Here is a 56,278-nt window from a genome sequence, read left to right on the forward strand (position 1 = left end):
TTGAGGTGGCACTGTTCCACCCGGCAGAAGGTGCGGTGAACCTGTACCGCACCCAGCGGTTCGCTAACAGCAAGCAACGGGATTTGGCGCGGGCGACACTCACGACGTGTCCGGTGCCGGGGTGCCGGCATGCTGCTGATCATTGCGAAATCCACCACATCACCGCCTGGGTGCATGGCGGTGAGACGAATATGGCCAATTTGGCGCCGGTGTGCAGGTATCACAACCGCACCAATGATGATGACCCATGGCGCACACACCGGGGTCGAATACGCAGACGACGCGGCAGCCCAATCTGGGTATCACCACGCGGAAAACCGGTACCGAATACCACCCACCGGTACGGAGCCATGCACCTGCTGTTCGGCAGCTAGCACAACACTGCCCAAAAACTCCCCCGCCCACACAAGACGGCCAACACACAAACACACCCAAAAACAAAAACCGGACGCTAGAACAGCGTCCGGTGATTGGGGGTACGTCGATAAGCAGGCTTAGCTCTTGCTATCCAAGTAGCGCAAGGCGACGCGCGTGGACTGCTCGGCTGCGCCACGAAGGACGGGGTCGACGTCGTCATACATGGCGTCAACGAGTTCATTGATGCTCATGTCCGTGCCGTGCTCCTCGCGCACCTGACGAATCTGATCCAGGCGGTAGTTGCGGCGGTCGATGTACTTACGCGCGAAAACAGCCAGGTCTTCACCCTCCGGACCGTGGCCTGGCAGCAGCTTGATGCCTGCGCCTTCTTCCTCGAGCTTGGCCAGCGACTCCAGGTATGCACCGAGATCGCCGTCAGTCTCCGAAATCATGGTGGTGTGGCGACCAGCGATCGTGTCACCCGTGACGATGCCCTCAAGCTCCGACGTCTCGGGATCCCCGCCGTAAATATAGAAGCACACCGAATCGCTCGTGTGACCTGGGGTGTGAACGACCTTGATCTGCGGGGTGACGCCCTCGACGGAAATGATGTCGCCGTCCTCGAGTGGCTCGCCCCCGATGCAGTAACGCTCGTCGAAAGCGCGCACCGGAACACCGGTGAGCTGACGGAATCGCTGTGCGCCATCGGCATGGTCGTGGTGACGGTGCGTCAACAGCACCAGGGCCACCTTGTTCGCAGAAGACTGCAGAACATTGAGATGTCCCTCGTCTTCCGGCCCCGGATCGATGACAATACTGAATTCATCATCGGGGTCACGGATAACCCAAGAGTTCGTGCCCTCAAGCGCCGCGTAGCTCGGATTCGGTGCGAGTACGACCGCGGCGGACGGGGTTACAGGACGCAGTTGACTGTAGGCAGGATGCTGCATGCCTCTAAGCCTACCGTCAACGAGCACCGAACAGCCATTTCTTGCTTTTGGGGGTGTCCTAGGAGGCGTCGGCAACCTCGACGATGAGTTCAACTTCGACGGGCGCATCGAGAGGAAGAACTGCGACGCCGACTGCGCTGCGCACGTGGGCGCCTGCGTCGCCGAAAATGTCACCAATCAGCTCGGATGCGCCATTGACGACGCCCGGCTGCCCTGTGAAATCCGGCGCCGACGCCACGTACCCGACAATTTTGACCACGCGGGTGACGTTGTCCAGTCCCACGACGGAGTCCACAGCAGCGAGGGCATTCAGGACCGCGGCACGGGCGTAGTTATAAGCGTCATTTGCGGAGACTTCCGCGCCGACTTTGCCGGTTGCAGGTAGGTTTCCGTCAATGAACGGAAGTTGGCCGGAGGTCCACACTTGGTTGCCTACCTTTGCGGCCGGAACATAGGCGGCGACAGGTGCAGCGACCTGCGGGAGCTCGACTCCCAGTTCGGCGAGGCGTTCGCTTGGGGTTGTTGCCATTAGAGCTCTCGCTTCATGTAGGCCACGACATTTTCCGGGTTCGGGCCGGGCGTGACGGCGACGAGCTCCCAGCCATCTTCACCCCAGGTGTCCAGGATTTGCTTCGTGGCGTGCGTGAGCAGCGGAACGGTTGCGTATTCCCATTTCTTCATGGCACCACCCTACAGACGCTTGTCGACGCAACACACCCGCCCCAAGCACATCACTGAAGGCGGGTGTTGATGCGGGATGAATTAGAGCCCGATGATCTCGCGTCCTTCAGCGAGATGCTCGGCCCAGTCCGTCACGTGGGGGTTCTTACGCAGCACGGCGCGACGCTGGCGCTCGGTGAGGCCACCCCACACTCCGAATTCGACCTTGTTGTCTAGTGCGTCGGCGCGGCATTCCATCTGCACTGGGCAGCGACGACAAATGGCCGCGGCTTTTCGCTGTTCAGCTCCACGAACGAACAAAGCATCCGGGTCGCCTTGGCGGCAGACGGCCATGGTGACCCACTCGCCACGCTCGAAGGAGCGCTCGGAGTCTACGGTGCCACGCTGGCTTAGCGGATGTACCTGACGCCCAGTTCGTAGGGCTGGGTTGGCGTTTTCCAATGCGCGGTTGCTGATCGTAGCGGTCACCACAGTCTCCTTCCGGGCGTTATACCTATGGACTATCAGCTAGGCCTCAATCACCAAGCTGTTCCTATGTAAGTGTATTCACGAGCTCCACTTTTTGTCGAATAGATCACACAGGCGGGGGTACGTGCTGATTCCCCTGCCGGAATTTAGGCCGTAGTGTATGAGGGGTGTCTTCGTTAAGTTCCCTGGGAAAACTGCTCATCGGCCTGGTTGCCGCGAGCCTTGGCATCGCTCTGTGCCTGGCTCCAGCCGCCGGCATCGGAGGGGCAGCGGTGACTCGTGTCGACAACACGATGCAGTCCAACCTCGCTGACCTAACGGACGGTGCTGCGCCTGGTGTCACCACGATCACGGACACCAACGGCGACCCATTGGCGTGGATTTACGCTCAACGTCGCTACGAGGTGGAGCCAGATGAGATCGCCCAGTCCGCAAAAGACGCGCTGGTGGCTATCGAGGACAGGCGCTTCTACGAGCACGATGGCGTCGATATGCAGGGCTTCGCACGCGCAATGGTGCGGAACGTCCTTGCTGGCGGCGTGGAAGAGGGCGCGTCGACGATTGATCAGCAGTACGTGAAGAATTACCTGCTCCTGGTCAATGCGGACACGACAGAGGAGCAGTCAGCTGCGGTCGAGCAGTCGATCCCACGCAAGCTGCGCGAGATGCGCATGGCGTCTGATTTGGACAAGAAGCTACCCAAAGAGGAGATCTTGGCGCGCTATTTGAATCTGGTGTCATTCGGCAACCACGCCTACGGCATCGAAGCTGCAGCGCGCACGTATTTTGACACCTCGGCGGCGAAGTTGACGGTCCCGCAGGCAGCGTTGCTGGTGGGCATGCTGCAGTCGTCGGAAATGTTGAACCCGTACACGAATCCGGAGGGCGCGAAGGAGCGCCGCAACACGGTGCTTCAGGCAATGGTGGCATCGAATTACCTCAGCCAGGCGGACGCGGATAAGTACGCGAGCCAGCCACTGGGCGTTTTGGATAAGCCGGCGCTGCTCCCCCGCGGTTGCATCACCGCGGGCGATGCGGGCTTCCTGTGTGATTACGCGCTGAAGTACCTAGCTGACAAGGGCCTGAGCACCGAAGAAGTTGAGCGTGGAGGTTACACCATCACCACCACTCTCGACCCGGAGGTGCAAGCGGCCGCACACGAGGCAGCGACCAGCGCGGTGAACACCGGCCAGCCAGGTGTCGCCGAGGTAATCAACGTCGTCGAGCCCGGTAAGGACAGCCGCCATATCTTGGCCATGACTTCTTCCCGCAGCTACGGCCTCGACCAGGACGAAAGCCAAACCGTTTTGCCACAGACATCCACGATGGTGGGCAATGGCGCAGGCTCGGTGTTCAAGATTTTCACCGCAGCAGCAGCTCTAGAAAACGGCTATAACCTGGAGTCCAAGTTGGACGTGCCGGAGCGCGCCGTGGTCTACGGCATGGGCGAAGGCGGCGCGAGGAATTGCCCGGCGGGCGCATACTGCGTGGAAAACACCGGCAAGTACCCGGGCGAGATGACGCTGCGTGACGCGTTGGCGAAATCGCCGAACACGTCGTTTGTGAAGCTGATCGAGAATGTCGGCGTGGAACCCACCGTTGATATGGCGGTGCGCCTTGGCCTGCGTTCGTATGAGAATCCGGGCACGTTCGACGAGGAGACTTCGGTGGCGGATTATTTCCGTCAGCACAATCTCGGTTCATTCACGCTGGGTCCGACGGCGGTGAATCCGCTGGAGTTGTCAAATGTCGGCGCCACGATTGCGTCGGAGGGCATGTGGTGTGAGCCGAACCCGATCAAGCGCATCGAGGACCGGTATGGCGACGAGGTAGCTCTCGATCGCCCTGAGTGCGAGCAGGCAGTGGAGCCTGAGCTCGCAGCTGGTCTGGCGGGCGGCATGGCCGAGGATGCGGTTTCGGGTACTGCGAAGGACGCAGCGAAGTCCGCCGGTTGGAATGGCGCGGTGGCAGCGAAGACGGGTACGACGGAATCGCATCAGTCTTCGGCATTCCTTGGCTTCAATAAGAAGTTCGCGGCCGCGACCTATATCTATAACGACGGCACGCAGACCACGCCACTGTGTACGGGGCCTGTGCGTCAGTGTTCGAATGGTTCGTTGTTCGGTGGCCAGGAGGCTGCCGAGTCGTGGTTCCGTCTTGCTTCGCGGCTTCCTGGGGTGCCGGACGCGGGGCTTCCTGCCCCGAGCGCTCTGTTCGACCCGAAGGCACGTGATGAGCTGCTCAAGCGCGTGAAGGGCATGAATAAGGACGAGGCTCGCACGTTGCTCGAGGGGGCCGGGTTCCGCGTCCGCGAGACGCTTTCTTCGGGCAAGGGCGCGCCGAAGGACGAGGTCGTCAATACTCGCGCGGCTGAGAATGCCGGCCCGGATTCGACCATTACTCTGGTCGTTTCCGACGGTTCGGACGCACGCTTATCGACGCGCCGTTCAACCCCCTCCACCAGCCCCTCACCCAGACCTGACTCTCGCACCACAACTGAGCCGGAACCCGCTGCAGCTGACCTGGGGCAGATCGCGGAGGATCTAGCGAACCTCTTCCTCTAAGGGAGGCGACTAGCTAAGGCGCTCTTTCACTGCGGTGGACAAGCGCTTGCCATCAGCGCGACCAGCGGCCTTCTCAGTGGCGAGCTTCATGACCTGGCCCATTTCCTTCATGGAAGTGGCGCCGGTTTCGGAAATGGCGGCGTCGATAAGCTCGGCTAGTTCTGCGTCGTCAAGCTGCTTGGGCTGGTATCCCTCCAAAACGGCGACCTCGCCAAGCTCTGCGTCGGCGAGCTCCTGGCGGCCGTTTTCCGCATAAACCTCAGCGGACTCGCGGCGCTTCTTGATCTCGCGGGCGACGACCTTCAGCACCTCCTCGTCCGTCAGCTCATGCTTCGTACCTTCCGTCTCCTCCGTCTGAATCGCAGCGAGCAGCATACGGATCGTGCCCGTTCGCTCCTTCTCCTTCGCCTTCATCGATTCCTTGAGGTCCGCGCGGATCTGATTCTTCAACTCACTCATGTCCACGAGCGTAGCGCGGCAGCCGGTACCCTCGTGAGAATGACAAAGAAACAGAACTCCTCCCGCCGCCGATTTCTTCGCGGTCTCGGCGCGCTCGTCGGGGCCGGCGCGGCGTTCGGTGCTGGAGCGTTCGCCTATGGAGTCAGCGAGCTCAACAAATTCCAGCTCAAACGCTATACCCTGCCCATCCTGCCCGCAGGCTCTGAGCCATTTCGCCTCCTGCACGTCTCCGACCTGCACATGATCCCGGGACAGGACACGAAAATCGCGTGGGTTTCAGCTCTCGACGCACTCAACCCCGACCTTGTGGTGAACACCGGTGACAACCTGTCTGATGCGCGCGCAGTCCCCGATGTGCTCGCTGCACTCGGGCCACTGCTGGACCGTCCGGGTGTGTTCGTCTTTGGCACCAACGACTACTGGGCGCCACGCATGGTCAATCCCTTCAAATACCTGCTCGACCAGAAGCGCGAACCCAGCTACGTCGACCTGCCATGGAAGGGCATGCGCGCTGCTTTCATCGAACGTGGCTGGCAAGACGCCACCCACCAGCGACTGGAATTCAAAGCCAGTGGCCTGCGCCTGGCCATCGCGGGTACCGACGATCCCCACCACGAGCTGGACAACTACGACCTCATTGCCGGCGCACCCAACCCAGATGCAGACCTAGCGCTCGGTGTCACGCATGCTCCTTATCGCCGCGTGCTCGACCGCTTCGCCACAGACGGCTACGCACTGACTTTGGCTGGGCACACCCACGGTGGGCAGATCTGCCTGCCTGGGGAGCGCGCCATTGTCACCAACGCCGACATCGACCGTGAACGCGCCTCCGGGTTGCACCGCTACGGCGATATGTGGCTCGAGGTCACCAACGGTCTCGGCACCTCCAAATTCGCGCCGGTGCGTATTTTCTGCCGTCCGTCTGCTGCGCTGATCACACTCACCGCGCAAGATTCTTAGCCTGTACAACCGTGCCGAACAGGCGTTTTGGCACTAACGAGACAGTGGACTAAAGTATCCCGGGTACTGATCATCCAGTGCACCGGGATATGGCGCAGCTTGGTAGCGCGCTTCGTTCGGGACGAAGAGGTCGCAGGTTCAAATCCTGTTATCCCGACCAATAGCAGTGGGACCGCCCTCGTGGTAGCGAGGGCGGTCCCTTCTTTCATGTGCGCCCCCTCCCTAGCGGGCACACGTTGCGGTGTTCTCTGCGTCCAGGCAATCGTGCTCGAGCGATTCGCAGTGCAACCATCCGTACTTGCCGTGAAGGATGATCTCATCGAAGCACTTCGAGCAGCGACGCACAGAATTCGGCGAATGGCGGTACCCGTTGACAGGGCCGAGCACGTCGGGGGCGAGCGGGCGGCCTTCCCGCTCGAGAATCTGGCGGGCTTGCAGTGCGGTCATGCGCGTGGCTCCTTTGTTCAGTTATGTGGGTGTTCTTCCCGAAATTGGAACAACAGCGCAGGAGCTTACAACAGCCACGCGACTATCCGCGCCACGCTTTAGTGCACGTGTTCGAATTCTTCCTCTTCGTCTAGAACAGCGGTGCCGTCAAAAGCCTCGTAGTCCTCGACATAGGAGCGCGTGCGCCACACACCCAGCATCCCGATCACAGCGAGCAGTGCCGACAAACCGATGCCCACCCACAGTGCAGTGGCTGATCCATTGTTGCCGGCTGCAGAAATCGCGGTGGTGCTCCAGTGCATCGGCATGGCGGAGGAGACTGCTCGCCAGATAGTGTCCACATCACCGGTAGCGGTGCGCGACCACACCCAGCCGACCACGCCTGTCTGCAGCAAAGCGAAGAGCCCCGCAACGGTGGTGCCGGCGAGCTCACCGAAGACATCACGCAAGATCCAAGTGATCCCGGCAGATGCGAGCGTTCCAAGCACGAGCGCGAGGCCAGTAATGCCGATCGCTGCTGGGGTGAGACCTGTGCCCAAAATGGTCACGAGGATCGTGCCCGCACCAGCAGCCAGCACGGTGCCAAGACCCAGGACGGTCCATCGGGATCGGGTTGCACCGTAGGCGGCGAGTGCAGCTGCGACACCGCCGAGCACGGCAAGAGCGCTGACCAGCATTGCGGCAAGCGGAGGCAACGCGGAAGTCGGAGCGTCAGCGGCACCAGCACCTGCATCGCCACCGCCCGCTACCGGTGCAGCAGCAGGCATGGCACGCTGCACACCGGTGATGCGGTCCTTGGTGGTGGTGGCCATTTCGTCGACTTTGGCGGCGCCGTCGGCAAGCTGATTAACGCCATCTTGCGCCTCGCCGACGCGGCCGTTCATTTCACCGAGCCCCTTGGCCAGCTCAGCGGCGCCATTCGTCGCGGAATAAACACCATCGTGGTAGGCGTAGCCGGGCGTGGCCAGCTGGTTGGCTAGCTCGCGAGAGCCGGTCTTGAGCTCGTTGAGCTGAGCGGTCATGTCATCGGGAAGCTGCGCGGTCTTGACCTGGTCTCGGAGCCCCTCGAGCTGGCCACGAAGCTCTTTGACCTGCGGGTCATTGCTGCCGCGGGTGGACTTCAGCGTGTCGTCGATGGCTGCCAGGACTTGGCCTCGGACGGCATCGAAGCCGACGACTTGGTCAACTGCGCCGCCAACGTTGTCGGCGAGGCGGGTGGCGCCGTCGGCAAGCTGGCCGGTACCGGCTTGGAGCTCGACCATGCCCTGGGAGAGCTGGTCGGCGCCCTCCTTAGCGGCGGTGATGCCTTCGGCGAGTTCGCCGGAGCCGTCGCGAAGCTGCTCGGTGCCCTCTTTGAGCTTGGTGGTGCCCTGGGTGAGGAAGCCGACTTGCGCGCTGGCGTCTGCGGCTGCGCGGCGCGCGTCGACAAGGTTGTCGGCGCCGGAGTAGGCGACGGGTGCGCCGGATGTGTTCTCGGAGCCGCGCGGCACCCACGTGGTGGCGGGATTCATGGGCGCAAATGCTGCGACGACGAGGACAACGAAGGCGAGAATGGCGTTCCACTTCATAACGAGCAATGTAATGATTGTTACTAAAGGTATGTATGTGACACACCGCGGATCGAACCATACGCCTCTTTCCTGTTACCCTTGATGTGTTTGCCAACCGATACACAGGCTGGAGCACACATGGCTCTTCTCATAGTCCTTGGGCTAGTCGCCGCGACTGTGGTGCTATCCCCCGTGTTGGTGCGCGCAATTGACCGCCGAGCAGGCTGGGTAATCGGGCCGGTGTTCTTCGCCGCGGCTGCGATCCTCGCTAACGCGGCTAAGGACGGCGCGACACCGACGTTCTCTACTACTTGGGCGAATGATTTGCTCGGGCCGGGCACCGTGGTGGAGCTCGGTTTACGGGCGGACGGGTTAAGCCTGTTCTTCGGGCTCCTCGCGCTGGTCATTGGCGGCATGGTGATGCTGTATTCCGCCGCCTATCTGCCTAAGAACGACGGCAATACGAGCTTTTACACGATCATGACGGCTTTCTCGCTGTCCGTGCTGCTGCTCGTGACGGCGAGCGATGTCGTGGTGTTGTTCATCGGCTGGGAGCTCGTATCTATCGCGTCGTTCTTGCTGATTGCCCGTTCAGGCTCGTCTGGCGAGGCTGGCTCGTTCCGCACGCTGGCGTTGACTTTCTTCGGCGGCCTGACGCTTCTGGCGGCTCTCGCAATTGCTGCGGTGAGCGCCGGCACCACACAACTCGACGGCATTCTGTCTTCCGATGTGTGGGCGTCCAACCCGCAGCTGACCACGACTGTGGCTGTCCTGATCGCGTTCTCCGGCTTCACTAAGGCCGCCCAGTTCCCGTTCCACTTCTGGCTGCCGGAGGCCATGGCGGCGGCGACCCCGGTCTCCGCATTCCTGCACGCGGCCGCGGTGGTTAAGGCTGGCGTTTACCTGCTGCTTCGTTTCTCTACGATCTTTGGGTCGAACCCGACGTGGAACGTCATCCTGGTCACCTTCGGTTTGGGTACGGCGCTGATGTCGGCACTGTTCGCCATCACGAAGACGGACCTGAAGCACCTCACCGCTTATTCGACGGTGTCTCACTTGGGCTGGATCGTGGCCGCGGTGGGTATCGGCACACCGGCGGCTTTCGCGGCGGCGCTCGTGCACACGTTGGCGCACGCACTGTTCAAGTCTTCGTTGTTCATGCTCATCGGTGTCGTGGACCACGAGACGGGCACGCGCGATATCCGTCGCCTGGGCAAGATTTACGACAAGATGCCATTCACGTTCGCATCCGTCGTGGTCTCCGCGGCCTCCATGGCTGCGGTTCCGCCACTGTTCGGTTTCGTGTCCAAAGAGTCGATCCTGGAGGCCTTCCACTCGACGCAATACGGCGCGGTTTTGCTCGTCATCGCTGGCATCGCGGCATTTTTGACCTTCGTCTACTCGGCGAAGATCGTCTTCGGCGCATTCATCGACGGCACGCGCGACATGAGCGACGTCCACGAAGCGCCGGTCTCGCTTTGGCTGCCGGCAGCGTTGCCCGGTCTCATGTCCGTCCCGGTGGTCTTCGGGCTTTCGCTTATCGACGCCCCCGTCACCCGCGCTGTCCACTCCATCACCCAGGAGGATTCCTTCGAGTCGCACCTGGCTCTGTGGCATGGCGTGACGTGGCCGTTCATCGTGTCTGCGCTGGTCTTGGTCGCGGGTATTGCCTTCATCTTCGTGCGGAAGCAGGTGTACGCGGCACTGGAGAATAAGATGCTGCTGCCCTACACCGGCAATGAGATCCTGCGCATGATCGTCAACGGCTCGACGGATATCGGGCGCGCTGCCGGCGCCATGGCCGATTCCTACAACCCGTCGCGCCACCTGAAGTGGCCGGTCGGCGTCATTGTGGCGCTGGGCTTGGCCACGATGCTTTTCACCACCGGTGTGGACGGTGTCGTCCCGGCGCCGCGCACCGAGGGCCTCACCAATTACTGGGATCTCCTGCCGCTTCTCATCATCGTCGTGTCGGTGGTGGGCATGGTGGCAACCACCAAGCGCATGACGGCGGCGTTGCTGCTGGGCACCACCGGTGTCGGTGTGAGCCTGCAGATGCTGCTGCTCGGCGCTCCGGACGTGGCTCTGACGCAGTTCACGGTGGAAGCGCTCACCGTCGTGGTGATCATGATGGTGCTGCGCTACCAGCCGCGTCTGTTCCCGGATGTGTCGAAGCGCCGCAAGACCTTGTCGGCTATCTTCGCGGTGGTGGCGGGCGTCGTGGCCTTCGCTGGCGTCTATGCCCTGACCGGCCGGCAGGACCGTTCCGAGCTAGCCATGTGGTACTTGAACGAGACGGGCCCGCTCACCGGCGGCGACAATATCGTCGCGGTGATTCTTGTGGAGTTCCGTAGCTTCGATACCTTGGGCGAGCTTTCCGTTTTGGGCATGGCCGCCGTGGTCATCGCCGCGGTCACATCCTCCGTGCCGCGCCACGACTTCCAGGAGGGCACCCGCCCCGCACCGTTCGGCCAGTCCCGCCTGAACACCCTACCGCTGCGAAAGGTGACGAAGCTGATCGTCCCGATCCTCGTGGTGCTGTCCGTGCTGATCTTCTTCCGCGGCCACACCGTCCCGGGCGGCGGCTTCATCGCGGCGCTGGTCATGGCCACAGCATTCGTTCTCAGCTACCTGTCGCAGGGCTCCGACACTAATACCGTGGGTGAGAAGACCCCGGTCTACCTCGCGGGCGTCGGCGTGATCGTCGCGCTGACGGCCGGCTTCATCGGCTTCATCGAGGGCGGGTTCCTCTACGCCATCCACGGCGAGATCGCCGGGGAGCACATGACCACCTCGCTCATTTTCGACGCGGGCATCTACCTCGCTGTGCTCGGCATGCTCACCATGGCCATCAACGGCATGGGCGGCTACCTGCGCCCCGGCGCGGACCGCGAGCAGCTCGACTATCACCGCGGCGACGAGAACCCGCTTCCCGAGGTCCCCACCACGGCCGCTTCCGAGCAGACCGTCGACCCCCGCCCACAGCCCATCAACCCGGCATCCGAGCCGGTGGACCTCGCCCGCGCCATCATCTCCGGTGCGCGCGGCAATCCCTCCAACGACAAGGAAAACGGAGGCGCACGATGATCTACGCAGCTACCGTCGGAATCCTCATCGCGGGGGCGGTGTACCTGATCATGCAGCGTGGCATGGTGCGCATCGTCTTCGGCATGTCGCTGCTCGGCCACGCAGGCAACTTGATGCTGCTGGCCGCCGGCAACGGGGCATGGCGCGGGGAAGCATTCCCTTCCACGACCCCGATGGGCCAGATGGCGGACCCGCTCCCCCAGGCATTCGTCCTCACAGCCATTGTGATCGCGATGGCCACTACGACGATCCTGCTTCTCATGGCAGCACTCGGGCGTGACGACGACACCATCGACAACATTCTCGATGCCGAACAGGAAGCTAAGCTCGGCCCCGACGCCCTCACCACCGCCGGCCGCAAGGCCCACAAGGGGGTGCGTGGCTAATGGCGCCTGAGGCATTCCTCCCCGTTTTCATCGCCCTGCCGCTCATTGTCGCGGCGATCACGGCGATCTCCCCCTGGCGCGCCCTCAACAGCGCGCTGGGGCTGATCATCCCGGCCGTCAACCTGGCCGGCGGCATCTGGCTCTACGCCCACACCGCCGAGCACGGGACGATCGGCCACGTCATCGGCCTCTACCCCGGTGGCGCCGGCATTGCGCTCGGCGGCGACCAGTTCTCCGCGATCATGCTCATCACCACGATGCTGGTGGCCCTGATCTCCAACTGGTTCGCCATCGTTTCCGGCGAAACCCACGCGCGGTACTACACCCCTCTGTCCCTGGTGCTGCTCACCGGCGTCTCAGGCGCGCTGCTCACGGCGGATTTGTTCAACTTCTTCGTCATGATCGAGGTCATGCTGCTGCCGTCCTACGGCCTGATCGCCATGACCGGCACACGCCACCGTCTCCAGTCGGCGCGCCTATTCGTCCTGGTGAACCTCTCTGCATCGACCTTCCTGCTCATCGGTGTCGGCTTCGTCTACGCGGTCACCGGCGCAGTCAATATCGGTGCACTGAAGGGAGCAGCGGCCGGCAACGGCCCCGTCACCGTCGCGATGGGCATCGTGGTCGCAGCCATCTGCGCCAAGGCCGCCGTATTCCCGCTGCATACGTGGTTGCCGCGGACGTACACGTCGACAAGCGCTGCTGTCATGGGACTGTTCTCGGGCCTGCACACGAAGGTCGCGGTGTACATGCTGTTCCGCATCTGGGTCGTCATCTTCGACATGGACCCGCGCTGGAACTGGCTGATCATCGCCGTGATGGTGGTCTCCATGCTCGTCGGCGCGTACGCCGGGCTCGCGGAATCCACGATCCGCCAGGTGCTCGGCTACCAGATGGTCAACGGCATGCCGTTCATCCTCATCATGCTCGCATTCACGCAGGAAGACCCGCGGTACGCGCTCGCCGCTGGCCTGATGTATACGCTGCACCACATGATCACGATCGGTGCGCTGACCCTCAACTCCGGCGCGATCGAGGAGACCTACGGCACCGGCACGATTTCCAAGTTGTCCGGTCTGGCGCGCCGTGATCCGCTCACCGCGACCGTGTTCGCAGCGGGCGCGTTCTCCGTCATCGGCTTCCCGCCGTTCTCCGGTCTGTGGGGCAAGGTCACCCTCGTCTTCGCGGCTGCAAACCCCGGCGACGCACGCTCCTGGGTGGTCATCGCCGCGATCATCATCGCGTCCTTCGGTGCGATGCTGGCCATGTTCCGCGCTTGGCGGGAGGTCTTCTGGGGCAAGCCAATGCAGCGATTCCCGGGGAATCTCAACGTGCGTGGGGCGTTGCTGGCGCCGTCGGCAAGCTTGATGCTCATCTCTCTCGCGATGTTCCTCGCCGCCGGCCCGCTGTGGGGCGCAACGACGGCATCGGTCGACGCGCTTTTGGACGTCGACGCCTACTCCACCGCCGTCCTCGGCGCCGACCCCGTCGGAGTGCCCGACACCGCTAACCTGCAAGGGGGCCAATAATGAGAACAATCCTGCACGGCATCGGCTACTTCTTCTGGATCGTCAAGGAGATCATCATCGCTGGGTTCAGCACCGCATTCGCCGCGCTGCGCCCGAACTCCGGCATCGACCCCATCATCATCTACTACCCGCTGCGTATCGACGGCGACTGGGAACTCTTCTGGTTCTCCACCTCCGTCACCGCGACCCCGTCCACCTTGTCCTTCGGCTTCCGCGAGAACGTCGGCGATAAACCCCGCATCATGCTCGTCCAGGCAGCCTTCGGCTCCAACCCCGAAGACATCGTCGCCGGTCTCGCCGACATGGAGGAGCACGTCGCCCCGCGCGTCAAGAACACCCCGATCGACCCCGCGCAGGTGCTGTGGGAACCGTACGAGGACTTCCGCAACCGCCTCAACCCCGATGCCGCCGACCCCGTCGACGCCGCCGACCACGCCCGCCGTCAACGCCGCGCACGGGCCCGCGCCCGCAAGCGCCGTGCAGAGCGCGCCACGAAAGAGAGCAACTAACCATGTTTGAAACGATCCTCACCGTCTGCATCGGCATCATGGCCGTATGCATGGTCGTCGGGCTGCTAGCGATCCTGCGGTCGAAAGACGAGCTCAACAGAGCTGTCATGGCGGATTACATCTTCTACACGATGGTCTGCCTCTACCTCATCTGGACGCTGTTCAACGACACGTTCATCGGCTACGAGATCGCGATCCTCGCCGCGCTCGTTTGCGGCGCGATCCCGACGCTGTCGATGTCCCGCATCATCTCGAGGGGGCGCCGCTAATGGCTATCTGGCAGATCATCGTTCTGGTTTTTGTGTTCCTCGCCGTTTTCATGTCGGTGGCGACGCTCATCCTGCAGTTGCGCGCCCCCAACGCGCTTACCCGCGTCAATTTGCTCGGCCCGCTGGTGTGCATCGCTTTCCCGGCGCTCATCCTGGCCAAGCTGACGGCTGATTGGGCCACCGAGGGCTTCAACGCGGGCGATTTCATCCGCGCCGTCATCGCCATCTTGGGCGTGTGGATCGTCGGTTCGGTCGGGTCATTCATCATGGGCCGCGCAATCCACGGTGTCACCGTCGTCGATCCGCGCGCCGCGCTGTTGCGCGAAGAGCGCGCGAAAAAGCACTAACGCTTATCGACGCACACTAAAGCCCCGCCGGCCCTGCATTTCCTTGCAGTGTCGGCGGGGCTTAGCTGTGCTTGGTGTTAAGCGTTCTTGCGCTTCTCTGCCAGCACCTCACGGAGCTTGGTCTCGAGGTCAGCGTCGACCTTGCCCCAGTAGGCGAAGGTGCGCTCCTCGACGTCCTTGTCCTTGATCGGCAGCATCTTGTTGGTCACGTTGTGGACGAAACGCTCACGCTCACCGTCGTCGAAGACATCACGGTAGAGCTCGCCTGCCTGAGCGAAGTCATCGTCCTCAGCGTGCTTGACGTATGCAGCGCGGACCAGGTCGGTGCCGTGCGGATCCGGGTTGACGTAGAGGTCCTCTGCCTGGCCGTAGGTGGTGTGGTTGGAGGAGGAATCCTCACCGTTGTCCAGGTAGCCAGCGCCCTTCTCGGTGCGGTTCGGGGAGTAGTTCGGCTCGCCCTCGTTGTTGAAGAAGAACGCCATCGGGCCACGCTCTGCGTAGGTGTTCACCGGCACGATCGGCTGGTTAACCGGCAGGTCCTTGTAGTTCGGTCCGATGCGGTAGCGGTGCTGGTCGGCGTATGCGAAGACACGGCCCTGCAGCATGCGGTCCGGGGACAGGCCGACGCCCGGAACGATGTTGGCCGGGTCGAGAGCCATCTGCTCGATCTGTGCGTGGTAGTTCTTCGGGTTGCGGTTGAGCACGAAGTAGCCCACGTCCACCAGCGGGTAATCCTTCTGGGACCAGGTCTTGGTCAGGTCGAACGGGTTGAAGCGGTAGTTCTCCGCATCCTCAAACGGCATGATCTGGACCTTGACATCCCAGACCGGGTAGTCGCCGCGCTCGATAGCCTCGAAGAGGTCCTGACGGTGGTAGTCAGCGTTCTCGCCGGCAACCTTGGCTGCCTCTTCGTCGGTGAAGCACTCCCAGCCCTGACGGGTCTTGAAGTGGTACTTGATCCAGACTGCGTCGCCCTCTTCGTTGACCCACTGGAAGGTGTGGGAACCGAAGCCGTCCTGGTGACGGGAGGTCTTCGGGGTGCCACGGTCACCGAGCAGGTAGGTCACCTGGTGAGCGGACTCAGGGGTGCGGGTCCAGAAGTCCCACTGCATCTCGTCGTCACGCAGGCCGGAGTCCGGCTGGCGCTTCTGGGAGTGGATGAAGTCCGGGAACTTAACCGGGTCGCGGAGGAAGAACGTCGGGGTGTTGTTGCCCACGATGTCGTAGTTGCCGTCCTCGGTCCAGAAACGCAGTGCGAAGCCGTGGACGTCGCGCCAGGTATCCGGGGAGCCTGCTTCACCAGCAACGGTGGAGAAGCGAACAGCCATCGGGGTAACGGTGCCCGGCTGGAACAGCTTCGCCTTGGTGTACTTGGACACGTCCTCGGTGATGTGCAGCTCACCGAAAGCGCCGTGGCCCTTTGCGTGCGGGATGCGCTCAGGGACGTTCTCACGGTTGAAGTGAGCCAGCTTCTCGACGAGGTGAATGTCGTCGAGCAGATTCGGCCCCTGCGGGCCAGCGGTGATAGAAATATTTTCCGATGCGACCGGCTGGCCGCCCAGACGAGTGGTCTTGCCATTGCCGGCAGCGCGCTCGCCCTTCTTCACAATGTCTTCTGCGGGATTCTTATCAGCCATTAAGTGGCCCTCCTCGTTGCTATCAGGTTTCTTCTCTGATGCGTCCGACACTACGCACGCTAAATGTGAGCTTCAACCAAGTTCGCCCTAACTCATTCCTTTGTTTGAACCAGTAGCCAGGATGCTTTCAGCTTGCCGGTGGTTAGAGGGCATCGTTCGCAGGTCAAAGCAATTCATGCTGGTAACGTCAGCACTCGTGAATAAAAGGGACGACGCTTATGTCACGGACTTGGCTTTGCGCGCCGGCCGTGGCGATAAGGCAGCGTTGTCTGAATTCATTCGCGCGACCCACGACGATGTGTGGCGGCTGTTGGCCCACCTTGCTGGCCGGGAGCAGGCGGACGATTTGACGCAGGAGACGTACCTGCGGGTGTTGGGGGCGCTCCCCCGGTTCGCGGCACGGTCGAGTGCGCGGACGTGGTTGCTGTCGTTGGCGCGGCGCGCGTGGGTGGACTCGGTGCGGCATGACATGGCGCGTCCGCGCAAGGCTGCAGCGGAATATGATGATGTCGCTGCACAGCAGCCCAGCAGGGACAATCCGAATACATGGTCCGAGGTGATGGACGCACGCCAGCTTCTTGACGAGCTCGCGCCCGAACGTCGCGAAGCTCTCATCCTCACGCAGGTGCTGGGCTACACGTATGAGGAGGCGGCGAAGATCGCGAATGTGCGCGTGGGCACGATCAGGTCACGAGTTGCTCGTGCCCGACGCGACCTGGTGGCAGCGTCGGGCACGGATACGGGAGAAAACTGGAACTAAACCAGCAGCTCTGCGATCTGGATGGTGTTCAGTGCAGCACCCTTGCGCAGGTTGTCGCCGGAGACGACGAAGATGAGGCCGCGGTTGTCATCGACGGTCTGGTCCTGGCGGATGCGGCCGACAAAGGAGTCGTCCTTACCAGCGGCCAGAAGCGGGGTGGGGACGTCGACGACGGTGACACCCGGTGCGTCGTTAAGCACGCTTTGTGCTTCTTCGGGCGTGATGGGGCGCTCGAATTCAGCGTGGACGACCATGGTGTGGCCGGTGAAAACGGGGACGCGGACGCAGGTGCCGGAGACCTTCAGGTCCGGCAGGCCGAGGATCTTGCGGGACTCGTTACGCAGCTTTTGCTCTTCGTCGGTTTCGTTCGTGCCATCGTCGACGAAATTGCCAGCCATCGGCAGCGCATTGAACGCGATCGGTGCGACGTACGGGCCACAGTCCTCCGGCGCGAGAACAGATCCGTCATGGGTGAGGTCCACATTGTGGTCCCCGACCTCAGCGACCTGCTTCGCCAGCGTTTCCACACCAGCCAGGCCGGAGCCCGACACCGCCTGGTAGGAGGCGACGCGCATGGTGGTCAACCCCGCCGCGTTGTTAAGCGCCTTGGCAACCGGCATGACCGCCATCGTCGTGCAATTCGGGTTCGCGATGATGCCCTTCGGCGGATTCTTCGCCTCTCCTGGGTTGACCTCGGAGACAATCAGCGGGACATCGGGGTCTTTGCGCCATGCGGAGGAATTGTCCACGACCGTCGCACCTGCTTCCGCGAAGACCGGTGCCCACTCCTTCGACGTGGAACCGCCAGCGGAGAACAGCGCAATGTCGACGTCCTTGACGGACTCCGGCGTGATCTGGGTGAGGTCCTCAACCACGATCTTCTCGTCGCGGAACTCGATTTCCTTGCCAGCAGAGCGCGGCGATGCGAAAAAGCGCACGGTATCTGCCGGGAAATCACGCTCCTGCAGGATATCGCGCATCACGCGCCCAACTTGGCCGGTGGCTCCGACGACTGCGACGGTGGTCATGAAACTCGCTCCTATCTAAATTTCAGTGCGTAACTAGCGGCCGGTGCCGGCGTAAACCACAGCGGGTTCATCGCCGCCGAGATCGAATTTCTCGTGGATCACGCGGGCTGCTTCTTCCATATCAGAACCGTTGACAACAGCGGTGATGCGGATCTCCGAGGTGTTCATCATGCCGATGTTGATGCCCTTGTCACGCAGTGCCTCGGTGAAATCAGCGGTGACGCCCGGGTGGGACTTCATGCCCGCACCGACAAGGGAGACCTTGGCGATCTTGTCGTTGTAGGTGACGTCTTCCCAGCCCTCGTTCTTGACCAGGTCGGTGAGCAGATCCATGCCGCGCGGACCGTCAGCGATCGGGAGGGTGAACGTAATGTCGGTGACGTTATCGCCCTGGGTGGAGGTGTTTTGCAGCACCATGTCGATATTGATTTCCGCGTCTGCGAGCAGACGGAAGACCTTCGCGGCCTCGCCCGGCACATCGGGGATGCCAAATACGGTGATCTTTGCTTCGGAATCGTCGGTGGCGACACCGACCAGGACTGCTTCTTCCACGGGGATATCCTCCATCGCTCCGGACACCAGCGTGCCCGTATCGTTGCTGTAAGACGAGCGTACTCGCATGGGAACATTAAATGCGCGGGCATATTCAACGCTGCGCAGGACAAGAATTTTCGAGCCAGACGCGGCGAGTTCGAGCATTTCTTCAAAGCAGAGGTGCTCAAGTTTCTTCGCGTCGGGGACGATGCGGGGGTCAGCGCTGTAGATGCCATCGACGTCCGAGTAGATCTCGCATTCATCAGCACCCAGTGCTGCGGCGAGCGCCACAGCGGTAGTGTCCGAACCGCCACGACCCAGGGTGGTCACGTCACGGGTTTCACGGTTGACGCCTTGGAAACCAGCGACGATCGCGATCCTTCCAGCGTCGATCGCATCCTGCACGCGGCCCGGGGTGACCTCAAGAATGCGTGCATTGCCGTAACGCTCGGTGGTGATCACACCGGCCTGGGAGCCGGTGAAGGACTGCACCGGTGCGCCGAGCCCCGCGATCGCCATAGCAACCAGCGAATTAGAAATACGCTCGCCAGCCGTGAGCAGCATGTCCATTTCACGTGGCGGCGGGGTCGGGTTGACCTGTGCTGCCAGGTCCAGCAGCTCATCCGTGGTATCGCCCATTGCGGAGCAGACAACAACAACGTCGTTGCCGGCCTTATGCGTGGCCACGACTCGTTCCGCGACGGCACGAATTCGCTCCGCGCTCTCGAGCGAGGATCCTCCGTATTTCTGGACGATCAGTGCCACCCTGGTCCGCCTTTCAGTCAACGTGTCAGTTAAGGGACAAATAAATTCTATGAGGTTTTCTCAGTGGCGCGTTCGACGCGACTCGTGTCTTCATGGAAGACCGATTAGCCCCCAAAGGGACTGTCAGCCGCTGGATGCATCGTCCGCACAGACCGTTTTACAGGTTAAGCCAGATAAAGCAGATCTGTATAGAACTATATTCTGCAGTGCCAGGGCCACACCGAAGACATTCCTGGAACAAATCTGCATTTACCACTGGTTTCACCACCACTGTGGGCTTTCCAACACACCCCATCCCGGTCAAGTGCACTGAGCCGAATCAAGACGAGTGACCAACTACTATGATCCGGGTGCACAACAACGCCCTCGCCGTCTTCTTCGCGTTCGCCTCTGCGCTGACGATCGCGATCGGCACTGTGTGGCGCCACCAGATCGTGCTGCGCTACAACGCACAACGAGCAAAGGAAAAAGGACAGGAAAGCTCTGGTGGAGCGATAGGCGCGGTCAAACGCCCTACATGGTGGCTGTCTTTATCTTTGGCGTGGCTCGCCTATGGCTTCCAGGCAGTGGCACTGGCGTTTGGCACCTTGTTGGTGGTGCAGCCGGTCTTGGTTCTCTCTTTGTTATTGACGTTGGTGCTTTCAGCGAAAGTGGAGCGCCGCAAGATGGAGATTGATGAGTCCTTCTGGGCCACGGTTCTCACTGTCGCGGTCGGCGTGTTGGTGGTGTTGGGTAGGCCGGAGCCGGGGGCACGGGAGGCGTCGATAAGCGAATGGCTCATTGCTGTCGGTGCGGGCGTTGTGGTGATGACCGTGACCGCGGTGGTGGCAAAGCAGCAGGGATCTGTCATGCGCGCGTTTTTGCTGGGTGCGATTTGTGGCGCGATTTTTGGTTATCTCGCGGTGTTTTCAAAGACGACTGTGGATGCTTTCGTGCGTGGCGGTATTCCTGAGCTAGTGACTACGTGGCCACTGTATGCGCTGCTCGCCGCCGCTGTAGTAGGCACGATCGTGCAGCAATATGCATTCAGCGCGGGCAATTTATCGCGGTCTCTGCCCGCAATGAAGATTTTTGAGCCACTGCTCGCTTACGCCTTGGGCATGACCCTGCTCGGTGAGACGTTCACCGTGTCAGGTGTGTGGGGTTGGGGCCTGATGGCGCTCGCTGTCACCGCGATGTTCGTGGCTACTTTTTTCTTGTCGCGGAAGCCCGCCTAAGAATTTCCTCGTCGCTAATCCCACTAGATGGAACAAGCTAACCCTAAATATGGGCACCCGCCACGCACTTAGCTACGATGTGAACCATGTCATTGACGATCACGCTGCGTGCAGCAACTCACCTTCCGGGAGCTGCCCTACTTCTGCGCCGCGGCGGGTTCTAGGCCAACGTTTCACGGCCGGCGCCCCGTCGCGGAGTTTCGCATGCCGGCCGTGCATTTCTTTTACAGACATCACCCCTAGAACCTCAGCAAAGGATTTTCAAAGCTATGACCCCGTCTGATGCACACATCGCAGCCCCTGCAGAAACTCGCAAGCCGAATGGCCCACGCAACGAAGGCCAGCCCGCATGGAATATGCAGCGCGGCTCATCAATGCCGTTTGAGCGCTACCTGCCGTTTGCTAAAGAGGTAGAAGACATCACGCTGCCGGACCGCACGTGGCCGGACAAGAAGATCACTGTCGCACCGCAGTGGTGCGCGGTGGATCTGCGTGACGGCAACCAGGCGTTGATCGACCCGATGAGCCCAGAGCGCAAGCGTCGCATGTTCAAGCTGCTCGTGGAAATGGGCTACAAGGAGATCGAGGTCGGTTTCCCCTCCGCATCCCAGACGGACTTCGACTTCGTGCGCGAGATCATCGAAGAGAACATGATCCCGGAGGACGTGACCATTCAGGTGCTGGTTCAGGCGCGTGAGCACCTGATCCGCCGCACGTTTGAGGCGTGTGCTGGCGCACCGCGCGTGATCGTGCACTTCTACAATTCCACCTCGAAACTGCAGCGTGAGGTGGTCTTCCGTAAGGACCAAGCCGCGATCAAGAAGCTGGCCACCGATGCCGCTGAGTTGATCAAGACCGTGGCCAAGGACTACCCGGACACCCACTGGCGCTGGGAGTACTCCCCGGAATCCTTCACCGGCACTGAGCTGGACTTCGCCGTCGATGTATGCGACGCAGTCGTAGACATCATGGAGGCAACCCCCGAGGACCCGATGATCATCAACCTGCCGGCCACGGTGGAAATGATCAGCCCGAATGTCTATGCCGATTCGATCGAGTGGATGCACCGCAACTTCAAAAAGCGCGATTCCATCATCTTGTCGCTGCACCCGCACAATGACCGTGGTGAAGGCATCGCGGCAGCGGAGCTCGGATACATGGCTGGTGCTGACCGTATCGAGGGCTGCTTGTTCGGCAATGGCGAGCGCACCGGCAACGTCGACCTGGTCACCCTGGGCCTGAACATGCTGACCCAGGGTGTGGACCCGCAGATTGATTTCTCCGATATCGCAGGCATCCGCGAGACCGTGGAGTACTGCAACCAGCTGCGTGTTCCGGAGCGCCACCCGTACGGCGGCGAGTTGGTGTTCACCGCGTTTTCTGGTTCGCACCAGGACGCGATCAACAAGGGCCTCGACGCACTGGCCCAGAAGGTACGCCCGGATGCCAATTCCACCGATGTTGCTTGGGAAGAGCTGCGCGAAACAGTCTGGGAAGTCCCGTACCTGCCGATCGACCCGAAGGACGTGGGCCGCGACTACGAAGCAGTCATCCGCGTCAATTCCCAGTCCGGCAAGGGCGGCGTCGCTTACATCATGAAGACCGACCACGGCATCAACCTGCCCAAGGAAATGCAGGCAGAGTTCTCCTCCACCGTCCAAGCAATCACGGATTCCGAGGGCGGCGAGGTCAACTCCAAGAACATGTGGGATGTCTTCGCTGGCGAGTATCTGGACTTGGATAACCAGCTTGAGCTGACCAATCTGCACGTCAATGCCGCAGAGAGCGATGACGAGGAATCCACGGTCACCGCCAAGGTTGTCTTTGAGGGCACCGAGCGTGAGATCACCGGCGCGGGCAACGGCCCGATCGCAGCATTCGCGGACGCATTGCGTTCACTGGGCCTGACTTATGAGGTCAAGGACTACCGCCAGCAGGCGCGTACCTCCGGCGGCGATGCTGACGCAGCCTGCTTCATTTACAGCGAAGTCAATGGCTCCACAGCCTGGGGTGTTGGCATTGCAGGGTCCACAACACGTGCCTCGATCAAGGCAATGGTGTCCGCGGTGAACCGTGCACTGGATTAATTTCCCTGTTCAGTACTAATCTTCTCTTGGGATGCACTGCGTTGTTTAAGAGGAGATCAGCATGACTAGGCACGATGCCGCTAGCGGCCACGCTGATCATTCGCCGTACGCACAAAACGTATGGCTTCCTTCAGGCACGCAGCGCACAGTGCTTATCGACGACGCCGCTACCCCCTCCCCCGACGGTACCCCCGCGGCGGTGGAGGTCGGTTTCGACCCGGCTGGTGAGGTCGTGGCGCGTATCGGTGGTGAGTTCCTCGGCGAATTCGATCCTGATACCGCCACGGAACTCGGGCCTTCTCTTCGCTTGTTGGAAAGTCGCGGGATCAGCGCGCTGGCCCACGGTACGTTCACCACGGTGGATGGCCAGCCCGCTGTGATCGTTCACGCTGATCCACTTGGTCCAGCGCGTCACCGTGCGGAAGATCCAGATACCGAGCCGTTCCCGGCTACGGAGTCTTTCGCGGCTGATGAGGAAGCTGAGGCGGCAGCTCGTGCTGCTGATGCGAGTGCCGCTTCTCGCGCGACGGCGTCGCGCAACGCACGGAAGTCGTCCGCTTCGCCTTTGCCGATTGTCGCTGTGCTGGCTTCAGCTTTGACGATCGGTGCAGTCGGTGTGATCGGCTATTCCGTGGGCACAACTGAGAAGGGCCATGACATGACCGCATTCATGCGGTCGAATAATGACACCGCTACGAGCTCTTCTGCTCAGTCCTCTTCGTCGGCAACAAAAGAGAGCACTACGAAGTCCTCCACGCCCGATACGCCCACGTCTTCTGCTGCCTCCGAGCCGTCGGCTCCAACTATCAGTACACACGTCGTGGAAGCACCGTCCGTGCCCGCAGAACCCGTTTATTCAGGACCTGCTACACCAGCCGCGCCCGCTGCACCGCCAGTGGTCCAGGCCCCCGCGCCTACACCGGCACCAGCGCCAGCACCAGCCCCTGCCCCGGCACCAGCACCAGCCCCGGCACCAGCATCTGAGGCACCCGCAGACCGTGACACAGGCAATCAGGCCCCACAACCACAACCGCTTTTCGAGCTCCAATGGTAAATCCCGATAATCGCGACGAGCGCGTAACTACACACCCCTCCCCCGGCGCTAACCCGACCCAGGAATCGGCGCCGCAGGAACCGAACCTGACTGAAAAATTCCCCTTCGCGGCGTTCACAGCTCAGACCACGAATATCCATCCCAGCAGCGGACGGCTGGTCACGCTCGATGGTGTCGCATTCGATGAATCCGGGGTCGTCGGCGAAGAATTCCACGCGGTTTTCAATGTCGGCGGCGATCCGGGCCCACTGCACACGCATGGGGTGCCGCGCAATGATTTCGAGCGCGCTGCGAAATTCTCCCGGCATTTGAAAAAGCTGGATCGCTTCATCGACGGTCGCACCCTCGTTGTTCACGATGCACCGCTGGTGTGGGGTTTTCTCGTGTCTGAGGCGCGCCGCGCGATGAATGCGGCGGCGCGGGCGAATAGGTCACGGAATCGTCGTCAAGGCCGCCGCAGGCAACGCGTGGGGCACGTGCCACGCCCCGAAAAGATCGTGGATACGCTCGCCACCGTGCGCAAACAAGGCGCCGTGCTTATCGACGAACGCCTCGAAGCCGTCGCCTCCCTTTCCGGCGTGGTTGTTCCTCCCGCACAAGCATCGGTTGAGCGAGCCGCACGCCCGGAGGAAGAGACCTCTCGTGAGCGCACCTTGGCCCTTGTCAGCCTCTACTTGGCGCTCGAGCAAGCGGGCCCGTTGGCGCACCGCACCCCCGATGAGCTCGCCCCCGACCGGTTCGGGCTGCAGCGTTCCCGCATCCGCGTCGATGCTGAAAAAGCTGCCGCACAACACGGCAACCCCGGCCAATTCACCGACAAATCGGGCTTGCGCGCCGGCATGGAAATCGTGGTGTCTGATGACATTCGGGCTGAGCATGATGAGCTGATCGAAGCGATCCTCGAACTGGAAATGACCTACGCGGAAAAGCTCACCCGCGAGACCTCCCTAGTTGTCACGAATGCCACCGGCGACCCCGATGACCTGCGCGGCAAGGCAATGCATGCGCAACGCAAGGGCATTCCGCTACTGAGTGATGAGCAATTCCTCGATGCCGTGCGCTCTGAACGCGAAGTACGTGCGGCGCGCAACGCTTAAAGCACAGGCTTCAACCGCTTGTTCTTGTGCGAACTGCACGTATTGATGAACTAGGGTTTAGCCCATGAATTCAAGCACAACCGGTCCGAATGGCCGGGCGGGCAAGGCAGGCCTGCTGAAGCGTCTGCGCAGTACAACAGCCGTAACTGCAGCGAAATTGGCCACGAAGGCCTCGCGCGCAACCGGACGCGGCGCTGGTGGCATGATCGGCGGTCTCATCGCCGGTGCGATCGACCCTGGCATTCTTGAACGCCTCGGCGGCGGGCGCCCTGCAGTGCTGGTCACTGGCACGAACGGCAAGTCCACCACGACCCGCATGCTCGCTGGCGCAATCGAAACGACGCACACTGTTGCCACCAATGAAGGTGGCGACAACATGGACGCTGGCATTATCTCCGCGCTCCTCGCCGGCGAAAAGGCCTCGCACGTAGTCCTCGAGGTCGATGAACTGCACGTCCCCTCCGTGGCCGACAAACTCAATCCGACGGCTCTCGTCTTGCTCAACCTCACGCGCGATCAGCTCGACCGCGTGGGTGAGATCAACTCCATCGAGCGCGCCCTGCGCGGCACGGTTGAAGCGCATCCGGACATGACCGTCATCGCAAATTGCGACGATGTCCTAGTCACCTCCGTTGCCTTCGACGCACCCAATGTCGTGTGGGTTTCTGCCGGTCCGGGTTGGGTCGGCGATTCCGTGTCCAACCCTCGCGGCAGCGGCCACATCGTGCGCACCGATGATGACTGGTACGCCACCAAACCGCTTGCCGACGGCCGCGAGTTCCGCCGCCCCACCCCCCAGTGGACCGTCACCGATGAGGGGCTGACCGGCCCCGATGGCACCACAGTCCCGCTGAATCTCGCGCTGCCCGGCCGCGCCAACCGCGGCAATGCGGCGCAGGCAATCGCGGCGGCGGTGGAGGCTTTCGGCGTCGATAAGCAAGCTGCTCTTGAAGCCGCTGAGCGTGTCGACGATGTCGCCGGACGCTACACCACCATCTCCTGGAATGGCCGCGAGGTGCACCTGCTTTTAGCGAAGAATCCCGCCGGCTGGCAAGAAGCATTGTCCATGGTTGACCGCGAGGCTGATGGCCTGGTCATCGCCGTGAACGGCCAGGAAGGCGACGGCGCTGACCTGTCGTGGCTGTGGGATGTCCGCTTCGAAGAATTCGAAAATATTGCGGTCAAAGCTTCCGGCGAGCGTGGCACTGACCTTGCTGTCCGTCTGCTCTACGCCGGAATTGAACACGAGCTCATTCACGATCCGCTCAAGGCTATCGCCGCGTGCCCGCCCGGACGCGTTGAGGTGCTGGCGAATTACACCGCGCTACTCAATTTGAAGAATGCGCTGGCTAAGGAGGTCTCCCATGGCTAATGCGATCACGATCGGCCTGATTCTCCCCGACGTACTGGGCACCTACGGCGACGACGGCAACGCGCTTGTCCTGCGTGGTCGTGCTCGCATGCGTGGCATTGATGCGGAGATCCTGCCCATCAAGCTCGGCGAAGCGGTCCCTGAAGACCTGTCCGCCTACACGCTTGGCGGTGGCGAGGACAGCGCGCAAGTGCTCGCCGCGGAGCACCTCATCGCCGACAAGGGCCTTGCCCGCGCCGCTGCGAACGGTCGCCCGATTTTCGCTGTATGCGCCGGCCTTCAGGTCCTCGGCGAAAGCTTCCGCGCCCACGGCAAAGAAGTCGCGGGGCTTGGACTTATCGACGCTACAACCACCCCCCTTCCTTCCCGCGCCATCGGCGAGGTCACCTCGAATCCAACGAAAGCCGGGATCACCCAAGAACTGACACAGCCGCTGTCAGGGTTTGAAAATCACCTGGGTGGCACTGTGCTGGGTGCTGACGCTTCCCCGCTGGGATCAGTCACCACTGGTCACGGTAACGGTGAAGGGAGCGCCGAGGGTGCTGTGCAAGGCAGTGTGATTGCTACCTACATGCATGGTCCGGCACTTGCCCGGAACCCCGAGCTGGCCGATCTGATTCTGGCTCAAGCCATGGGCATTTCCTTGGCTGATCTTGAGCCGTTGGAACTGCCCGTCATTGATCGCCTGCGCCTCGAGCGCATGGGGCGTTAAAGCCTTGAGAAAGAGCCGTTAGAGCTGCAGCCGTCCCGTCAATGCGCGGGACAAGGTCAGCTCATCAACGAACTCCAAATCGCCGCCAAGCGGCATACCGGACGCCAAACGTGATGTGGTCAGGTCCGGGAAATCTTTGAGCAACCGCGCCAAATATGACGCGGTGGCTTCGCCCTCAGTGTCAGGATCCGTCGCCAGAATGACCTCATGGATCTCTGGGGACTCCTCGCCCTCTCGGTCCGGCAGTACACCGCCGATGCGTTGGAGCAGCGAAGAAATCGTCAGATCTTTAGGTCCCACGTTGGCCAAGGGGTCAAGCGCCCCGCCGAGCACGTGGTAGCGCCCCGAGTATTCACCCGTGCGCTCAATGACCTGGATGTCTTTGGCGTCCTCAACGACACAGATCAAGCCGGCGTCCCGGCCACTGTCTGCACAAACACGGCAGACTTCATCCCGCGAAACGTTGTTGCAGATCCGGCAGAACGTCACGCCGTCACGCACAGCACCAAGCGCGCTGCGGAGGCGATCAATATCCTCCGGATCTGTTTTTAGCAGGTGGAACGCGATGCGCTGAGCGCTTTTCGGCCCCACCCCGGGGAGGCGGGAGAATTCGTCGATGAGGTCCTGAAGAGGGCCTTCAAACATAGAGCGGGTTTAGTTTCCGCCGAACATCTGGCTGAACTCGTTGCCCTCACCCGGGCCCTGCTGAGTCAGCGGACCGATCTTCTCCTGAGCCAGCTGACCAGCCTTGGTGTGAGCATCACGGTAAGCAGCGAGGATGAGGTCCTGGAGGGTCTCCACATCGTTCGGGTCCACAGCCTCCGGCTTAATGGACAGGTCCTTGATCTCTGCGCCACCGGTCATGGTGATGTTCACCAGACCGCCACCAGCGGAGCCCTCAACGGTCGCAGCGAGGATCTCTTCCTGCGCACGCTGGATCTGCGCCTGGACCTCGGTGGCCTGGCGGATGAGTTCCTGCATATCGGGCATGCCGTTCTGATCTGGCTGAGTCATGGTCATTGACCTTTCTTGAACGTTTGTAACAGTGTCTTTATCACGCAACCGGTCGGTGCCGACCGCGTCCTTGAACTAGTGTACCGAGTCGCTTAAAGCGGCCGCGCCCCCAGTTCGTCGGCAAGCAATTCCATCGCTACTTCGGTAGGACTGCGACGGTCGAACGTGCCTGCTTCCTGGGATTGGTCGACCATGTCGCGTTCTTCATCTTCACGCGTATACGGTGCCGGCGCTTCCTCCGCTGGTGGCTCGTCCTCCGGTTCCGGTGGCAGTGGCACCCCACTGCTGAAGCTCGTCGACTCACCAAAACCAGTCTTCGGCCCGGCCGTCGGCTGGGCATTTGCTGGAGCAGCCACGGCACGATTCTGCGCCCCGCTCACAACCCCAGCTGCACCCGCTGCCGCTGCCGCCGCGGCTGCTGCAGCTGCCGGCCCGGACGCGACAGGCGGCTCCGGCGTCACGGCAGCATTAGCGTTATCTACGGAGCCGTCACTCGTCGGCATCGGCTCCTCCGCTTCAGTCCCGTCAGCCGCGTGCGGATCCTCAGCCGATCCGGCTGGCTCACCGTCATCCGGGGAACCGTGCTCCGGTTGCGCTTCTGGCTCCGACTGTTCCTGTTCACGCGGCGGGCTCCACGCCTGCGGCGCACGAGCAGGGGCTTCAAAGCCCGCGACTTTTGGGTCCGTGCCCACCACACAACGCACCCCGACCTCGGTGCCAAGCTTCTCCGTCAGGACGGCAGCAATGTCGTCGTTGTTGTGCTTCGAGTTGATGCTGTTCGCCAGCGCACCAGTGTTATGGCCAACGACCAGCGTCGTCCCATCCATACCCAGCGGCTTGGCCTCAGTGAGCATGATCTCCGCGACCTTATTGCGCTCACCCACCGACTGCCGCAGCGTGATCCACTCCTTATGGATCCGCTCCATCAACGCATCAGCATCAACAGTGCTGTCCGGCTCGCCGGACTCCCCCGCATTCGCCTGGCTACCTTCAGTCTCCTGCATTGCCGGTGCTTCCCGTTCAGCCGGCTCAGGCTGCTCCGATTGCGCCTGCCGCGGGGGCTGCTCCGGCTGGGGGCGTTGGGCCTGCTCGCGGGCAGGCTTCGGAGCCTCACGCGGTGCGGGCGTGGACTGGGAAGTCACATTCGCAGTGGCCTGCACAGCGGCGGCAGCAGCAAGTGCGGCAGCGGCGCCACGGGGCTTGTCCCCCACGCCGGTGGCCGAAGCTGTTGCGTCCTGAATCTCAGTCAGGCCAGATGCCGCGGCGACAGGTGCCTGCGCGCCCGATGCCACACCAAGCAGGTGCGCCATCATGATCTCCAGCAACAGACGCGGGGACGTTGCACCGCGCAAAGACATGATCCGCTCATTGACCTCAGTAGCCAGGGCAGCGAGCTGATTGCCTGAGAATTTATCGGCCTCAGCAGCGAGAATCTCAGCGCGGTCAGTCGGGGCATCGACAAGCCCCTGACCGAAAGCATCCGGGACAGCGTGAATGATCATCAGGTCACGCAGACGGTCCAGCAGATCAATCGCGAAACGGCGCGGCTCATGGCCCGCCTCAATCACATCATCAACGGCCTTGAACAATGCGGCGGCGTCGCGGGCGGCGAGGGCGTCCACAGTGGCGTCGATAAGCGAAAGGTCCGTGACCCCAAGCAACGGCAACGCAAGCTCGTACGTCAGCCCGTCGGGGCCGGCGCCCGCGAGCAACTGGTCGAGGATCGACAGCGTGTCACGCGGCGAACCGCCACCAGCGCGGATGACCAGCGGGTAGACATTCTCGTCGACCGTGACACCTTCCGCGGCGACCGTGCGCTCGACGAGCTGGCGCATTGCCTGCGGGGTGAGCAGGCGGAACGGGTAATGGTGAGTGCGCGAACGGATCGTGCCAATGATTTTCTCCGGCTCCGTCGTCGCAAAAATGAACACGAGGTGCTCCGGTGGCTCCTCTACGATCTTCAGCAAAGCGTTCGCACCCGCGCCCGTGATCATGTGGGCCTCATCGATAATGAACACGCGGTAGCGCGATTCCGCCGGCGCGAAATACGCACGTTCACGCAGCTCACGCATCTCGTCGACGCCACCGTTCGACGCAGCGTCCATCTCAGTGACGTCCAGGTTGCCCGGCCCACCCGGCGCGAGCGCCACACACGATGGGCACACGCCACACGGCGTCGACGTCGGGCCCTCGACGCAGTTCAGTGAACGCGCCAAAATGCGTGCCGACGACGTCTTACCCGTCCCCCTCGGCCCCGAGAACAAATAAGCGTGATTGACGCGCCCATTGTCCAGCGCTGTGGACAGCGGGCGGGTCACCTGCTCCTGCCCAATCATCTCGGCGAACGAGGCTGGGCGATACTTCCGGTACAAAGCCACGGTTTCACCCTACTAGGCACCCGCGACACCCACCGTGGGTCTATCCGTAAGCGGGCATTGCCAGCGCAGATATTTTCGTTATACGGTATTGACATGCCTGTGAACGCCAGCCAAGAACAGCTCGACGCTTGGGTCGCCGAAGCCGAGATCGGCTACGACCCAGAGCTCCTGAAGAAGCGCGGCCGCGGGCGCCCGGGACGGGGATCAACTCCCGCACAGGTCGTCGCTGTCCGCCTCACCGACGACGAACTGAAAGCACTCGACGATCTCGCCACCGAGAAGAACATGACCCGGTCCGAGATCATCCGCCAAGCGATCGGCGCCTTCACCGCGGCATGAGATACGCGAAGTCCGCCACCAAACATGGCATCACCACAGCTGATGGCATTCAGGCGGCTTCCAACCCCTTATGGATCGAGCCACTCGACGATGAAACGACTCAGTGGAGAGAGTTGAGACTTGACTTCGGACACCATGCCCGGCTCCTTGAGACAGTCGTCGTAGTCGCAGCAGACGGTGACGAGCTGCCCATCCACTCCATGAAAGCCCGCCCCCAATATTCGCGGCTCCTCGAATAAAGCTCGGCCCCGCCCCCCTGGTCCAGGCTTAAAGCAGTTCCGTCAATAGTCAGTGGATTGAATCGTTCGCCGCATAATTGAATTAGGATCAACATGCGGTAATCAGAATGCAAAGAACGCAGAGCTGGGACAGGGATGGTGGCGATGAACACGTTCACAGTGACCGCCGAGCGCCGCACCAGCGGTGTGTGGGTTCTGGAATGCACAGAGCTCGGAGTGGTCTCGCAGACGAGCCGGTTGGACCGCGCCGAAGATGAAGTGATCGAAGCGCTCGCGTACCAGTCGGGGCTAGCGCCGTCCGAGTTCGACGTCGAGGTAGTTCCGATGCTTCCCGGCTAGATCGAGACGTTTAGGGACCACACGGAGCGGACGAACGAGAAGGCTGCAGCCTCTACCCGCACAGTCACGGCGCAGGATCATACGGTGATTGCGCTATGAATCCCCATGAATCCCTCTGCATGGACTCCCCACCATGAACTAACCCGCATCAACCGTGTAGTCGAGCAGTTTCTTTCAATTCCGCCGAAGGTTCACTCAGTCCATGCGGTTTAGTCCATGAAGATCAGTCCATGCGCAGCAGCGAAGCACTAGTCGTTGAGGCGGCCGGTCTCAGCCAGCACGCGCTCGCGGAGTTTGCCCGTGGCGGCAACGGCGGCAATGCAGCCGGCGAGAACAAGCGCGATCAGGGCGGCGAAGAGAGTGAGCTGAGGTAGTACGTCGACGGGAACGGTGACCAAGACGAAGCCCAGCAGGTTGCCCATGCCGAAGCCCAACAGTGTGACCAGCACCATTGGCACGCCGATCTCCCGGATGGCCACGGAGGTGTGGTACTTCGCGGGCGCACCAACGAAGTAGAGAGACTTGGTCAGCTGCTTCTGCTCTACCACTGCCAACGCCTGGGTGAGCAGTGTGGAGGCGACGAGGAGGATGGCACCAAAGATCGCAGTGAGGGCCACTCCTGTGGGAATATCGCCGGTGATCATATTTAGGGCCGGGTCTGCGTCGATTTCTGGGATGGCAGAGATCCAGCTACTGATACCAGCAGTGAATGCAAGGAAATACAGCGCTGCGACACGCTTCCACGTCGTTCTTGCACCACGTCCGACGCGCCGTGTGGCCACGTAGTTAGCGGGACCAGGAAGCAGGTAGCTGAATCGGGCGATCAACTGGATCACACCGACGGCGATGAGAGCGTTGACCATTAATACGCCGGCAACGACGACGAGCAGCAGGATGAAGTCCGTGGCATTGGCGCCCGGCGCGATCGTTAATGTGCTCAAGTAGCGGTACAGGGCAAAAACTGCCACAAGCGAGATGACCAGAGTGATCACGCTTTGCCCCTTTGGCGGGATCTTCTTGGTCACTCCCAGCGGGGTAACAGCCACACGGCGCAGGGCGAGCCAGACAGACGCTGCGGCCAAAACGAGCACCACGAGCCAGGCAACAGGCACGATCCACCAGGTGAACATCTCCCATGTGCCGATGCGCTTTTCTTGGAAGGTCAGCAGCGACCATGCAGGAACACTGACCAGGTACAGCACAGTGCCAATGCCAAGGCCGACGAATGCCTGGCGCAACGCATCGAGAATCATCATTCCGCGCACTTGGCCGGAGGTCGCGCCGATCAGGCGCAGAATCGCCAACTGTTCTTCACGCCCACCGAGATTCGCACGCGCAGCCTGAGTAAGCAGGCCGAGCAAGGTTGGCACCACCAGCAATGATGCGAAGAGAGCAAGGAAGACGTAGCTCAACGTAAGTAGGCCGCCGAGGTCTGCGTCGATCGCCCTCACCGCCTCATGCGGGTGCCACATGCGTTGCGCGAACATCCACGTTCCGGCAGCCAGGGTGCACAGGATCCAGGTGGACACCGAGAATGCCACGAGCGACAAGGCACGGACCCAACGTTCGCCGGTCTGGCGTTGTGCGCGCCCCTCTGCGGTGGAGGACTGCGCAGCGGTCATCAGTGTCATCGCGCTCATGCCTGCACCGCCTTCGCAGCACCCTCAGAGTGGATAAGGCCATCGCGGATCTCGATCCTGCGGTCGCACCATTGGGCGATCTTCGGGTCGTGGGTGACCAGCACGAGCGTCACTCCGAATTTTTGTGCAACAGCAGTGATCTGCTGCATCACCTCGTGGCCGGTGGCCTGGTCGAGAGCGGCGGTCGGCTCGTCGGCAAAGACCACCGACGGCGGCCCGGCCAGGGCACGCGCAATCGCTACACGCTGGCTCTGCCCGCCGGAGAGCTGCCCCGGGAAGCGATTCACAAAATCCCCCAGGCCCAGACGGGTGAGCATGTCAGCGGCTTCCGTGTGGGCCTTCGAACGGGACTCGCCACGCATGATCTGCGGCAGTGCCACGTTCTCCTTCGCGGTCAGCTCAGGAAGGAGCTGGCCGTCCTGGAAGATGAAGCCGAAGTGGTCGAGGCGGAGTTGGGAGCGGGTGGCGTCGTTAAGCGATGCAATGTCGCGTCCGTTGAAGCGGACCTCGCCGTGATCGGGGACGAGCACGCCAGACATGCAGTGGAGCAATGTCGATTTGCCGGAGCCGGACGGGCCCATGATCGCGACGGATTCGCCGGGCTCGATATTCAGGCTGATGCCTTCGAGGACCCGTTGCTGGGTGAATGATTTGGTGATGTCGTTCAGTTCAAGCATGGTTCCATTTCACCGCCTGCTGCGCGTGGCCACCATGGCGCAGGCTCCCAAATACGGGTAGTGCTAGCACTACCCCGCTACCCTCGTGTGCATGTGGCGGAAGAAGAACCACGAGGCTGAGGCCGCGCGAGCAATTCACCAGCTCACGGCGTCCCGGCGCAAGATTGCGGAAGCATACGAGATCGAACGCCTGCGCATTGAGCGCGACCTGCACGATGGCGCGCAGCAGTACTTCGTGGCGGCAGCGATGAAGCTCGGCGAGGCACAGCTTGAGACCAATTCACCGCTTCTCGACGCCGCTGCCCACGACCTCAAAAACGGCCTCGACGCCCTCCGCCGCACTGTGCACGGCATTCACCCGCGCGAGCTCACCGACCGCGGACTCGTCGAAGCCGTCGAAACTGCCGCCGCAAAATACGGGCCGCACGTCACCGTCCGTGCCCCGCACGCGCTTCCGCTTATCGACGATTCCGTCCTCGCCGCCGCATATTTCTTCACCTCCGAGGCCCTGACCAATGCCGCGAAGCACGCCCCTGGCGCCCCCGTCAGTGTGCTAATCACCTGCGATCACACCCTCAATATCGCAGTCACTGACTCCGGCGACGGTGGGGCCTGCTTCATTTCGGGCGGAGGGCTCGATGGCATGCGTGAACGCATCGCTGCATTCGGCGGGTCAATAGAAGTGCATTCACCCCACGGTGGACCTACCACCGTCACAGCGCGGATACCGTTGCTGCTGTACCGAGGAGAAAGTGGACTAGCACCATGAAGATCGTGATCGCTGATGACTCCGCCCTACTGCGTGAAGGGGTTGCGGGCCTGCTGACCCGACGCGGCCACGAGGTCGCCGGGCAGGTCGGTAACGCAGATGCCCTGCCCGGTGCCGTGGCACAGCACTCTCCAGACCTGGTGATCACCGATGTCCGCATGCCGCCCAAAATGCGCGATGATGGGCTTCAAGCAGCCTTGAAGCTGCGCGAGCAAGGCCCTGTCAATGTGCTCGTCCTATCCCAATATGTGGCACCTGCCTATGCCCGCGAATTGTTCTCCGGCGGCGACGGTGGCACCGGCTACCTGCTCAAAGACCGCGTCGCTGAGGTGAAAGACTTCGTCCAGGCCTGTGAGACTGTAGCTAGCGGTGGCGTGGTCATCGACCCGGACGTCGCCAGCGAACTCATGGCCGCCAGCTCACGTTGGCTGACCACCCTCACCCCACGCGAACGAGAGGTCCTCGAGCTCATGGCCGAAGGCCTATCCAATGCTGAGATCGCTGAGAAGCTCTATTTCTCCGGCGCCGCTGTGGCTAAACATGTGTCCAGCATCTTCGCCAAACTCGGACTCACACCGGATGAGGAGAACCGTCGCGTCCGTGCGATCTTGATGTACCTGTCAGAGCGCGGAATCAGCTAGCACCCTGGGGCGGCCTACTCGCGGACCCAGTCCCCGATGTTCGTCTGCCGGCGGTGCAGGCGTCGCTCCAACACATCGATCCCCTGCTCAGAGGCGATCTCGTATTCATCGTCGGTGAGCAACACCAGCTCCAGCAGCAGAGTCATGCGTGCCGGAGCATCATCAGTAGCTGGCTCATTGACCAGGGGCGTTCCACGATCAAAGATCTGCGGCTCACGCAGCAGACCATGATGGACAGACAGTGCTGGATCATCGACCAACCCCGGCAGCGCTGTGCCTGGCTGACCCGGAATGCCGGCGTTGACCAGTGTGTTCCACGCGCCAGCGACAGCCATCACGCGCTGCTGTGGGGTCGCGCCTTCCGCGGCGCAGATGATCTCACAGCGCACCTCGGTCACAGCACCAGCATCGGGTGTGCCAACCGCCGGGTCATCAACGACAAGACCACTGTCGATCTGGCTGAACCCCACGCTGACAGCTGCGGGGAGCACCGGTGCAACACCAATGGTCATGCCGTTGACATCGAGGAGGTCCATGGGGCCGCAGACGTCGGCAAGCCAGGCGTGTGTTTCCTGCGGTGTCACTTACTTCTCGAGCTTCTCCAACGCAGCGAGCAGTACGCAGGTGGCAACGCCGTCCATAGCGGTGCGGACTTCGTCGATAGGCGGCAGCGACGGCGCAAGTCGGATGTTGCGGTCATTCGGATCCTCGCCCTTCGGGAAGGCGGAACCAGCCTTAGTCAGGGTGATGCCAGCTTCACGAGCGAGTTCCCACACGCGGGTAGCGGTGCCGTCAACAACATCGAGCGAGATGAAGTAGCCACCCGCCGGGGTGGTCCAATGCGCGACTTCGTACTCGCCGAGACGGTTCTGCAGGATCTCCAAAACAGCGTCGAATTTCGGCTTGAGGATCTGCGCGTGCTTCTGCATCAGTGCGCGCACGCCATCGGCATCGCCGAAGAGCTTCGCATGTGCCAGCTGGTTGATCTTGTTTGGGCCGATACCGCGGATGCCAGCGACGGAGGCGTACCAGTCAAGGTTCTCAGTCGAGGCAGCGAGAAACGCCACGCCAGCGCCCGCGTGCGTGATCTTGGAGGTGGAGCTGAGCACCCAGAAGCGGTTCGGGTTGCCGGCCTCTGCGGAAATCCCAAGCACGTCAATGATCGGTGGGAACTCTTCGGTGAGGGTGTGGATGGCGTATGCGTTGTCCCACACGATGCGGAAGTCCGGCGCTGCAGTCTCCATCGCTGCGAGCTTTCGCACGACCTCCTCGGTGGCGGTCACGCCAGACGGGTTAGCGAACATCGGCACAACCCACATGCCCTTCACCGACGGGTCCTTGACCAGCTCAGCAACAGCGTCCACGTCAGGGCCGTCCTCAAGCATCGGGACGGTGATCATTTCAAAGCCGAACTTCTCCGTGATGGCGAAGTGGCGGTCATAGCCCGGCACCGGGCAGATCCACTTGATCGTCTCCTCAGCACTCCACGGACGCTCAGAGTCATTGTTTCCGAACGTATACGACCAGTTGACCAGGTCAAACATGATGTTCAGCGAGGAGGAATCCTCCGCGTACAGGTTGTCCACCGGCACGCCGATGACCTCGCCCCAGATTTCGCGGATGTCCTTGATGCCTTTGAGGTTGCCGTAGTTGCGCACATCCGTGCCGGTGGCATCCACATAGTTGCCCTTGCCAGGTAGCTCGAGCAGGTCGTTGCTCAAGTCCAGCTGCTCTGCCGCGGGCTTGCCTCGCGTCAGGTCAAGGTTCAGGTTGCGCTCTTTGAGCGTTTCGTATTCCGCGCGCACCTTCGTGGCGAGTTCTTCGCGGCCAGCGGTGTCCAGATCGAGCAGGGACATGGTGGGATCACTTCCTTTAAGGAGTGGATGTATTTACGCCGCCCAGAGTACCTGTGCTCTGTTCCCGCGGCCCCACCGCATCCGGACAAAATAAAGGGACCCCACGCACCTGCCAGAGCTCGTTGACCCTTGCTGCGTTCCCGCCCTGGGGGAGTTCACAAGATAAACACCGCGTGAGATCCTGCGCGCAAGTCTAGTAGCTTGCGGCAACCAGTTCAAAAACCACGCATTTTGCTTATCGACGCCCCACCCCACCACCAATTTTGTCCCCACCCATCCTTCCGCTAAAGTACTTTCTCGACGCGTTCTGCTGGTTCGCCTGCAGAACAACAAAATGCGTCGCTGGAGGATTCGACTAGCGGCCTATGTCACACGCCTGGAACGCGTGCGGGTTTCACGACCCTCGTGGGTTCAAATCCCACATCCTCCGCAATGTCCCCCAGTCCACACATAAGGGCTGGGGGAAATTTTTGTTTCGGCCCGGCGCCTGCCCCACCTTCTCCCGCTCGAGCAAGCCCCCACCAACAACCGCGCCCACGCGACACTGCACAGCTACGCAGAGACGCGCCTCAATCGCGCGAGTGAATCTGTTTACATTTCACGCCGGTTGCTTGACAGGCCCAACTGTTTAACCAGCCGGTTTACGTTCGTCCATATTTTTACATGCAAACAGATTCACCCGCCCCACGGTTACGGGGCACTGTTTACACCCGCAACTCATGAAGCGTCCTGGCTTTCGTTCCGCTTATTTAACGCCCAACGTTTGAGCGCCTGATCGTTGATAGTAAGCGTCCTCCATCTCCTGTGGAGTTATATATCCCAGGGATTGATGAAGTCGCTGGTTGTTCCACCAGTGCACCCAGCGAAGAGTGGCGATCTCGATTTCACCGACCGATGCCCACGGCCGGTGGGGATAAATCAGCTCTGTTTTGTAGAGCCCGTTGACCGTTTCAGCCAACGCGTTGTCATAGGAGTCGCCAACGGTGCCGACAGACGGATCGATACCCGCCTGGGCGAGCGCTTCACCGTAACGGATCGACACATACTGGGAGCCGCGGTCACTGTGGTGGACAAGCCCTTCTGAGCGAAGATCACCAGCGTGATACAGGGCGTGCTCAAAGGCCTCCAGCGGCAGTTCATCGGTACGCATCTCGCCCGAGTCGCGACACCGACGATCTTTCTGGAGTACACATCGGTGATAAACGCGGTGTAGGCAAAACCAGACAAGGTGCGCACATAGGTAATGTCAGCGACCCACAACCGGTGCGGTGCGGGGGCAGTGAAGTCACGGTTGACCAGGTCAGGGCGGCAATCCGGCACGTTGGCCCGAAGCGTTGTCATCGGTGTGCGGCCACGCCTGCGGCCGTAAATGCCAGCTTGCTTCATCAAACGCGCGGTCTGATCACGACCGATGTTCCAGCCGGCGCGCTGCATAGCCTTCCACATCTTGCGGACCCCGTAGACGCTGAAGTTGTCCTCGTAGACCCTCACCAATTCAGGAATGAGCAGCGCATCCGACAAACTCCTCGCCGACGGCGCGCGTGTTTTCGCTGCTCGGTAGCCACGAGAGGTGATGAACCCACATTCTGTCTCTTTCAATGTGCGACAGATAGCCTCGACCCCGAAGCGATCGCGATACGCATCGATGTATTCGATCATCTTCTGGTGGGACGGTCGAGTTCCGCCGCGAAAAAAGCTGACGCGGTTTTCAAGATCTCATTCGCCCTGCGTAGCTCCTTAATCTCTTTCCGCAACCGCTTCAGTTCGTCAGCCGTTGACTCGCCGGCGCCAATCTCAACATCGGACGAGACCATATTCGGCTTCAACCAATCGTTGAGCGTGTGCGCTGGAATGCCGAGCTTTTCACCGATCTCTACGGCTGCACTCCATTTCGAGCACCCTTCGAGCTCAACGAGGTCCTCAGCCAAACGCACTGCCTTGGCCTTGAACTCGTCACTGTACTTCCTTGGCATGATCCCAATCCTTCTCTAGAAATGATCGAAACTAAACCCAGGACACTTCATCATCCACCCCCAAACCTTCACAATCCCCTAAACACGACGAAACCCCGTGCCCTTGTGGACACGGGGTCGAGCGTCAGCGCTTCACGCGCCTAGCGTTTCGTCTTATTTGTCGCCTGCCGGTGCAGAGCCCTCGGCGCCAGCGTTCTCGGAGCTGGAGCCTTCAGCACTCGAGCCAGCCTGCTCACCTTCAGCACGGTCGCTGCTGGAGCCCTCAGCACCGTTGCTGCTGGAACCTTCGCCGTCCTTGTTGCTTGAGCCCTCGCCACCAAAGAGGTCCTTGACGGAGCTGCCTTCAGCGTTCTCACCCTTCTTGGAGGAAGCGAGATCCTCACCGCCGTTGCGGCAGACCGCTGCAAGGATGCCCAGGGTTGCTGCGGCACCGACGATCGCGAGGCCGACTGCTGCTGCCTGGGTCACGGCCGGGCCGAACTGCTGCTGCAGGCGTGCTGCTTCGATCTGGATCTGCTTCACAAAGTCCGGCTGCTGACGGTTCTGGCCAATATTGCCGAACGGGTTCGGGATGTCAATGTTCATCTGACGCTGAACATTCGCGACTGCCTTGCCGAATTCCTGGCTGATCGGGCCAGCAAGTGGCGCGCCAACTGCAGCGAGGATGCCGACAGGAAGCAGCCACAGCAGCGGGTTGCTTGCCGACGACAGGTTCTCAAAGCACTTGCTCAAGTTCTCGGAGGACCCCTTCAAATCCTCAGACGATGCAAGGATGCTGCGCTTCCCACCAACGGTCACATTGACAGTCGTCGTGCCGTCCTTACCGTTCGGGACGACGATCGGGTAATTACCCGGCTTCGTGCCTTCAGGGATGGTGATGACGAAATTGTCGCCTTCCTTGGTGACCTTCCAGCCCTCCGGGACCTTCACGTCGTTCGGGTTTCCGCCACCGTTGCCATTCGGGTTGACGATGATGACAGTGGTGCCACCGTTCGGGTTGCCCGGCTTGTCGCCACCGTCGCTGTTGTCGTCATCATTGCCGTCGGTATCGCCAGGCGTGTTGTCCGTCGGCGGGGTCGGGACAACGATGGTGATGTCCTTCTCCTCGGTGGAACCGTCCGGGTTAGTCACCTTGATGGTGATTTTGACTGGCTCAGTCGGAGTGTTGTCCTTCGGAATGATCAGGTAGATCTCACCGTTCGGGCCAACCGTGACCTTGCCGCCCTCCGGCAGGTTGTCCTTGCCGACGATCTCGATGGTGGTCTTGCCACCCGGGTTGTTCGGATCGTTCGGGTTCGACGGAGTCGTCGGGTTCGGATAAATGATGATGATGTTGTTGTCGCCACCGTTCGGGTTGACCGGCGGAGTGTTGCCATCATTCTTGCCGTTGACAATCACGCGTGCCGTGACAGTCTCAACCTTGTCACCGTTGTTCGGGTCGGTGACGTCAACGAGGATGTCTTTGAAGCCCGGCTCAGCATTCTTCGGGATGGTCACGGTGATCTCACCGGTCTTCTCGTCGATAACCGGCTTCCAGTCACCCAGGTCCTGGTTCGGGTTGATCTTGAACGTGGAGCCATCCGCAACCTTGCCCTCATGCTCAAGTGTCACGGTGTCATTCGGCCAACCACGCTCAACGCCGTACTTCGGATCATTCAGCACGGTCACCTTTGCAGGCACACGCTTATCGACGGAGCCGTCCGGGTACTTCACGTCCACCAGAATCGTCTTCACATCACCCGGGTTTGCGGAGCCCGGGATAGTGACGGTGATCTTGCCGTTCTTGTCGACCTGCGGCTTCCAGTCACCCAGGTTCTGGCCCGGGGTGATAGTGAAGGTGGAGCCCTTCGGCAGGTTCTTGTTCTTCTGCTCAAGGGTGATCTTGGTGCCGACCTTGCCCTTGTCCTCGCCGTAGTCCGGGGTGTGGGTCTCCGCAGCCGGCTTCTGGACCTTCACAACGGGCTTGAGCGTATCGACGGAACCGTCCGGGTACGCCACCTCAACGGTGAAGGTAGCGGTGTCACCATTCTTCGCACCCTTCGGCGCGGTAACCTTCAGGGTTCCGTCCTTCGCCGGCTCAGCGGTCCAACCCTTCTGTGGGTTAACCACGGTGTAGGTCGCGCCGACTGCCTTACCACGCACCTTGCCCGGCTGGGTCTTCAGCGTGACATCGACGGATCCACCCGGCTCGACAGTTCTCGGCGAGTTGTACTCTGGCGCGAACTTCTGCACCGGGACGGAACCGGTGAACTTCTTCGAATTCTGGTCGACGAGGCCATACTTATTCACAACCCGCAGCGCCTGCGGCGAGTTGTAGGACTCGTGATCCGAATTCTTCGTGGCTTCGCGCGGCTGGGCGAGCAGCTCAATGTCAACCTTGGCCGCCTTCTTGTTGTCATCAGCGCCGGTTGCGCCCTTAGGAAGGGTGACGAAAACCTTGCCGGAGGAGTCCACGCGCACCTTCGCGTCGTTGATCTTCCTGCCAGCGATGGAGACGTTGCCGGTCAGGCGCGCGTAATCAGACTTGGAACCGTTAGAAACCGTGATGCCGGTGTTGTACTCCTTGCCGTCAGCAATGATCGGCTGAGACTTCTTCTCAGACGGCTTGAGCGGCAAACAATTGTCCGACTCAATCGGCCACGGTGCGACATCGACTACGGCCTCTGGACTCACACGAGTCCGCTGATGCGCCTTGATGGTCGGCGATGTGATCTTCCACGCCCACGTCTGCGCATCTTTTGAAGCAGGATCCACGCCAAGCTCCCCTTGAGCAATCTGCTTTTTGCCCTGAGACAGCGTGAACTGCTTAGGGTTCACCGGAGACAAATCGGTGATCTTCAATTGCGCGTTGTTTACACCGTCATTGAGCAGACCAGCGTTGAAACTGCCCTCACTGCGCGTCTCAATGCTGTACGAGTGCGTCGCAGGGTCAACGCTTTCGTTCGCCACCGTGATATTCACTTTTGCGGATTTGAAAATTCGCTCACCCTCAGGATCCAGCGTGACCCACGGGGTGAACTGCGTATTCTCCACATTCAGGCCGGCACCGACGGTCACACCATTCTGGGACTCATCGAAGGCACGACCTGGCGAATGCGAAGTCGAGTTCACTGCCAACACGATGTTGCATTCAAGCTGCTGCGGATTTGAGCCCATCGACGGAGGGCTGATAAACGTCGCCGGCAGTGCCGAAGCTTGCGGGACCATGATGGCGGATGCACCAAGAGCCAGTGCGACGACACTGGCGGTCAACTTTTTAGAGATCAATGTGGACTCGTTTGAGAAGTTGTTTCCAACGTGACTAATATCGCCCACATTAAGCCAACACTCAAGCTCCAGTCATATAACACACAGTTAATAGTCAGCGAGTGTTAAAGGCTTGAAATCACGCCCACACCCATGGCTCGGTAGAGAGCTTCTGGGAATCAAATTTCACTAGCAACTCATCGGCGCAGGTAACCCCCTCGACACCAACCGATAAAGCGAGTTGGATGAAGATTTCGGCGACGGTTTTCTCCGTCAACATTTCCCGTAGGGTCACCGCTCCGTCGCGTTTTGCCAATCGATTCCCTTGGGCATTTACTACAAGCGGAACGTGAATGTAATTCGGCTGCGGTAACCCCAATTCGTGTGCGAGGTACGCCTGCGCGGGAGCGGATCCTAGAAGGTCATCGCCGCGGACAATTTGATCGATATTTTGGTAGCCGTCATCCACCACGACGGCGAGGTTGTACGCCCAATCCCCCGCTTGGGCCTGGTTCACGTTGCCGCCGCGTTTGAGGATGACGTCATCGACAGGGCCGGTGAATTCGCCTTTGTAGTAATCGGACACAGTCCACTCACGGGCATGCGCCCGCAGACGGATGGCGGGGAGGCGGCCTTGGTCGGCGAGCTGGGAACGTCGATAAGCGCGCTGCTCTTCTGTGAGATCGCGGCACGTGCCCGGGTACATGCCTGGCTGCGCGTGGGGCGCGGACGCCGCCTCCCGGATATCGCGACGGGAGCAATAACATTCATACGTATCCAGTGTGGCCAGCGCCGACGCGTACGCATCGCCGCGCTCGTGCTGGTAGATCACCGGCTCATCCCACTCAATGCCCAGCGCCGAGAGGTCCTCCAGCTGGCGACGGGCCGATTCCATGCTGGAACGCTCCGAATCAATGTCCTCCACGCGCATGTAGAACTTGCGGCCCGACTGACGCGCAAACAGCCACGCGAGCACCGCCGTGCGCAAATTGCCGAAGTGGAGATCCCCACTCGGGCTCGGGGCATAACGGCCGGCGGCAGGTTGTGAATGCTGCATGTGTGCAATGATATTGCGCCACAGATGCCCTTAACCTGCTCCCCCGCAAGCCAGTCCGTCGAGCAACGCCCTCACCTGATCGCTCCGGACCTTCGCCGACGCCCAATATTCCCCAGGTGCGACTAGTTTTTCCGCAAACAAATCGAGCCCGATCTCGGTCTCATCCTTAAACCTCTGTAGAAGATACGCTGATGCCGTTTCACCCAACACTTCTGCCACTTCGATCCCAAGAACAAACGCGGCCATCACCTCGCTGACTTCAGCTTCATCCGCTCTTTTGAACTCGAAAAAGCGGTTGAAAAGCCACACATCATCACCTGTTGCATACCAAGCAATGATCAAGCCGAGGTCTTGAGCATCCTTGTACTTCCCTTCCGGATACCGATCAAGCCAGGCATGCAGCTTCAAAGCCGCTAATCCCGCTACCGATGGGATCCTGAACCTGACCCCGTCCGTGGTCTCATAGATGTCAGAACAGCCAAAAACCTCGCGGAATCCAGCAACATTCATCACGATGCCGTCACCAACCGCAACTTCACCCGGTGGTGATTCCACGGAACCAAACGGAACGATATCCACAGTTATTCCGCCCACCTCAATTTCCTGCCATGCGCCGGAAGCGGACGGAAAAGCGCGCTGCAGTTCCCGGATAGTTTCCCAGCCCTCAACCACAACACCTATATCGATGTCATCTGTCGACCGGGAAGGCGCTGTATCTCGAAAAGAAGCTTGGTGAATATTTCGGCACACTGCACCGATGACCATGAGCTGATCTACCCCGGCATAGCTTCCGATTTCCCCCAGAACGAAACTCAGCGCATCCTCATCGTTCACGAATGCCCCCCAAAATTCTCTTTTTCACGTGCTCCGCCACCTCAAGAAGTCGTGAATCACGTGTAGCCCTCAGGTCGGAATAGACCAGCATGCTCAAAGCATAAGACCAACCAGAAAAAGCTTCTCCTCCGGTTCTAACCGCATCCTCTTCAACGCCAGCTACACTCCTCCAGAATGCCCGCCGGACAATCACGTTTCCCAAAGGGTCCCTCCGAATACGGGCATGCCTGACCACTTCCGTGAGGTCCGATTCGTGCCCCAAGTAGATGTCCACAGAATCGCCGCCGCGCACCAGTTCTGGGACGGCGCGCTCCCCACTGACACTTCCAAGCGGTGAAAGCCCCTCAAAACTTTCCACCTCCGCGTGTCCGCGGAATAGCTCAAGGCGCTTTCCTAGGGCGGCGGGATAGGCATCCGCCCACGCATCTATGAGCGGACCCAACTTGTCGGGCTCAAAGCGGAAACCACCATCCGCTTTGAACAGGTACCCCGCTTCGAGCAAGAGGCCGAGTGTTTGCACAGTAGTCCCCACAGAGGTGTCGCTCTCCTGCGCGATTTCGCGGGTGGGCGCACCCAACAGCTCTGGGCGGGACAGTAGGAGACCAGAAACTTGTGCCCGGCGTGGAGCGAAAAGATTCTGAGCAGCTGAGGATTGTGTGCGCACCGCAGGGTTTGCGGCCTGCCGGGAACTTCCGGCGCTACGGGTCCTCCCTCTCACATCCACGAACAGCTGCCCCTTTTCGATGAAACAATTCCCCCGTTCATCGAGGTACATGATTCCGTGCTGCCTGAAGTGATCTGCCCACGACGGAGTGATGCGGGGGCAGTAAACGAATGCCCCACTCTCGAGCTTCTGCGACCGGGACATATTCGTCCCGAGCTCGCGGTAGTGCAGAGTAGTTTCAAAGGCCGGAAAACCAGGTTGCTCACGAGAATCGACAACCCTCACATTTACTCGGTCATTAACCTCCGCATCTTTTTCAGGCTCCGCAGAACGGAACCGCAGCGGGAGATCCTCCCGTTCCAAAACCCGGTTCGCTACTTCAACTACGTTGCGCATGCCCCCTAGCCTAATGATCAACATTATTGAGCGCTCAATAATGTTGATCAACTTTTTCTGGCGTTTCTCCGAAAGTAAATTGCGCGACCGTAGCTTGGTCTGCGGCGGGATATGCAATGATATTGCGCATGTCGAACCCTGTTTCCCACCCGCACCCCATCGCGCGCTCGCCGTACCCGTATCTGCTGGCAGTGTTCTGCGCAGTCTTCCTCATCTCCAATATCACCGCACAGAAGGGAGTGGAGCTCGGACCGCTGGTCACCGACGGTGCGTTCTTCCTCTTCCCCATCTCCTATGTCATCGGTGACGTGATCGCCGAGGTCTACGGCTTCAAGGCTGCGCGCCGTGCCGTGTTCACCGGCTTCGGCATCGCGCTGCTGGCCGTGGCGTCCTTCTATATCGCCATCTGGCTGCCCGCCGCTGGTTTCTACGACATGCAGGACACCTTCTCCGCCGTCCTAGGCTTGCTGCCGCGCATCATCCTCGCTTCGCTGACCGGCTACGTTGTGGGCCAGCTGCTCAACGCGTGGGTGCTGCAGAAGATGAAGGACCGCTTCGGCACCGACCGCCTGTGGGCACGCCTGATCGGCTCCACCATCGTCGGTGAATTCGCCGACACCCTGTTGTTCTGCTCCATCGCCGCTGGTGTGATTGGCGTGGACTCGGTGGGCACGTTCGTGAACTACGTTGTGGTTGGCTTCCTGTGGAAGACCCTCATGGAGGTCGTCCTCCTGCCCATCACCTACCCGACCATCGCTGCCGTGCGACGCGCCGAGGAGCGCGCGAGCGCGGTGACGGCTTAATCCGACCAGGGGTTGATGCACGGTACCCGGAATGGGATGAAGTCACGCTCATTCCGGGTCACAACAGCGAGACCATGCAGCTGCGCTGTTGCCGCGATGAAAGAATCCGCCAGAGGGCGGGGATCATCCACGTGCAGGCGAGCCGCATGCGCAGCAACCGCAGCATCAAACGGTAGTACCCGCCCTTCGAAGGACGGTTTCACCTGATCTTCGAGCCACGCCCGTAGTTTCGCGCCTTGCACTGGATCGCGGCGTTCCTTCAGCGACACCCCCAGCTCAAGCTCGAAGATGGTGACGGCCGAGAGAAATTGCTCGACAAGCGGATGTTTTGTCGACCAGGCCAACACTCCGGGATTGACTCTCGAGGCGGGCTTTCGAAGCTCGCTGACCACGTTGGTGTCCAGCAAGAAGCTCATAGCTCCGGATCCCTCAGGCCGAAATCCATCCGGGGCGGCTCAAACTCAATGTCCTCTTCCATGTGGAGGCGGCTCGCCCAATTGGACGTGTTCGCCACGAGCTCTTTGTAACGCTCCGCCGACAGCAGCACATGCGATGCACGGCCGCGGTCAGTGATCACCACTGGCCCTTCTAGCGCAGCGCGCTTAGCGGCGCTGACATCGCGGTTGAATTCCCGGGCGCTCAGCGTTGTCATCTCACACCTCCTGTAGGTACATACCTACATCCTAGGAAGTTTTACCGCCCCGCGTAATAGCGCCCGAGGAACTCGTCGCGGTAGGCCTCGTAGTCGCCGGCGTCGATCGCGGCGCGAATATTATCCACCAGGCGCACCATGAATTCGAGGTTGTGCAGGGTGCACAGGGTGCCGGCGAGAAATTCCTTCGCGCGCAGCAGGTGGTGGATATAGGCGCGGGAGTAGTTCTCGGAGACGTAGCCGCCGAATTCCTCGTCCACGCCGGAGAAATCGCGGCGGAAGCGGGCGGCCATGAGGTTCATGCGGCCGTCCAGGGTGTACACGCCACCGCGGCGACCGAGGCGGGTCGGGGCGACGCAGTCGAAGGTGTCGGCGCCCGCTTCGATGGCGGTGAACAGGTCGTCGGGTTCAGAGATGCCCAGCAGGTGCCGGGGCTTGTCCTCCGGGAGCTCGTCAGTGACCCAGCCGACGATAGTGCCCAAGTTCTCCTTCTCCAAGGCGCCGCCGATACCGAAACCACCGAAGCCGCGACGGCCTTCAGCGCGGGCTTCCTCATCGAGGGCGAGAAGACCATGGGTAGCTTGTCGACGCAGGTCCTCGTACTGCGCACCCTGCACCACACCCCACAAGGACTGGAGCGGTTTGTCAGGGCGGGCCTGGGTGAGACGCTCGTGTTCAAGCAGGCAGCGACGGGCCCATTGGCGGGTGCGCTCCACGGAATGCTCCTGGTAGGCGCGGGTGTCTACGAGGGTGGTCAGTTCATCGAAGGCGAACATGATGTCCGCACCCAATTGGTGCTGGATCTGCATGGACACTTCCGGGGTGAAGCGGTGCGAGGAGCCGTCGATGAATGATTTGAAGTCCACGCCGTCGTCGTCGACACGCGCCATGCGGTCTTTGTTAGCGGCGCGGATGTCTTCGTCGGTGAGTCCAGCAACGTCCATGGCCAGGACTTTCTTGAAGCCAACGCCAAGGCTCATCACCTGGAAACCACCGGAATCGGTGTAGGTGGGGCCGTGCCAGTTTTCAAAGGCGGCCACTCCCCCGGCCTCATCGACGATATCGGGACCAGGCTGCAGGTAGAGGTGGTACGCATTGGACAAGATCGCCTGCGCACCAGTCTGACGGATCTGGTCCGGGGTGAGCGTTTTCACCGTGGCCTTCGTGGCCACCGGGATGAACGCGGGAGTTTGAATCGGGCCGTGCGGGGTGTGAATGACACCGGTGCGGCCGTGGCGGCCCGGGGCTTCCTCAAGGCGAGTGCCTACTTCGAAGCTGAGGTCGGTGTTGAGTGTGTCAGTCATGCTGCTGCGTGCTCCTTTTCAAACTGGCGTTCCAGCTCTTCGCCTTCGATGTCCAAGTTGGGCAAAATGCGGTCGAGCCATTTGGGCATCCACCAGGTGGAATTGCCCAAGATGAACATTGTGGCGGGGACGAGCGCCATGCGGATAAAGAATGCGTCGAAGAGTACGGCTGCGCCGAGCGCGAAGCCGAAGATCTTGATGAATGGCAGTGGTTGGTCAATGAATGCGACGAACACCGCGATCATGATGATGGCTGCGGCGGTGACAACGCGCGCGCCGCGAACGAAGCCTTCCACGGTGGATTCGGCAACGGCATCGAGGACGGCTTCCGAGTCATCATCGGGGCGGCGCAGGCGGGTGAATTGCTCGCGCATGCGCGTGACCAGGAAGACTTGGTAGTCCATGGCCAAGCCAAAGGTGACGCCGATGAGCAGGATCGGCAGGAAAGACAGGATCGGTCCCGGGGTGTTGACCAACCCGAACGCGCCCTTTTGGAAGACCTCGACGGTCGCGCCGAATGCCGCGCCGACGGAGAGCAGGAAGCCCAGGCCAGCGATGAGCGGCACCATGATCGAACGGAACACAAGAATGAGCAGCAAGACTGCGAGCCCGACGACGATCGCGAGGTACAGCGGCATCGCGCCAGCGAGCTCTTCGGTGATGTCCATCTGCACGGCGGTGAATCCAGTCAGACCGATGTGAGCACCGGTCGCGTCTTCAATCTCGGCGTCGACTTCGCGCAGGGCATGAGCGGTTTCCACCGTGTACTTGTCATCCGGGCCCGTCAACGGGGTGGCCATGATCTGCGCGGCCGTCATGTCGTCATTGACGCCAACGAGCTGTGCATGCTTGATGCCCGCCACAGTGCCCGCGCGTTCCATCGCGTACATGAAGGAGGACAGCGCTGCTTTTCGCTTATCGACGTCCCCCGTCCCCTCTTCCACCGCCTCATCCGGGATGAAACGCATGTAAGGAGCGAGAGCCTCGGATTCTGGGTTGGCGTCGTGGGCATCAACGACGAGCAGGAAGGGCGCGTTCACGCCCTCCCCGAAGCCTTCGGCCATGAGATCGGCGGACTTGCGCTGCGTGGTGTCGGTATCGCTATTGGAATCTGATGGCAGGGACATCTCCATATCCAGCACCGGCAATGAGCAGATACCAAGAAGAATGACTACGCCAGCCATCACCGTCGCTGGTGTTTTCCGCACAATATTGACCCACGTGCGGCCCAGCGAACGGGTGTTCAGGTCCTTCGCTGGACGGTTTCCTGGGCCAGGGTTTCCAGCAACGCCGGGGATCTTGGCGGCGAAGATCTTATCGCCAAGCAACCCCATCAGTGCAGGCAGAAGAGTGATTGCCACGAGCACCGCAATCGCGACCGTTGCAGCGGCGGACAGACCCATCCAGGAGAGGAATTCGATCTGTGCCAGCACCAACGCAACAAGCGCGGTGAAAACAGTCGCGCCAGCAAACACCACTGAGGAACCAGCAGTGCCAACGGCTAATCCAGCTGCCTCCGGCCCGGGCAGACGACGACGTTCCTGCTTGAAACGGGAAAGAATGAACAGCGCGTAGTCAATGCCCACTGCAAGCCCGATCATCACGGCCATGACTGGCGTGACTTCATTGAGCTCAGTGAACCGGGTGGCCATGAGGATCAGGAAGGTGCCCAAACCAACACCGATAACAGCGGTGATCACCGGCATGCCTGCCGCCACCAGAGAACCGAAGGTGACCAGCATGACGATGAAGGCCACACCGATACCGATGATCTCACTGGTGGTCTTGATCTCGATCGGCTCGCCGAAGCCCGGACCACCTGCTTCAACCTGCAGGCCCTTGGAGCGACCCAATTCAAGCGCGCCGTCGACCGCAGCACGTTCCTCATCGGTGACCTGCATGGAGGTCTCTGCACCGAATTCAAAGGTGGTGTAGCCGATCCGGCCATCGCTGGAGAGCAAACGAATATTGTCCGCGTCTGCCTGCGCACGTTCTTCCGGCAGACCCATCTCCGTCATCTGGGAAACGATCTGCTCCGTCAACTCTTTATTCACCGTGACGGGATTGCCAAAGCGCTGAGTGCCACGGATATCCGGCAGGTTGTCTTCGATATAGCCGATTGTCTCGTCGATGGCGGCCATATTTTCTGGGTCATCAAGCCGCTGCCCATCTGGCGCTTTGAACACGAGGTTCACCGACGGCGCTTGCACCGGGTCGCTCTGCCCGGGGAAATTCTCGCCCAAGGACTCGAGCGCATCGATAGACGGAGTGCCCGAGATTTTGAAATCCGACGAGAGAGGCTTCGACAGCGTCAACGCACCCGCCACCCCAGCGGCAAAGAGCAGCAGCCAGGCAATGATGACCTTCCACTTGTTCAGGAAGGACCACTTGCCTAGCCGGTAGAGGAAAGTCGCCACGGGGATCCTTTCGAAAAAGCAAGAAGTTCGTGGTTTGGGTGGAAGAAACGGCGATATTTCACCGAAGTCTACCTAAACCACGAACTTCTCAATATGGCGGTAGCGGCGGGATTTGAACCCGCGGAGGTTTTACCCTCACTCGCTTTCGAGGCGAGTACCTTCGGCCGCTCGGACACGCTACCGCAGAACAGAGTAGCGGTAGCGTGGCCAGGGCACCAAATTCCTAGGCACTCGCCCCGGGCGACGGACTAGTTCTCGTCGCGAGCGTCCTGGATCTTGCCAGCGACCTCGTTGGCCTTGTCCTTGATAGCGTCCCCAGCCTCGTTCAGCTTGTCCTTAGCTGCACCGGTGAGCTGGTCAGCCTTGCCCTCGTTTGCCAGGGAGTCATTATCAGTAACGTTGCCCAGAGCTTCCTTAGCGTCGCCCTTGACCTGGTCCAGCTTGCCGTTGAGATCAGCCATGATCATTTCTCCTTCTAAATTGATTTCGCTTACTGGGCCCATGGTAGGGAAATCAATGTGTCCTTTGGATAACGATTCAGTGTCAATCGGCTATGTACACAGCTGATCAGCGCAAACGGCCAAAGAATCCGCTCATTAACTCGGCGGTCTCTGCTTCTAGGACGCCGCCGCGCACTTCGACGGTGTGCAGATGGGAGGGGTCGCGGAGGACGTCGATAAGCGATCCCACGGCTCCCGTCTTCGGCTCGTACGCACCGAAGACCAAGCTCTTGATGCGAGCGCCGAGGATCGTTCCTGCGCACATTGTGCACGGCTCTAAGGTGACCACAAGTTCGCAGCCATCAAGCCGCCATGTGCCGAGTGCGCGCGCCGCATTTCGCGTTGCGACGACTTCCGCATGCGCCGTCGGATCCTGCTCCGTTTCGCGCAAATTCGTGCCGGTGGCGATCTCTTTTCCATCTGGGCCAAAGATCACGGCACCGACCGGGATATCCGCAGCTGGCGTGGTGCGCGCGACCTCTATCGCACGACGCATGCGCTGCTGCGCGAGCTTTTTCAACTGGCTCATGGTGGTGAAAGACTAGTGCAGGACGCGATCGAGCTCATCGATGAAGCCAAGCTCATCAGCAATGGCATCGATGACGTCGGACGGGTCGGCCTCCGCGTCGTCGATAAGCACGCTCATGACCTCTTCGCTCACACCGACGTCTTCCAGGATGCTGAAGTCGCCGTCGGCCCAGCCGTCAATATTGTCCAGCTCATCTGGGTCGATGTCCGGGATGTCAATAGATGCGGTGTCTAGAATCTCGGCCGCGAAATCATCGTCGACCGCCATCGTCGCATCGGAAATGAGCACGCGCGTGCGTGACGGCCCGGGACGAACAATGACGAGGTATTCCTCCTCAACATTGAGCAAAGCGAACGCCGCACCCTCACTGCGCAAGCCCCGAACGGCATCAATCGAGGTATCTAAATTCTCAAAATCATCATCGAATTCCGCGACCGCCCATCCGCCATCGCGCCTGGCTACGGTAACCGCGAAGCCATCTTCAAAGCCACCGTCATCCCCGGCACTATGGCCTGCGTATCCGCGTCCTTCACTCATGCCTAGTAAGACTACGCGCGTTATGGAAAGCTTGGGAGGGTGAATGAGCTCAACCGAACGACAGGCAATTCAGGGTCCGGCGCACGCGTCGGAGGGCGGCGCCACCTGCCGCCGACCTGCATTATCGGCCTTGGGCTCATCGGCGGATCCATCATGCGCGACCTGGACGCAGCCGGCATGTCTGTCTACGGCTACAACCACTCCCGCTCCGGCACACGAGATGCCACCCGCGAAGGTTTCGATGTCTCCGATGACCTGTCGCGTGTGCTCTCCCGCGCTTCATCTGACAATGCACTGATCGTCCTCGCTGTACCCATGCATGCGGTGGAAGATGTCCTTGATTCCATTGCTATGTACGCCCCGAACTGTGGCATGACCGATGTGGTCAGCGTGAAAAAGCCGGTAGATGAGCTGATCAAGGCCCACGGTATGGAAATGCGCTACGTCGGCGGCCACCCAATGTCCGGCACTGAGGATTCCGGCTGGGGCGCGTCCCGCGCTGGCCTGTTCACCCGCGCAGCTTGGGCTATCACCTACGACTTCGCCCGCGAATGCGAGGATGCGGGACGCCGTGTGCCGGCTGGCTGGGTGGATCTCTTCGGCCAGGTATGTGAGCTCGCACGTCTGTGTGGCGCGGAGGCCGTGCCGGTGTCTGTAGACAAGCACGACGAAGCAGTTGCTCGTGTGTCCCACCTGCCGCACGTGCTGGCAGAAGCGCTCGCGATCGTTGGCGACCGCGGTGGCACGCTCGCTCAGTCCCTGGCAGCTGGCTCATTCCGTGGCGCCACCCGCGTGGCTGGCACCGAACCTGAGCTTGTCCGCGCGATGTGTGAGACAAATGCGGATGCTGTGGTGAAGACTCTGGATGAGATCATTCCGCTGCTCCAGGACGCACGATCCTCCCTGGCTTCCCCTGAACCGAATCTGGAGCAACTCATTGGCGCCGGCTACCGCGCAGTGACCCGCATGGGTGCGCGCAAGGGCGCACGTGCTGAATCGGTCTCCCCCATCAAGATCTCCTCGCGCCCCGTCATGCGCATCAGGCTCGGTGCCGATGGCTGGGTCAAAGTCCTCCGCCAAACCGAATCTCTCGGCGGCCGGATTGATGTTTTTTAACGCATCTGTCGGCGCCTGAGCTGACCAGGCATTTTCGCACCTTCAAGAGGTGCCTCAACGGCGGTGACCTCAGTTTTTGAGCTCGCTACGCTGGCCTGACTATGGAAAGATAGCCTCTCTGAAGATTCCGTGTGATCCGTCTGGAGGTTTCATGACAGCAATTTCGGCCCGGGGACTTTATAAAGTCTTCGGCAAGAACCCACAAAAGGCGATTGCTGCCCTTGAAAACGGTGCAAGCCGTGAAGATTTGATGGAGCAGGGCAGTACGGCAGCCGTCATCGACGCCACTTTCGATGTGGACCCCGGCGAGATTTTCGTGGTCATGGGCCTGTCCGGCTCCGGTAAGTCCACGCTGATCCGCATGGTCAACGGCCTTCTTCCGGCGACCGCGGGAACCCTCGAGATCGATGGCGTCTCGTTGACCGACATGTCCGAGGCTGAGATCCGCCAGGTCCGCCGTGACAAGATCTCTATGGTCTTCCAGCACTTCGCGCTGCTGCCGCACCGCACCGTGCTGCAGAATGCGGCCTACGGCCTGGAAACCAAGGGGGTCGCCAAGGCTGAGCGTGAGGAAAAAGCCCGCGAGGCTCTGCGCATGGTCGACCTGGATGGCTGGGGCGACTACATGCCGGACGAGCTGTCCGGCGGTATGCAGCAGCGTGTCGGCCTGGCCCGCGCGCTTGCCGCCGATACTGATGTCCTGCTCATGGACGAAGCATTCTCCGCACTCGACCCGCTGATCCGAAAAGACATGCAGGACAAGCTCATTGAGCTGCAGGGCAAGCTGAACAAGACCATCTTGTTCATCACCCACGACCTGAACGAAGCAATGCGCATCGGCGACCGGATTGCCATGATGCGTGATGGCCGCATTGAGCAGATCGGCACCGCCGAGGAGATCCTCCAGAACCCGGCGAATAACTTCGTCGCTGACTTCGTCAAAGACGTTGACCGATCCCGCGTGCTTGTCGCCGACAACATCGTGGAACAGCCGAAAGAAACACTCAGCGCCAGCCATGGTCCGCTCGCTGCACAGAAGCTGCTGCGTGAGACCCAGAATTCATGGCTTGTGGTGCTCAACCGCGACCGCACCCCAGCCGGCATTGTCTGGGAAGAGGATGTCGCACGCGCTGTCCGCAATGGCGATTCGACGCTGCCGCTTGAGCACGGTCCCTCGACCCACACCGTTTCGCATGACACAGCTTTGAGCGATCTCTTCCACTTGGCTGCGGATTCGCCGACCCCAATCGTGGTCGTCGATGATGCCGGCCGATTCGCAGGTGTCGTACCCCGCGTGACGCTGCTGTCTGCAGCATCTACCGAAGAAATCGATGCCACCGATGCGACCGATTCCAACGACTTGGGCGGCGACGCTGCCAGCGAGGTGAATAACTAAATGGACCAGACTCTGATTCCCCGTATTGAGCTCGGCAAATGGGTCAGCGACGGCATCGATTGGCTCACCGATAACGCCACATGGCTTTTCGACGCCTTCAGCACCGTCATGGAATTCTTCGTCGAAGGCTTCTCTGATGCATTGCTTTCCACGCCAGTATTCGTTCTGCTGGCCATCCTGGTGCTCATCGCCTGGTTCCTACGCTCCTGGCGGCTGGCACTGGGCTCCCTGCTGGGCTTCTTGCTCGTGATGGGCATGCGCCAATGGGAAACCATGCTGCAGACGATGTCTTTGGTGCTGGTGTCCACCCTGACAGCTGTGATCCTTGCAATCCCGCTGGGTATCTGGGCAGCTAAATCTGACACGGTCAGCAAGATCGTCCGCCCGATCATGGACTTTATGCAGACGATGCCTGCATTCGTGTACCTGATTCCCGCCGTGACATTCTTCTCCATCGGTGTGGTGCCAGGTGTGTTCTCCACCATCATCTTCGCGCTGCCTCCGGGCGTGCGTATGACGGAGCTGGGTATCCGCCAGGTGGATAGTGAAACTGTTGAGGCGGGCCGTTCTTATGGTGCGACCCCGTGGCAGATCCTGCGTGGCATTCAGCTGCCTTTGGCTGTGCCGACGATCATGGCTGGCATCAACCAGGTAATCATGCTCTCTCTGTCCATGGCTGTCATTGCAGGCATGGTCGGCGCTGATGGCCTGGGCAAGGAGGTCACCTCCGCGATCTCCACCCTGGATGTGGCCAAGGGCGTCGAAGCTGGTCTGGCAGTGGTCATTTTGGCTGTTTACCTCGACCGTCTCACCGCCGCCTTGGGTGATTTGAAGGCGTATAAATCATCGCTTCTGTCGCTCATCCGCAACCGGAAGAGCTAGCTAACAATTCCGTTAGCTGTGAATCTTCTCAACCTGACATTGGAAATTTCTCTATAATTCATGAAATAACCCCACGTCCGGCTGCTCGATGAGTCTCGCTCGGTGTCTCCGCACAGTGAACACCACGGCGAGGAGCTATTGCGTAGACGGGCTTGGGGGGGGGGTGAGACACGGAGATTCCGTCTTACCAAAGTCGAAGAAGGGAACGTTCTTTCAATGACCATCCGTAAAACGCTAGCTACGCTGTCTGCCGCCACGCTCATCTTCGGGCTGACGGCTTGCTCCGATTCTGGAGATAGTGCATCCGACGAGGGCGACAAGGGCACGATCACCCTTGGTTACCTGCCGTCCTGGACTGACGGCCTGTCCACGGCTTACTTGCTGGAAAACAAGCTTGAGGCTGCTGGTTACAACGTTGAGCACGAGACACTGACTGACGCTGCAGTGCTCTACGCTGGCCTGGCCAAGGGCGATATTGATATCTACCCGTCCGCATGGCCGGAGAAGACCCACGCCCAGTACATGGACAAGTACTCCGATGACATCGAGGACCTGGGCGCTTATTACGACAATGCGCTGCTGACCTGGGCTGTGCCGGAATACATGGAGGACATCAACTCCATCGAAGACCTCAAGGGCAAGTCCGCTGACTTCGACGGCACCGTCGTGGGCATCGAGCCTGGCGCTGGGCTGACCGAGGCTTCCGAGAAGACCATCAAGGAATACGGTCTTGATGCGGACGGCTACTCCCTGTCCACCTCCTCTACCCCGGCAATGCTCTCCGAGCTGCAGACCGCTGTGGACGGCGAGAAGGACATCGTTGTCACCCTGTGGCGCCCGTTCTGGGCTAATTCCAAGTTCCCGGTCAAGGATCTGGAGGACCCGAAGGGCACGCTGGGTGAGCCGGAGTCGCTGCACTGGCTCGCACGTAGCGGTTTCTCTGAGGATAACCCCGAGATTGCTAAGTGGCTCGAGGAGCTCAAGCTTTCTGATGACCAGTACGGTTCCCTCGAGGACACCGTGGTCAACGAGTACGGCGAGGGCAAGGAGCCTGAGGCTATCGAGGCATGGCTGAAGGACAACCCGGACGTGGTCAAGGACCTGGAGAACTAAATCGGTCCTCTTACCCACTCCCCTAAAGAGGCGCTAGGCCACCGCACCTAGCGCCTCTTCTTTTCTCAAAGCACAGCACGAGAGACACGGGTTAAGTAGCAGAATGTGTGTCTGATTCTTGTGATTTCCGCAGATCAGACT

Annotated in this window: 54 protein-coding genes, 3 tRNA genes, 1 other RNA gene and 1 pseudogene; 27 read left to right on the forward strand and 32 right to left on the reverse strand. The window is 60.9% G+C overall.

Annotated elements, in window-relative coordinates:
• Nucleotides 1–374, forward strand: a 374-nt coding sequence (locus Q0X21_RS04535; protein WP_297850580.1) for an HNH endonuclease signature motif containing protein, incomplete at its 5' end; no start/stop codon positions are given.
• Between the two features lie 120 nt (nt 375–494).
• Here the strand turns inward: Q0X21_RS04535 and Q0X21_RS04540 are convergent.
• The 4 genes from Q0X21_RS04540 to Q0X21_RS04555 form a co-directional block, all read right to left on the reverse strand.
• Nucleotides 495–1,307, reverse strand: a complete 813-nt coding sequence (locus Q0X21_RS04540; RefSeq protein WP_297850581.1) for an MBL fold metallo-hydrolase — start codon at nt 1,305–1,307, stop codon at nt 495–497.
• 58 nt (nt 1,308–1,365) lie between these two features.
• A complete protein-coding gene (locus Q0X21_RS04545) occupies nt 1,366–1,836 on the reverse strand; it encodes a RidA family protein (protein ID WP_297850582.1) in 471 nt (156 codons plus the stop codon).
• Complete coding sequence (locus Q0X21_RS04550; RefSeq protein WP_087117007.1) at nt 1,836–1,988, reverse strand: DUF4177 domain-containing protein; 153 nt, start codon at nt 1,986–1,988, stop codon at nt 1,836–1,838. The genes Q0X21_RS04545 and Q0X21_RS04550 overlap by 1 nt, the downstream gene beginning before the upstream one ends.
• An 81-nt stretch (nt 1,989–2,069) precedes the next feature.
• Nucleotides 2,070–2,429, reverse strand: a complete 360-nt coding sequence (locus Q0X21_RS04555) for a WhiB family transcriptional regulator (protein ID WP_297850631.1) — start codon at nt 2,427–2,429, stop codon at nt 2,070–2,072.
• 194 nt (nt 2,430–2,623) lie between these two features.
• Here Q0X21_RS04555 and Q0X21_RS04560 point away from each other — a divergent pair, with 194 nt between their 5' ends.
• Nucleotides 2,624–5,020 (forward strand): transglycosylase domain-containing protein, encoded by a 2,397-nt coding sequence (locus tag Q0X21_RS04560; protein ID WP_297850583.1) that lies wholly within the window; start codon nt 2,624–2,626, stop codon nt 5,018–5,020.
• A 9-nt stretch (nt 5,021–5,029) separates the two neighbouring features.
• Here Q0X21_RS04560 and Q0X21_RS04565 read toward each other — a convergent pair whose 3' ends face one another.
• Complete coding sequence (locus tag Q0X21_RS04565) at nt 5,030–5,479, reverse strand: GatB/YqeY domain-containing protein (RefSeq protein WP_297850584.1); 450 nt, start codon at nt 5,477–5,479, stop codon at nt 5,030–5,032.
• Nucleotides 5,480–5,518: 39 nt separating this feature from the next.
• On the opposite strand from Q0X21_RS04565, the gene Q0X21_RS04570 reads away from it, so the two are divergent.
• Together Q0X21_RS04570 and Q0X21_RS04575 are read left to right on the forward strand one after the other, a co-directional pair.
• A complete protein-coding gene (locus tag Q0X21_RS04570) occupies nt 5,519–6,439 on the forward strand; it encodes a metallophosphoesterase (protein WP_297850585.1) in 921 nt (306 codons plus the stop codon).
• 83 nt (nt 6,440–6,522) lie between these two features.
• Nucleotides 6,523–6,599, forward strand: a tRNA-Pro gene (locus Q0X21_RS04575).
• A 62-nt stretch (nt 6,600–6,661) separates the two neighbouring features.
• On the opposite strand, the gene Q0X21_RS04580 is transcribed toward Q0X21_RS04575, so the two are convergent.
• Nucleotides 6,662–6,886 (reverse strand): hypothetical protein, encoded by a 225-nt coding sequence (locus Q0X21_RS04580; RefSeq protein WP_297850586.1) that lies wholly within the window; start codon nt 6,884–6,886, stop codon nt 6,662–6,664.
• Nucleotides 6,887–6,984: 98 nt separating this feature from the next.
• Complete coding sequence (locus Q0X21_RS04585; protein ID WP_297850587.1) at nt 6,985–8,454, reverse strand: hypothetical protein; 1,470 nt, start codon at nt 8,452–8,454, stop codon at nt 6,985–6,987.
• Between the two features lie 120 nt (nt 8,455–8,574).
• On the opposite strand from Q0X21_RS04585, the gene Q0X21_RS04590 reads away from it, so the two are divergent.
• Genes Q0X21_RS04590 through Q0X21_RS04615 form a run of 6 tightly spaced genes read left to right on the forward strand, consistent with a single transcriptional unit; the run spans nt 8,575 to nt 14,563 of the window.
• On the forward strand, nt 8,575–11,523 hold the full coding sequence (locus Q0X21_RS04590) for a DUF4040 family protein (protein ID WP_297850588.1): 2,949 nt from the start codon (nt 8,575–8,577) through the stop codon (nt 11,521–11,523).
• Nucleotides 11,520–11,909 carry a cation:proton antiporter subunit C gene (locus Q0X21_RS04595; protein WP_297850589.1) on the forward strand — a complete coding sequence of 130 codons (390 nt, stop codon included), beginning with the start codon at nt 11,520–11,522 and terminating at the stop codon, nt 11,907–11,909. Before Q0X21_RS04590 ends, Q0X21_RS04595 begins: the two co-directional genes overlap by 4 nt.
• Nucleotides 11,909–13,438, forward strand: a complete 1,530-nt coding sequence (locus Q0X21_RS04600; RefSeq protein WP_297850590.1) for a monovalent cation/H+ antiporter subunit D family protein — start codon at nt 11,909–11,911, stop codon at nt 13,436–13,438. The genes Q0X21_RS04595 and Q0X21_RS04600 overlap by 1 nt, the downstream gene beginning before the upstream one ends.
• Nucleotides 13,438–13,947: a monovalent cation/H+ antiporter subunit E gene (locus tag Q0X21_RS04605; RefSeq protein WP_297850591.1), complete on the forward strand. Its 510-nt coding sequence runs from the start codon at nt 13,438–13,440 to the stop codon at nt 13,945–13,947. Before Q0X21_RS04600 ends, Q0X21_RS04605 begins: the two co-directional genes overlap by 1 nt.
• A gap of 2 nt (nt 13,948–13,949) precedes the next feature.
• Nucleotides 13,950–14,216 (forward strand): cation:proton antiporter, encoded by a 267-nt coding sequence (locus Q0X21_RS04610; protein WP_297850592.1) that lies wholly within the window; start codon nt 13,950–13,952, stop codon nt 14,214–14,216.
• The gene (locus Q0X21_RS04615; protein WP_297850593.1) at nt 14,216–14,563 is read left to right on the forward strand and encodes a Na+/H+ antiporter subunit G; all 348 of its coding nucleotides are present in this window, start codon (nt 14,216–14,218) and stop codon (nt 14,561–14,563) included. Before Q0X21_RS04610 ends, Q0X21_RS04615 begins: the two co-directional genes overlap by 1 nt.
• A 77-nt stretch (nt 14,564–14,640) precedes the next feature.
• Here Q0X21_RS04615 and Q0X21_RS04620 read toward each other — a convergent pair whose 3' ends face one another.
• The gene (locus Q0X21_RS04620; RefSeq protein WP_297850594.1) at nt 14,641–16,200 is read right to left on the reverse strand and encodes a catalase; all 1,560 of its coding nucleotides are present in this window, start codon (nt 16,198–16,200) and stop codon (nt 14,641–14,643) included.
• A 175-nt stretch (nt 16,201–16,375) separates the two neighbouring features.
• On the opposite strand from Q0X21_RS04620, the gene Q0X21_RS04625 reads away from it, so the two are divergent.
• Nucleotides 16,376–16,960 carry an RNA polymerase sigma factor gene (locus Q0X21_RS04625; protein ID WP_297850595.1) on the forward strand — a complete coding sequence of 195 codons (585 nt, stop codon included), beginning with the start codon at nt 16,376–16,378 and terminating at the stop codon, nt 16,958–16,960.
• Here Q0X21_RS04625 and Q0X21_RS04630 read toward each other — a convergent pair.
• Together Q0X21_RS04630 and Q0X21_RS04635 are read right to left on the reverse strand one after the other, a co-directional pair.
• Nucleotides 16,957–17,988, reverse strand: a complete 1,032-nt coding sequence (locus Q0X21_RS04630) for an aspartate-semialdehyde dehydrogenase (RefSeq protein ID WP_297850596.1) — start codon at nt 17,986–17,988, stop codon at nt 16,957–16,959. The two genes, Q0X21_RS04625 and Q0X21_RS04630, sit on opposite strands and share 4 nt — an antisense overlap.
• A gap of 33 nt (nt 17,989–18,021) precedes the next feature.
• Complete coding sequence (locus Q0X21_RS04635; RefSeq protein ID WP_297850597.1) at nt 18,022–19,287, reverse strand: aspartate kinase; 1,266 nt, start codon at nt 19,285–19,287, stop codon at nt 18,022–18,024.
• Nucleotides 19,288–19,628: 341 nt separating this feature from the next.
• Here Q0X21_RS04635 and Q0X21_RS04640 point away from each other — a divergent pair, with 341 nt between their 5' ends.
• The 6 genes from Q0X21_RS04640 (at nt 19,629) to Q0X21_RS04665 (ending at nt 26,826) form a co-directional block, all read left to right on the forward strand.
• Complete coding sequence (locus Q0X21_RS04640; protein WP_297850598.1) at nt 19,629–20,504, forward strand: DMT family transporter; 876 nt, start codon at nt 19,629–19,631, stop codon at nt 20,502–20,504.
• A gap of 269 nt (nt 20,505–20,773) precedes the next feature.
• A complete protein-coding gene (leuA, locus tag Q0X21_RS04645) occupies nt 20,774–22,591 on the forward strand; it encodes a 2-isopropylmalate synthase (RefSeq protein ID WP_297850599.1) in 1,818 nt (605 codons plus the stop codon).
• Between the two features lie 61 nt (nt 22,592–22,652).
• Nucleotides 22,653–23,645: a hypothetical protein gene (locus tag Q0X21_RS04650; protein WP_297850600.1), complete on the forward strand. Its 993-nt coding sequence runs from the start codon at nt 22,653–22,655 to the stop codon at nt 23,643–23,645.
• The gene (locus Q0X21_RS04655) at nt 23,639–24,742 is read left to right on the forward strand and encodes a DNA polymerase III subunit epsilon (protein ID WP_297850601.1); all 1,104 of its coding nucleotides are present in this window, start codon (nt 23,639–23,641) and stop codon (nt 24,740–24,742) included. The genes Q0X21_RS04650 and Q0X21_RS04655 overlap by 7 nt, the downstream gene beginning before the upstream one ends.
• Before the next feature lie 64 nt (nt 24,743–24,806).
• Nucleotides 24,807–26,114 carry a MurT ligase domain-containing protein gene (locus Q0X21_RS04660; protein WP_297850602.1) on the forward strand — a complete coding sequence of 436 codons (1,308 nt, stop codon included), beginning with the start codon at nt 24,807–24,809 and terminating at the stop codon, nt 26,112–26,114.
• On the forward strand, nt 26,107–26,826 hold the full coding sequence (locus tag Q0X21_RS04665; RefSeq protein WP_297850603.1) for a type 1 glutamine amidotransferase: 720 nt from the start codon (nt 26,107–26,109) through the stop codon (nt 26,824–26,826). The genes Q0X21_RS04660 and Q0X21_RS04665 overlap by 8 nt, the downstream gene beginning before the upstream one ends.
• A gap of 18 nt (nt 26,827–26,844) precedes the next feature.
• On the opposite strand, the gene recR is transcribed toward Q0X21_RS04665, so the two are convergent.
• The 3 genes from recR to Q0X21_RS04680 form a co-directional block, all read right to left on the reverse strand.
• Nucleotides 26,845–27,471 (reverse strand): recombination mediator RecR, encoded by a 627-nt coding sequence (recR, locus tag Q0X21_RS04670; protein WP_297850604.1) that lies wholly within the window; start codon nt 27,469–27,471, stop codon nt 26,845–26,847.
• Between the two features lie 9 nt (nt 27,472–27,480).
• Nucleotides 27,481–27,840: a YbaB/EbfC family nucleoid-associated protein gene (locus tag Q0X21_RS04675; protein WP_297850605.1), complete on the reverse strand. Its 360-nt coding sequence runs from the start codon at nt 27,838–27,840 to the stop codon at nt 27,481–27,483.
• Between the two features lie 92 nt (nt 27,841–27,932).
• Nucleotides 27,933–30,218: a DNA polymerase III subunit gamma and tau gene (locus Q0X21_RS04680; RefSeq protein WP_297850606.1), complete on the reverse strand. Its 2,286-nt coding sequence runs from the start codon at nt 30,216–30,218 to the stop codon at nt 27,933–27,935.
• 93 nt (nt 30,219–30,311) lie between these two features.
• On the opposite strand from Q0X21_RS04680, the gene Q0X21_RS04685 reads away from it, so the two are divergent.
• The gene (locus tag Q0X21_RS04685; RefSeq protein WP_297850607.1) at nt 30,312–30,557 is read left to right on the forward strand and encodes a CopG family transcriptional regulator; all 246 of its coding nucleotides are present in this window, start codon (nt 30,312–30,314) and stop codon (nt 30,555–30,557) included.
• A gap of 68 nt (nt 30,558–30,625) precedes the next feature.
• On the opposite strand, the gene Q0X21_RS04690 is transcribed toward Q0X21_RS04685, so the two are convergent.
• Complete coding sequence (locus Q0X21_RS04690) at nt 30,626–30,775, reverse strand: hypothetical protein (RefSeq protein ID WP_297850608.1); 150 nt, start codon at nt 30,773–30,775, stop codon at nt 30,626–30,628.
• A 165-nt stretch (nt 30,776–30,940) separates the two neighbouring features.
• On the opposite strand from Q0X21_RS04690, the gene Q0X21_RS04695 reads away from it, so the two are divergent.
• Nucleotides 30,941–31,135: a hypothetical protein gene (locus tag Q0X21_RS04695; RefSeq protein WP_297850609.1), complete on the forward strand. Its 195-nt coding sequence runs from the start codon at nt 30,941–30,943 to the stop codon at nt 31,133–31,135.
• A gap of 248 nt (nt 31,136–31,383) precedes the next feature.
• Here Q0X21_RS04695 and Q0X21_RS04700 read toward each other — a convergent pair whose 3' ends face one another.
• Together Q0X21_RS04700 and Q0X21_RS04705 are read right to left on the reverse strand one after the other, a co-directional pair.
• Complete coding sequence (locus Q0X21_RS04700) at nt 31,384–32,775, reverse strand: FtsX-like permease family protein (RefSeq protein WP_297850610.1); 1,392 nt, start codon at nt 32,773–32,775, stop codon at nt 31,384–31,386.
• Complete coding sequence (locus Q0X21_RS04705; RefSeq protein WP_297850611.1) at nt 32,772–33,452, reverse strand: ABC transporter ATP-binding protein; 681 nt, start codon at nt 33,450–33,452, stop codon at nt 32,772–32,774. The genes Q0X21_RS04700 and Q0X21_RS04705 overlap by 4 nt, the downstream gene beginning before the upstream one ends.
• Before the next feature lie 91 nt (nt 33,453–33,543).
• Here Q0X21_RS04705 and Q0X21_RS04710 point away from each other — a divergent pair, with 91 nt between their 5' ends.
• Entirely contained in the window at nt 33,544–34,221 is a 678-nt protein-coding gene (locus Q0X21_RS04710) for a sensor histidine kinase (protein ID WP_297850612.1), read from the forward strand.
• Nucleotides 34,218–34,862, forward strand: coding sequence for a response regulator transcription factor (locus Q0X21_RS04715; RefSeq protein WP_297850613.1), 645 nt, complete (start codon nt 34,218–34,220; stop codon nt 34,860–34,862). The genes Q0X21_RS04710 and Q0X21_RS04715 overlap by 4 nt, the downstream gene beginning before the upstream one ends.
• Before the next feature lie 14 nt (nt 34,863–34,876).
• Here the strand turns inward: Q0X21_RS04715 and Q0X21_RS04720 are convergent, their stop codons facing one another.
• From Q0X21_RS04720 to ffs, 3 genes are all read right to left on the reverse strand, one after another.
• The gene (locus Q0X21_RS04720) at nt 34,877–35,446 is read right to left on the reverse strand and encodes a hypothetical protein (RefSeq protein WP_297850614.1); all 570 of its coding nucleotides are present in this window, start codon (nt 35,444–35,446) and stop codon (nt 34,877–34,879) included.
• Complete coding sequence (locus tag Q0X21_RS04725; protein ID WP_297850615.1) at nt 35,447–36,718, reverse strand: aminotransferase class I/II-fold pyridoxal phosphate-dependent enzyme; 1,272 nt, start codon at nt 36,716–36,718, stop codon at nt 35,447–35,449.
• A gap of 89 nt (nt 36,719–36,807) precedes the next feature.
• Nucleotides 36,808–36,904, reverse strand: an RNA gene (gene ffs, locus Q0X21_RS04730) — signal recognition particle sRNA small type.
• A gap of 158 nt (nt 36,905–37,062) precedes the next feature.
• On the opposite strand from ffs, the gene Q0X21_RS04735 reads away from it, so the two are divergent.
• Nucleotides 37,063–37,148 (forward strand) — tRNA-Ser (locus Q0X21_RS04735).
• A gap of 315 nt (nt 37,149–37,463) precedes the next feature.
• Here the strand turns inward: Q0X21_RS04735 and Q0X21_RS04740 are convergent.
• The 5 genes and pseudogenes from Q0X21_RS04740 to Q0X21_RS04760 form a co-directional block, all read right to left on the reverse strand.
• Nucleotides 37,464–38,691, reverse strand: a pseudogene (locus Q0X21_RS04740) (IS3 family transposase).
• A 153-nt stretch (nt 38,692–38,844) separates the two neighbouring features.
• Nucleotides 38,845–41,958 (reverse strand): YPDG domain-containing protein, encoded by a 3,114-nt coding sequence (locus Q0X21_RS04745; protein WP_297850616.1) that lies wholly within the window; start codon nt 41,956–41,958, stop codon nt 38,845–38,847.
• 118 nt (nt 41,959–42,076) lie between these two features.
• Nucleotides 42,077–42,994, reverse strand: coding sequence for a tRNA glutamyl-Q(34) synthetase GluQRS (gluQRS, locus tag Q0X21_RS04750; protein WP_297850617.1), 918 nt, complete (start codon nt 42,992–42,994; stop codon nt 42,077–42,079).
• Nucleotides 42,995–43,024: 30 nt separating this feature from the next.
• A complete protein-coding gene (locus Q0X21_RS04755) occupies nt 43,025–43,828 on the reverse strand; it encodes a hypothetical protein (RefSeq protein WP_297850618.1) in 804 nt (267 codons plus the stop codon).
• A complete protein-coding gene (locus Q0X21_RS04760) occupies nt 43,818–44,888 on the reverse strand; it encodes a type IV toxin-antitoxin system AbiEi family antitoxin (RefSeq protein WP_297850619.1) in 1,071 nt (356 codons plus the stop codon). The genes Q0X21_RS04755 and Q0X21_RS04760 overlap by 11 nt, the downstream gene beginning before the upstream one ends.
• A 128-nt stretch (nt 44,889–45,016) precedes the next feature.
• On the opposite strand from Q0X21_RS04760, the gene Q0X21_RS04765 reads away from it, so the two are divergent.
• Nucleotides 45,017–45,691 (forward strand): queuosine precursor transporter, encoded by a 675-nt coding sequence (locus tag Q0X21_RS04765; protein WP_297850620.1) that lies wholly within the window; start codon nt 45,017–45,019, stop codon nt 45,689–45,691.
• On the opposite strand, the gene Q0X21_RS04770 is transcribed toward Q0X21_RS04765, so the two are convergent.
• The 8 genes from Q0X21_RS04770 to Q0X21_RS04805 all read right to left on the reverse strand — a co-directional run bounded on the left by Q0X21_RS04770 (nt 45,688) and on the right by Q0X21_RS04805 (nt 51,630).
• Complete coding sequence (locus Q0X21_RS04770; RefSeq protein ID WP_297850621.1) at nt 45,688–46,107, reverse strand: type II toxin-antitoxin system VapC family toxin; 420 nt, start codon at nt 46,105–46,107, stop codon at nt 45,688–45,690. The two genes, Q0X21_RS04765 and Q0X21_RS04770, sit on opposite strands and share 4 nt — an antisense overlap.
• The gene (locus Q0X21_RS04775; RefSeq protein WP_297850622.1) at nt 46,104–46,343 is read right to left on the reverse strand and encodes a type II toxin-antitoxin system Phd/YefM family antitoxin; all 240 of its coding nucleotides are present in this window, start codon (nt 46,341–46,343) and stop codon (nt 46,104–46,106) included. Before Q0X21_RS04775 ends, Q0X21_RS04770 begins: the two co-directional genes overlap by 4 nt.
• 41 nt (nt 46,344–46,384) lie before the next feature.
• Complete coding sequence (tgt, locus tag Q0X21_RS04780; RefSeq protein ID WP_297850623.1) at nt 46,385–47,647, reverse strand: tRNA guanosine(34) transglycosylase Tgt; 1,263 nt, start codon at nt 47,645–47,647, stop codon at nt 46,385–46,387.
• Nucleotides 47,644–50,064 carry an MMPL family transporter gene (locus Q0X21_RS04785; RefSeq protein ID WP_297850624.1) on the reverse strand — a complete coding sequence of 807 codons (2,421 nt, stop codon included), beginning with the start codon at nt 50,062–50,064 and terminating at the stop codon, nt 47,644–47,646. Before Q0X21_RS04785 ends, tgt begins: the two co-directional genes overlap by 4 nt.
• A 94-nt stretch (nt 50,065–50,158) precedes the next feature.
• Nucleotides 50,159–50,246, reverse strand: a tRNA-Ser gene (locus Q0X21_RS04790).
• A gap of 66 nt (nt 50,247–50,312) precedes the next feature.
• On the reverse strand, nt 50,313–50,525 hold the full coding sequence (locus Q0X21_RS04795; RefSeq protein ID WP_297850625.1) for a CsbD family protein: 213 nt from the start codon (nt 50,523–50,525) through the stop codon (nt 50,313–50,315).
• 106 nt (nt 50,526–50,631) lie between these two features.
• Entirely contained in the window at nt 50,632–51,093 is a 462-nt protein-coding gene (locus tag Q0X21_RS04800; protein ID WP_297850626.1) for a nucleoside deaminase, read from the reverse strand.
• Between the two features lie 12 nt (nt 51,094–51,105).
• On the reverse strand, nt 51,106–51,630 hold the full coding sequence (locus tag Q0X21_RS04805) for a tRNA adenosine deaminase-associated protein (protein ID WP_297850627.1): 525 nt from the start codon (nt 51,628–51,630) through the stop codon (nt 51,106–51,108).
• A gap of 105 nt (nt 51,631–51,735) precedes the next feature.
• Here Q0X21_RS04805 and Q0X21_RS04810 point away from each other — a divergent pair, with 105 nt between their 5' ends.
• From Q0X21_RS04810 to Q0X21_RS04825, 4 genes are all read left to right on the forward strand, one after another.
• A complete protein-coding gene (locus tag Q0X21_RS04810; protein ID WP_297850633.1) occupies nt 51,736–52,746 on the forward strand; it encodes a prephenate dehydrogenase in 1,011 nt (336 codons plus the stop codon).
• A gap of 151 nt (nt 52,747–52,897) precedes the next feature.
• Complete coding sequence (locus tag Q0X21_RS04815) at nt 52,898–54,142, forward strand: glycine betaine/L-proline ABC transporter ATP-binding protein (protein ID WP_297850628.1); 1,245 nt, start codon at nt 52,898–52,900, stop codon at nt 54,140–54,142.
• Nucleotides 54,143–55,024: a proline/glycine betaine ABC transporter permease gene (locus tag Q0X21_RS04820; RefSeq protein ID WP_297850629.1), complete on the forward strand. Its 882-nt coding sequence runs from the start codon at nt 54,143–54,145 to the stop codon at nt 55,022–55,024.
• Between the two features lie 216 nt (nt 55,025–55,240).
• On the forward strand, nt 55,241–56,137 hold the full coding sequence (locus tag Q0X21_RS04825) for a glycine betaine ABC transporter substrate-binding protein (RefSeq protein WP_297850630.1): 897 nt from the start codon (nt 55,241–55,243) through the stop codon (nt 56,135–56,137).
• Nucleotides 56,138–56,278: the final 141 nt, after the last annotated feature.

Source organism: uncultured Corynebacterium sp., assembly GCF_947253065.1.
Lineage (GTDB): Bacteria > Actinomycetota > Actinomycetes > Mycobacteriales > Mycobacteriaceae > Corynebacterium.

Coding starts and splice junctions, on each gene's coding strand:
- Q0X21_RS04540 (WP_297850581.1), bottom strand. CDS start 1,307: ATGCAGCATCCTGCCTACAGTCAACTGCGTCCTGTAACCCCGTCCGCC.
- Q0X21_RS04545 (WP_297850582.1), bottom strand. CDS start 1,836: ATGGCAACAACCCCAAGCGAACGCCTCGCCGAACTGGGAGTCGAGCTC.
- Q0X21_RS04550 (WP_087117007.1), bottom strand. CDS start 1,988: ATGAAGAAATGGGAATACGCAACCGTTCCGCTGCTCACGCACGCCACG.
- Q0X21_RS04565 (WP_297850584.1), bottom strand. CDS start 5,479: ATGAGTGAGTTGAAGAATCAGATCCGCGCGGACCTCAAGGAATCGATG.
- Q0X21_RS04570 (WP_297850585.1), top strand. CDS start 5,519: ATGACAAAGAAACAGAACTCCTCCCGCCGCCGATTTCTTCGCGGTCTC.
- Q0X21_RS04580 (WP_297850586.1), bottom strand. CDS start 6,886: ATGACCGCACTGCAAGCCCGCCAGATTCTCGAGCGGGAAGGCCGCCCG.
- Q0X21_RS04585 (WP_297850587.1), bottom strand. CDS start 8,454: ATGAAGTGGAACGCCATTCTCGCCTTCGTTGTCCTCGTCGTCGCAGCA.
- Q0X21_RS04590 (WP_297850588.1), top strand. CDS start 8,575: ATGGCTCTTCTCATAGTCCTTGGGCTAGTCGCCGCGACTGTGGTGCTA.
- Q0X21_RS04595 (WP_297850589.1), top strand. CDS start 11,520: ATGATCTACGCAGCTACCGTCGGAATCCTCATCGCGGGGGCGGTGTAC.
- Q0X21_RS04600 (WP_297850590.1), top strand. CDS start 11,909: ATGGCGCCTGAGGCATTCCTCCCCGTTTTCATCGCCCTGCCGCTCATT.
- Q0X21_RS04605 (WP_297850591.1), top strand. CDS start 13,438: ATGAGAACAATCCTGCACGGCATCGGCTACTTCTTCTGGATCGTCAAG.
- Q0X21_RS04610 (WP_297850592.1), top strand. CDS start 13,950: ATGTTTGAAACGATCCTCACCGTCTGCATCGGCATCATGGCCGTATGC.
- Q0X21_RS04615 (WP_297850593.1), top strand. CDS start 14,216: ATGGCTATCTGGCAGATCATCGTTCTGGTTTTTGTGTTCCTCGCCGTT.
- Q0X21_RS04620 (WP_297850594.1), bottom strand. CDS start 16,200: ATGGCTGATAAGAATCCCGCAGAAGACATTGTGAAGAAGGGCGAGCGC.
- Q0X21_RS04625 (WP_297850595.1), top strand. CDS start 16,376: ATGCTGGTAACGTCAGCACTCGTGAATAAAAGGGACGACGCTTATGTC.
- Q0X21_RS04630 (WP_297850596.1), bottom strand. CDS start 17,988: ATGACCACCGTCGCAGTCGTCGGAGCCACCGGCCAAGTTGGGCGCGTG.
- Q0X21_RS04640 (WP_297850598.1), top strand. CDS start 19,629: ATGATCCGGGTGCACAACAACGCCCTCGCCGTCTTCTTCGCGTTCGCC.
- leuA (WP_297850599.1), top strand. CDS start 20,774: ATGACCCCGTCTGATGCACACATCGCAGCCCCTGCAGAAACTCGCAAG.
- Q0X21_RS04650 (WP_297850600.1), top strand. CDS start 22,653: ATGACTAGGCACGATGCCGCTAGCGGCCACGCTGATCATTCGCCGTAC.
- Q0X21_RS04655 (WP_297850601.1), top strand. CDS start 23,639: ATGGTAAATCCCGATAATCGCGACGAGCGCGTAACTACACACCCCTCC.
- Q0X21_RS04660 (WP_297850602.1), top strand. CDS start 24,807: ATGAATTCAAGCACAACCGGTCCGAATGGCCGGGCGGGCAAGGCAGGC.
- Q0X21_RS04665 (WP_297850603.1), top strand. CDS start 26,107: ATGGCTAATGCGATCACGATCGGCCTGATTCTCCCCGACGTACTGGGC.
- recR (WP_297850604.1), bottom strand. CDS start 27,471: ATGTTTGAAGGCCCTCTTCAGGACCTCATCGACGAATTCTCCCGCCTC.
- Q0X21_RS04675 (WP_297850605.1), bottom strand. CDS start 27,840: ATGACTCAGCCAGATCAGAACGGCATGCCCGATATGCAGGAACTCATC.
- Q0X21_RS04685 (WP_297850607.1), top strand. CDS start 30,312: ATGCCTGTGAACGCCAGCCAAGAACAGCTCGACGCTTGGGTCGCCGAA.
- Q0X21_RS04695 (WP_297850609.1), top strand. CDS start 30,941: ATGAACACGTTCACAGTGACCGCCGAGCGCCGCACCAGCGGTGTGTGG.
- Q0X21_RS04700 (WP_297850610.1), bottom strand. CDS start 32,775: ATGAGCGCGATGACACTGATGACCGCTGCGCAGTCCTCCACCGCAGAG.
- Q0X21_RS04705 (WP_297850611.1), bottom strand. CDS start 33,452: ATGCTTGAACTGAACGACATCACCAAATCATTCACCCAGCAACGGGTC.
- Q0X21_RS04710 (WP_297850612.1), top strand. CDS start 33,544: ATGTGGCGGAAGAAGAACCACGAGGCTGAGGCCGCGCGAGCAATTCAC.
- Q0X21_RS04715 (WP_297850613.1), top strand. CDS start 34,218: ATGAAGATCGTGATCGCTGATGACTCCGCCCTACTGCGTGAAGGGGTT.
- Q0X21_RS04725 (WP_297850615.1), bottom strand. CDS start 36,718: ATGTCCCTGCTCGATCTGGACACCGCTGGCCGCGAAGAACTCGCCACG.
- gluQRS (WP_297850617.1), bottom strand. CDS start 42,994: ATGCAGCATTCACAACCTGCCGCCGGCCGTTATGCCCCGAGCCCGAGT.
- Q0X21_RS04760 (WP_297850619.1), bottom strand. CDS start 44,888: ATGCGCAACGTAGTTGAAGTAGCGAACCGGGTTTTGGAACGGGAGGAT.
- Q0X21_RS04765 (WP_297850620.1), top strand. CDS start 45,017: ATGTCGAACCCTGTTTCCCACCCGCACCCCATCGCGCGCTCGCCGTAC.
- Q0X21_RS04770 (WP_297850621.1), bottom strand. CDS start 46,107: ATGAGCTTCTTGCTGGACACCAACGTGGTCAGCGAGCTTCGAAAGCCC.
- Q0X21_RS04775 (WP_297850622.1), bottom strand. CDS start 46,343: ATGACAACGCTGAGCGCCCGGGAATTCAACCGCGATGTCAGCGCCGCT.
- tgt (WP_297850623.1), bottom strand. CDS start 47,647: ATGACTGACACACTCAACACCGACCTCAGCTTCGAAGTAGGCACTCGC.
- Q0X21_RS04795 (WP_297850625.1), bottom strand. CDS start 50,525: ATGGCTGATCTCAACGGCAAGCTGGACCAGGTCAAGGGCGACGCTAAG.
- Q0X21_RS04800 (WP_297850626.1), bottom strand. CDS start 51,093: ATGAGCCAGTTGAAAAAGCTCGCGCAGCAGCGCATGCGTCGTGCGATA.
- Q0X21_RS04805 (WP_297850627.1), bottom strand. CDS start 51,630: ATGAGTGAAGGACGCGGATACGCAGGCCATAGTGCCGGGGATGACGGT.
- Q0X21_RS04815 (WP_297850628.1), top strand. CDS start 52,898: ATGACAGCAATTTCGGCCCGGGGACTTTATAAAGTCTTCGGCAAGAAC.
- Q0X21_RS04820 (WP_297850629.1), top strand. CDS start 54,143: ATGGACCAGACTCTGATTCCCCGTATTGAGCTCGGCAAATGGGTCAGC.
- Q0X21_RS04825 (WP_297850630.1), top strand. CDS start 55,241: ATGACCATCCGTAAAACGCTAGCTACGCTGTCTGCCGCCACGCTCATC.